Annotated in this window: 52 protein-coding genes (2 of these 52 running past the window's edge); 23 read left to right on the top strand and 29 right to left on the bottom strand. The window is 73.3% G+C overall.

Annotated features, from left to right (window positions below):
* Positions 1-3, top strand: the end of a protein-coding gene (locus ACH414_RS08735) for a hypothetical protein (protein WP_382537688.1). The gene continues 285 nt to the left of window position 1, outside the view; the window shows 3 of its 288 coding nt (coding positions 286-288); its start codon lies off the left edge, out of view; its stop codon occupies positions 1-3.
* 74 nt (positions 4-77) lie between these two features.
* Positions 78-1,529, top strand: coding sequence for an NlpC/P60 family protein (locus ACH414_RS08730; protein WP_398941282.1), 1,452 nt, complete (start codon positions 78-80; stop codon positions 1,527-1,529).
* On the opposite strand, the gene ACH414_RS08725 is transcribed toward ACH414_RS08730, so the two are convergent.
* From ACH414_RS08725 to ACH414_RS08705, 5 genes are read right to left on the bottom strand one after another with little or no spacing between them, the layout of a single operon-like run.
* Positions 1,502-2,737, bottom strand: a complete 1,236-nt coding sequence (locus ACH414_RS08725) for a styrene monooxygenase/indole monooxygenase family protein (protein WP_398941280.1) — start codon at positions 2,735-2,737, stop codon at positions 1,502-1,504. The genes ACH414_RS08730 and ACH414_RS08725 overlap by 28 nt on opposite strands.
* Before the next feature lie 47 nt (positions 2,738-2,784).
* Positions 2,785-3,456: an ATP/GTP-binding protein gene (locus ACH414_RS08720; RefSeq protein ID WP_382537681.1), complete on the bottom strand. Its 672-nt coding sequence runs from the start codon at positions 3,454-3,456 to the stop codon at positions 2,785-2,787.
* The gene (locus tag ACH414_RS08715) at positions 3,437-3,859 is read right to left on the bottom strand and encodes a DUF742 domain-containing protein (RefSeq protein ID WP_382537678.1); all 423 of its coding nucleotides are present in this window, start codon (positions 3,857-3,859) and stop codon (positions 3,437-3,439) included. The genes ACH414_RS08720 and ACH414_RS08715 overlap by 20 nt, the downstream gene beginning before the upstream one ends.
* Positions 3,856-4,338 (bottom strand): roadblock/LC7 domain-containing protein, encoded by a 483-nt coding sequence (locus tag ACH414_RS08710; protein WP_382537675.1) that lies wholly within the window; start codon positions 4,336-4,338, stop codon positions 3,856-3,858. The genes ACH414_RS08715 and ACH414_RS08710 overlap by 4 nt, the downstream gene beginning before the upstream one ends.
* Positions 4,335-7,319 (bottom strand): nitrate- and nitrite sensing domain-containing protein, encoded by a 2,985-nt coding sequence (locus ACH414_RS08705; RefSeq protein ID WP_398941277.1) that lies wholly within the window; start codon positions 7,317-7,319, stop codon positions 4,335-4,337. The genes ACH414_RS08710 and ACH414_RS08705 overlap by 4 nt, the downstream gene beginning before the upstream one ends.
* Positions 7,320-7,702: 383 nt before the next feature.
* On the opposite strand from ACH414_RS08705, the gene ACH414_RS08700 reads away from it, so the two are divergent.
* Positions 7,703-8,485, top strand: coding sequence for a hypothetical protein (locus tag ACH414_RS08700; RefSeq protein WP_398941276.1), 783 nt, complete (start codon positions 7,703-7,705; stop codon positions 8,483-8,485).
* 378 nt (positions 8,486-8,863) lie between these two features.
* On the opposite strand, the gene ACH414_RS08695 is transcribed toward ACH414_RS08700, so the two are convergent.
* Positions 8,864-9,346, bottom strand: coding sequence for a MarR family winged helix-turn-helix transcriptional regulator (locus ACH414_RS08695; RefSeq protein ID WP_382537666.1), 483 nt, complete (start codon positions 9,344-9,346; stop codon positions 8,864-8,866).
* Between the two features lie 225 nt (positions 9,347-9,571).
* On the opposite strand from ACH414_RS08695, the gene ACH414_RS08690 reads away from it, so the two are divergent.
* Positions 9,572-10,411: a lysozyme gene (locus ACH414_RS08690; protein WP_391769489.1), complete on the top strand. Its 840-nt coding sequence runs from the start codon at positions 9,572-9,574 to the stop codon at positions 10,409-10,411.
* Positions 10,412-10,623: 212 nt separating this feature from the next.
* Positions 10,624-11,514: a lytic polysaccharide monooxygenase gene (locus ACH414_RS08685; protein WP_386565864.1), complete on the top strand. Its 891-nt coding sequence runs from the start codon at positions 10,624-10,626 to the stop codon at positions 11,512-11,514.
* Here the strand turns inward: ACH414_RS08685 and ACH414_RS08680 are convergent.
* Both ACH414_RS08680 and lon read right to left on the bottom strand, forming a co-directional pair.
* Entirely contained in the window at positions 11,511-12,092 is a 582-nt protein-coding gene (locus ACH414_RS08680; protein WP_398941274.1) for a DUF4240 domain-containing protein, read from the bottom strand. The two genes, ACH414_RS08685 and ACH414_RS08680, sit on opposite strands and share 4 nt — an antisense overlap.
* A 92-nt stretch (positions 12,093-12,184) precedes the next feature.
* On the bottom strand, positions 12,185-14,596 hold the full coding sequence (gene lon, locus ACH414_RS08675; protein ID WP_386565867.1) for an endopeptidase La: 2,412 nt from the start codon (positions 14,594-14,596) through the stop codon (positions 12,185-12,187).
* Between the two features lie 130 nt (positions 14,597-14,726).
* Here lon and ACH414_RS08670 point away from each other — a divergent pair, with 130 nt between their 5' ends.
* Both ACH414_RS08670 and ACH414_RS08665 read left to right on the top strand, forming a co-directional pair.
* On the top strand, positions 14,727-15,362 hold the full coding sequence (locus tag ACH414_RS08670; RefSeq protein ID WP_382537654.1) for a GNAT family N-acetyltransferase: 636 nt from the start codon (positions 14,727-14,729) through the stop codon (positions 15,360-15,362).
* A 45-nt stretch (positions 15,363-15,407) separates the two neighbouring features.
* Positions 15,408-15,923, top strand: coding sequence for a hypothetical protein (locus ACH414_RS08665; RefSeq protein ID WP_386565871.1), 516 nt, complete (start codon positions 15,408-15,410; stop codon positions 15,921-15,923).
* 6 nt (positions 15,924-15,929) lie between these two features.
* On the opposite strand, the gene ACH414_RS08660 is transcribed toward ACH414_RS08665, so the two are convergent.
* Positions 15,930-16,562, bottom strand: coding sequence for a TetR/AcrR family transcriptional regulator (locus ACH414_RS08660; RefSeq protein WP_382537649.1), 633 nt, complete (start codon positions 16,560-16,562; stop codon positions 15,930-15,932).
* A gap of 135 nt (positions 16,563-16,697) precedes the next feature.
* On the opposite strand from ACH414_RS08660, the gene ACH414_RS08655 reads away from it, so the two are divergent.
* From ACH414_RS08655 to ACH414_RS08630, 6 genes are all read left to right on the top strand, one after another.
* Positions 16,698-18,443 (top strand): glycoside hydrolase family 3 protein, encoded by a 1,746-nt coding sequence (locus ACH414_RS08655; RefSeq protein ID WP_398941273.1) that lies wholly within the window; start codon positions 16,698-16,700, stop codon positions 18,441-18,443.
* Positions 18,444-18,591: 148 nt separating this feature from the next.
* Positions 18,592-19,659, top strand: a complete 1,068-nt coding sequence (gene surE, locus ACH414_RS08650) for a 5'/3'-nucleotidase SurE (protein WP_398941271.1) — start codon at positions 18,592-18,594, stop codon at positions 19,657-19,659.
* Between the two features lie 119 nt (positions 19,660-19,778).
* On the top strand, positions 19,779-20,453 hold the full coding sequence (locus tag ACH414_RS08645) for a spermidine synthase (protein WP_382537644.1): 675 nt from the start codon (positions 19,779-19,781) through the stop codon (positions 20,451-20,453).
* Positions 20,454-20,513: 60 nt separating this feature from the next.
* On the top strand, positions 20,514-21,251 hold the full coding sequence (locus ACH414_RS08640; RefSeq protein WP_382537641.1) for a response regulator transcription factor: 738 nt from the start codon (positions 20,514-20,516) through the stop codon (positions 21,249-21,251).
* Positions 21,248-22,354, top strand: coding sequence for an ATP-binding protein (locus ACH414_RS08635; RefSeq protein WP_382537638.1), 1,107 nt, complete (start codon positions 21,248-21,250; stop codon positions 22,352-22,354). The genes ACH414_RS08640 and ACH414_RS08635 overlap by 4 nt, the downstream gene beginning before the upstream one ends.
* A gap of 258 nt (positions 22,355-22,612) precedes the next feature.
* Entirely contained in the window at positions 22,613-26,407 is a 3,795-nt protein-coding gene (locus tag ACH414_RS08630; RefSeq protein WP_386565879.1) for a multifunctional oxoglutarate decarboxylase/oxoglutarate dehydrogenase thiamine pyrophosphate-binding subunit/dihydrolipoyllysine-residue succinyltransferase subunit, read from the top strand.
* Positions 26,408-26,480: 73 nt separating this feature from the next.
* On the opposite strand, the gene fxsT is transcribed toward ACH414_RS08630, so the two are convergent.
* The 7 genes from fxsT to ACH414_RS08595 form a co-directional block, all read right to left on the bottom strand.
* A complete protein-coding gene (fxsT, locus tag ACH414_RS08625; RefSeq protein ID WP_382537632.1) occupies positions 26,481-29,480 on the bottom strand; it encodes an FxSxx-COOH system tetratricopeptide repeat protein in 3,000 nt (999 codons plus the stop codon).
* Between the two features lie 55 nt (positions 29,481-29,535).
* Positions 29,536-30,816, bottom strand: a complete 1,281-nt coding sequence (locus tag ACH414_RS08620) for an aKG-HExxH-type peptide beta-hydroxylase (RefSeq protein ID WP_398941267.1) — start codon at positions 30,814-30,816, stop codon at positions 29,536-29,538.
* Between the two features lie 72 nt (positions 30,817-30,888).
* Complete coding sequence (locus ACH414_RS08615; protein WP_382537627.1) at positions 30,889-31,086, bottom strand: hypothetical protein; 198 nt, start codon at positions 31,084-31,086, stop codon at positions 30,889-30,891.
* Positions 31,087-31,244: 158 nt separating this feature from the next.
* Positions 31,245-34,433 (bottom strand): SAV_2336 N-terminal domain-related protein, encoded by a 3,189-nt coding sequence (locus ACH414_RS08610; protein WP_398941266.1) that lies wholly within the window; start codon positions 34,431-34,433, stop codon positions 31,245-31,247.
* Positions 34,434-34,440: 7 nt separating this feature from the next.
* Entirely contained in the window at positions 34,441-35,448 is a 1,008-nt protein-coding gene (locus ACH414_RS08605) for an AAA family ATPase (protein ID WP_382537622.1), read from the bottom strand.
* A gap of 127 nt (positions 35,449-35,575) precedes the next feature.
* The gene (locus ACH414_RS08600; RefSeq protein WP_398941264.1) at positions 35,576-37,714 is read right to left on the bottom strand and encodes a trypsin-like peptidase domain-containing protein; all 2,139 of its coding nucleotides are present in this window, start codon (positions 37,712-37,714) and stop codon (positions 35,576-35,578) included.
* Entirely contained in the window at positions 37,711-38,169 is a 459-nt protein-coding gene (locus ACH414_RS08595) for a CU044_2847 family protein (RefSeq protein ID WP_382537617.1), read from the bottom strand. The genes ACH414_RS08600 and ACH414_RS08595 overlap by 4 nt, the downstream gene beginning before the upstream one ends.
* Positions 38,170-38,274: 105 nt before the next feature.
* Here ACH414_RS08595 and ACH414_RS08590 point away from each other — a divergent pair, with 105 nt between their 5' ends.
* Positions 38,275-38,460 (top strand): DUF6104 family protein, encoded by a 186-nt coding sequence (locus ACH414_RS08590; protein ID WP_046907272.1) that lies wholly within the window; start codon positions 38,275-38,277, stop codon positions 38,458-38,460.
* 33 nt (positions 38,461-38,493) lie between these two features.
* On the opposite strand, the gene ACH414_RS08585 is transcribed toward ACH414_RS08590, so the two are convergent.
* Positions 38,494-39,315, bottom strand: a complete 822-nt coding sequence (locus ACH414_RS08585; RefSeq protein WP_386565888.1) for a hypothetical protein — start codon at positions 39,313-39,315, stop codon at positions 38,494-38,496.
* Positions 39,316-39,484: 169 nt separating this feature from the next.
* On the opposite strand from ACH414_RS08585, the gene ACH414_RS08580 reads away from it, so the two are divergent.
* Together ACH414_RS08580 and ACH414_RS08575 are read left to right on the top strand one after the other, a co-directional pair.
* Positions 39,485-40,363 (top strand): DUF4097 domain-containing protein, encoded by an 879-nt coding sequence (locus ACH414_RS08580; RefSeq protein WP_382537611.1) that lies wholly within the window; start codon positions 39,485-39,487, stop codon positions 40,361-40,363.
* 1 nt (position 40,364) lies between these two features.
* Positions 40,365-41,378, top strand: a complete 1,014-nt coding sequence (locus ACH414_RS08575; protein ID WP_398941259.1) for a PadR family transcriptional regulator — start codon at positions 40,365-40,367, stop codon at positions 41,376-41,378.
* A gap of 9 nt (positions 41,379-41,387) precedes the next feature.
* Here the strand turns inward: ACH414_RS08575 and ACH414_RS08570 are convergent, their stop codons facing one another.
* The 3 genes from ACH414_RS08570 to ACH414_RS08560 all read right to left on the bottom strand — a co-directional run bounded on the left by ACH414_RS08570 (position 41,388) and on the right by ACH414_RS08560 (position 45,225).
* Complete coding sequence (locus ACH414_RS08570; RefSeq protein ID WP_386565891.1) at positions 41,388-42,776, bottom strand: cellulase family glycosylhydrolase; 1,389 nt, start codon at positions 42,774-42,776, stop codon at positions 41,388-41,390.
* Positions 42,777-42,916: 140 nt separating this feature from the next.
* Positions 42,917-43,882 (bottom strand): zinc-binding dehydrogenase, encoded by a 966-nt coding sequence (locus ACH414_RS08565; protein WP_382537603.1) that lies wholly within the window; start codon positions 43,880-43,882, stop codon positions 42,917-42,919.
* A gap of 131 nt (positions 43,883-44,013) precedes the next feature.
* A complete protein-coding gene (locus ACH414_RS08560) occupies positions 44,014-45,225 on the bottom strand; it encodes an NADP-dependent malic enzyme (RefSeq protein WP_386565892.1) in 1,212 nt (403 codons plus the stop codon).
* A 537-nt stretch (positions 45,226-45,762) separates the two neighbouring features.
* Between ACH414_RS08560 and ACH414_RS08555 the strand changes: the two genes are divergently transcribed.
* The 3 genes from ACH414_RS08555 to ACH414_RS08545 are packed head-to-tail and all read left to right on the top strand — an operon-like array spanning position 45,763 to position 48,469.
* Positions 45,763-46,737: an ABC transporter substrate-binding protein gene (locus ACH414_RS08555; protein WP_382537597.1), complete on the top strand. Its 975-nt coding sequence runs from the start codon at positions 45,763-45,765 to the stop codon at positions 46,735-46,737.
* A 32-nt stretch (positions 46,738-46,769) separates the two neighbouring features.
* On the top strand, positions 46,770-47,711 hold the full coding sequence (locus tag ACH414_RS08550; RefSeq protein ID WP_382537594.1) for an amino acid ABC transporter permease: 942 nt from the start codon (positions 46,770-46,772) through the stop codon (positions 47,709-47,711).
* On the top strand, positions 47,708-48,469 hold the full coding sequence (locus ACH414_RS08545; protein ID WP_382537591.1) for an amino acid ABC transporter ATP-binding protein: 762 nt from the start codon (positions 47,708-47,710) through the stop codon (positions 48,467-48,469). The genes ACH414_RS08550 and ACH414_RS08545 overlap by 4 nt, the downstream gene beginning before the upstream one ends.
* Positions 48,470-48,544: 75 nt before the next feature.
* Here ACH414_RS08545 and ACH414_RS08540 read toward each other — a convergent pair whose 3' ends face one another.
* A complete protein-coding gene (locus tag ACH414_RS08540; protein ID WP_386565894.1) occupies positions 48,545-49,309 on the bottom strand; it encodes a class I SAM-dependent methyltransferase in 765 nt (254 codons plus the stop codon).
* A 94-nt stretch (positions 49,310-49,403) separates the two neighbouring features.
* On the opposite strand from ACH414_RS08540, the gene ACH414_RS08535 reads away from it, so the two are divergent.
* Positions 49,404-50,033: a CGNR zinc finger domain-containing protein gene (locus ACH414_RS08535; protein ID WP_382537586.1), complete on the top strand. Its 630-nt coding sequence runs from the start codon at positions 49,404-49,406 to the stop codon at positions 50,031-50,033.
* Here the strand turns inward: ACH414_RS08535 and sodX are convergent.
* Complete coding sequence (sodX, locus tag ACH414_RS08530; RefSeq protein WP_382537583.1) at positions 49,937-50,359, bottom strand: nickel-type superoxide dismutase maturation protease; 423 nt, start codon at positions 50,357-50,359, stop codon at positions 49,937-49,939. The two genes, ACH414_RS08535 and sodX, sit on opposite strands and share 97 nt — an antisense overlap.
* Positions 50,360-50,501: 142 nt before the next feature.
* On the opposite strand from sodX, the gene sodN reads away from it, so the two are divergent.
* Together sodN and ACH414_RS08520 are read left to right on the top strand one after the other, a co-directional pair.
* The gene (gene sodN, locus ACH414_RS08525) at positions 50,502-50,897 is read left to right on the top strand and encodes a superoxide dismutase, Ni (protein WP_046907284.1); all 396 of its coding nucleotides are present in this window, start codon (positions 50,502-50,504) and stop codon (positions 50,895-50,897) included.
* Between the two features lie 142 nt (positions 50,898-51,039).
* The gene (locus ACH414_RS08520; protein WP_382537578.1) at positions 51,040-51,255 is read left to right on the top strand and encodes a DUF6243 family protein; all 216 of its coding nucleotides are present in this window, start codon (positions 51,040-51,042) and stop codon (positions 51,253-51,255) included.
* Positions 51,256-51,332: 77 nt separating this feature from the next.
* Here ACH414_RS08520 and ACH414_RS08515 read toward each other — a convergent pair whose 3' ends face one another.
* Positions 51,333-51,803 (bottom strand): GNAT family N-acetyltransferase, encoded by a 471-nt coding sequence (locus tag ACH414_RS08515; protein ID WP_382537575.1) that lies wholly within the window; start codon positions 51,801-51,803, stop codon positions 51,333-51,335.
* A complete protein-coding gene (locus ACH414_RS08510; protein ID WP_382537571.1) occupies positions 51,800-52,753 on the bottom strand; it encodes a LysR family transcriptional regulator in 954 nt (317 codons plus the stop codon). The genes ACH414_RS08515 and ACH414_RS08510 overlap by 4 nt, the downstream gene beginning before the upstream one ends.
* 177 nt (positions 52,754-52,930) lie before the next feature.
* On the opposite strand from ACH414_RS08510, the gene snpA reads away from it, so the two are divergent.
* Entirely contained in the window at positions 52,931-53,569 is a 639-nt protein-coding gene (gene snpA, locus ACH414_RS08505; protein ID WP_386565900.1) for a snapalysin, read from the top strand.
* A gap of 78 nt (positions 53,570-53,647) precedes the next feature.
* On the opposite strand, the gene ACH414_RS08500 is transcribed toward snpA, so the two are convergent.
* The 5 genes from ACH414_RS08500 to ACH414_RS08480 all read right to left on the bottom strand — a co-directional run.
* Positions 53,648-54,067, bottom strand: a complete 420-nt coding sequence (locus ACH414_RS08500) for a DUF6304 family protein (RefSeq protein ID WP_391769499.1) — start codon at positions 54,065-54,067, stop codon at positions 53,648-53,650.
* Between the two features lie 42 nt (positions 54,068-54,109).
* Entirely contained in the window at positions 54,110-54,403 is a 294-nt protein-coding gene (locus ACH414_RS08495) for a hypothetical protein (protein ID WP_398941253.1), read from the bottom strand.
* Between the two features lie 26 nt (positions 54,404-54,429).
* Positions 54,430-55,014, bottom strand: a complete 585-nt coding sequence (locus ACH414_RS08490; RefSeq protein WP_382537559.1) for a dihydrofolate reductase family protein — start codon at positions 55,012-55,014, stop codon at positions 54,430-54,432.
* 129 nt (positions 55,015-55,143) lie between these two features.
* Complete coding sequence (locus ACH414_RS08485; RefSeq protein ID WP_398941252.1) at positions 55,144-56,190, bottom strand: family 2 encapsulin nanocompartment cargo protein polyprenyl transferase; 1,047 nt, start codon at positions 56,188-56,190, stop codon at positions 55,144-55,146.
* Positions 56,181-56,252, bottom strand: partial view of a family 2B encapsulin nanocompartment shell protein gene (locus tag ACH414_RS08480; protein WP_382537553.1) — the end only. The gene runs 1,353 nt beyond the window's last position; the window shows 72 of its 1,425 coding nt (coding positions 1,354-1,425); the start codon falls outside the window, past its right edge; it ends in the stop codon at positions 56,181-56,183. Before ACH414_RS08480 ends, ACH414_RS08485 begins: the two co-directional genes overlap by 10 nt.

Below are 56,252 nucleotides of genomic sequence, written 5' to 3'. Positions count from 1 at the left end.
TGAGCCGGGGGAACACCCCCACACCGGTCCGCTCATCACACTAATCGTCACGCCATCATCCCGATGGAGGTGGTGACGTGTCGGTACGACTGCTGCGCACGGTCTGCACGGGGGTACTCGCGGCGACGACGGCCCTGACGGGAGTGTCGGGGGTCGCCGGGGTCGCGGGTGCGACGGGGACGGCCCCCGGGCCACCGGCGCCGGTGCCGGGCGCGCCGGAGGCGGTGCCGGTGCCGGGCAAGCCGGAGCCGGTGCCGGAGCCCGTGCCGGGCGCGCCGGAGGAGGTGGGGCCGCCGGGCGCGGCCGCCTCGGGCAAGCCGGCGGGCTCCACCGGAAGCGGCCGCGACCCGGACCCCGACGCCGCCGGTGCCACGGACTCCCCCGACGCACCCAGCGGACCCGACGGCCCCGACAGCGCCGACGGCGCCGACAGCCCCGACGCCCTAGACGGCCCCGACGGCCCCCGCACCCCCGGTGCCGCCGGGCCCGAGTCGGTCGGTTCGCTGCTCTCGCGGCTGCGGAGCCTCTACCGGCAGACCGAGCAGGCGACCGAGGCCTACAACGCGGCCGACGAGAGCCTCAAGCGGCAGAGCGCCGACACCCGGCAGGTCGCCGCCCGGCTCGACGCCGCGCGGGCCGAGTTGGCGCGGGGGCGGGACGAGGCGGGGCGGCTGGCGCGGCAGCAGTACCAGGGACGGTCCGAACTCTCCCCGTATCTGCGGCTGCTGCTCGCCCGCGACCCGCAGCACGCCCTGGACCAGAACCACCTGCTCAGCCGCGCCGCGCGGACCCGTGCCGGTACCGTCGCCCGGCTGCAGGGCGCCGAGAAGCGGGCCGCGGACCTCGCGGCCGCCTCCCGCAAGGCGCTCGACCGGCGCACGTCCCTCGCCGCACGGCAGCGCGCGCACCGCGACGAGGTGCAGGGCAGGCTGCGCGAGGTGGAGCGGCTGCTCGCCGGGCTCACCCCGGGGCAGCTGGCCGAGCTGGGCGCCCTGGAGCGGACGCAGACCGCGGGCGCGCAGGCCGAACTCCTCGGCTCCGGCGTCCTCGACGGCCCCCGCACCCCGTCTCGGGCGGGCGCCGAGGCGCTGCGCTTCGCGGTGGCGCAGATCGGCAAGGCGTACGAGTGGGGCGCCGAGGGCCCCGACACGTACGACTGCTCGGGACTCACCCAGCAGGCCTGGGCGAGCGCGGGCCTCGAACTCCCCCGCACCAGCCAGGAACAGTGGCGGACCCTCCCCCGGGTCCCGCTCTCCCGGCTCCGCCCCGGCGACCTCGTCGTCTACTTCCCCGAGGCCACCCACATCGCGCTCTACCTCGGCGACGGCCTGGTGGTGCACGCCCCGCGGCCCGGCGCCCGGATCAAGGTCTCCCCGCTCGCCGCCAACCCGCTCCTCGGCGCCGTGCGGCCCGATCCCGACGGCCCGGCCCTGAAGACGTTCACGCCGCCCGAGCTCCCGGCGGGAGCCACGGACGGCGCGGACGAGGGGTACGGCAGGGATCAGGCGCCGGCGACCGAGGCCAGGTAGGCGGCGGTCTTCTCCGGGTCGAAGAAGAAGTCCTCGAAGTCCGCCGGGTCGTCGAAGCCGTTCGCGAAGCGGTCGGCGACCGGCTGGAGGCCGCCGGCCGCGCCGAGCAGGTTCAGGACGTGCTCCGGCGGCGGCGCGAGCATCGCGTTGGTCCACTTGGTGACGTGCCGGGCGGTCTGCCAGTAGCGCTCGAAGGTCGCCCGCATCCACGCCTCGTCGAACTCGCGCTCGCCGTGCTCGACGATCGCGGCGAGGTACGCCGCGGCGCACTTGGCGGCCGAGTTGGAGCCCTGCCCGGTGATCGGGTCGTTGGCGACGACGACGTCGGCGACGCCGAGGACCAGGCCGCCGCCGGGGAGCTGCCCGACGGGGTTGCGGACGGTCGGGGCGTAGCGGCCGGCCAGGGTGCCGCCGGCGTCGGTCAGCTCGACCTTGGTGGCCCGCGCGTACTCCCAGGGCGTGAACCGCTCCATCAGCTCCAGCGTGAGCGCCAGGTGCTCGGAGGGGTCCTTGACGCCCTGGAAGGCGTCGAGCGGACCGCCGGGGATGCCCTCCCAGAAGAGGATGTCGGCGCGGCCGGAGGTGGTGAGGGTGGGCATCACGAAGAGCTCGCCGACGCCCGGGACCACGTTGCACCGCACCGCGTCGAACTCGGGGTGCTCGGGCCGCGGGCCGAGGCCGTGGACGTAGCTGACGGCGAGGGCGCGCTGCGGCTCGGCGTACGGGGAGCGGGCGGCGTCCCGGCCGAACATGGAGACCAGCTCGCCCTTGCCGGCCGCGACGAGCACCAGGTCGTAGTTGCGGGAGAAGTAGTCCAGGTCGCCGACGGCCGCGCCGTGGATGACGAGCTGGCCGCCGCGCTGGGCGAAGGTCTCCAACCAGCCGGCCATCTTCACGCGCTGGTCGACGGACTGCGCGTAGCCGCGGAGCCTTCCGACCCAGTCGATGGCGCGGCTGCTGTCGGGCGCGGCGACGGAGACGCCGAGGCCCTCGATGCGCGGGGCCTGGGACTCCCAGAAGTTGATGCCGAGGTCGCGCTCGTGCCCGAGCGCGGTGTCGAACATGCACTGGGTGGACATGACCCGGCCGGACCGGATCTCGTCCGCCGTGCGGTTGGACATCAGGGTGACTTCGTAGCCCTGGGACTGCAGACCGAGGGCGAGCTGGAGACCGGACTGACCGGCGCCGACTATGAGTATCTTCCGCATGTGCGACCGACCTTGCGAGGAGACTTGGGGGCTGTTCCGTGGGGGGGCTATTCGGGGGCGGCTTCGAGCGCGTGGGCGACCATCGCGAGCAGGGTCTCGACCACGCTGTACCGCTTGCGCGCGTCCATGATCACCACGGGGACGTGCGCCGGGACGGTCAGCGCCTCCCGGACGTCCTCGGTCTCGAAGACCTCGGTGCCCTCGAAGTGGTTGACGGCCACGATGTACGGCAGGCCGCAGCTCTCGAAGTAGTCGAGCGCCGGGAAGCAGTCGGTCAGCCGCCGCGTGTCGGCCAGGACGATCGCACCGATCGCGCCGCGCACCAGGTCGTCCCACATGAACCAGAAGCGCTGCTGTCCCGGCGTACCGAAGACGTACAGCACCAGGTCGTCGTCGAGGGTTATCCGCCCGAAGTCCATCGCCACGGTGGTCGTGAGCTTGTCGGGGGTGGCGGTGAGGTCGTCGGTGTCCTCGCTCGCCCGGGTCATCAGCGCCTCGGTCTGCAGCGGAGTGATCTCGGAGACCGCGCGGACGAAGGTGGTCTTGCCGACGCCGAAGCCGCCCGCGACGACGACCTTGGTCGCGATCGGGGCGCGGGTGTGGTCCAGCTGCCAGTCCTGGGCGCCCTCTTCGGGTTCCGGTTCGGGCGCGGAGTGGGCGGTGGGCTGGACGGGGACGCCGGCGACGGTGGTCGGCGATTCAGAGACGGCGGAGTCCACTCAGCACCCTTTCGAGGAGCGCGCGGTCGGGCCGGTCGGTGCCGTGCCCGGTCCCGTACACACGGATCTTTCCCTGGTCGGCCAGGTCGCTGAGCAGCACCCGGACGACTCCCAACGGCATCTTCAGGAGGGCCGAGATCTCCGCCACCGTACGCATCCGGCGGCAGATCTCGACGATGGCCCGCATCTCGGGCATGAGGCCGCGCGCCGCGCGCCCTCCGCCGGTGAGGACCTTCCGCTCGGGCGCGGCCTCCAGAGCGGCCACGAACGTCTCCACGAGGAGGACGTGGCCGAAGCGGGTGCGGCCGCCGGTGAGCGAGTACGGGCGCACGCGGGCGGGGCGGCGCCCCGCGCCGCGTATCGGAAGCCGGTGCGGGTGGGGGGCCGAGGACGCCGCGGTCACTGGGAGGTCTCCATCGACTTGGCCAGCTCGCTGCGGAGTTCGGGGGTCAGGACGTGTCCGGCACGGCCCACGAAGAGCGCCATGTGGTACGCGATGACGCTCATGTCGCAGTCGGGCGTGGCGTGCACGCCGAGCAGCGAGCCGTCGCTGATCGACATGACGAAGACGCTGCCCTCCTCCATCGCCACCATGGTCTGCTTGACCCCGCCGCCGTCCATCAGGCGTGCGGCGCCCACGGTGAGGCTGCCGATGCCGGAGACGATGGTGGCCAGGTCCGCGGTGGAGCCCCGGGGCCCCTCGGGGCGCTCCGCCTCGGCCGCCGCCCCCTGGACCTCGGGGTCCGACGAGAGCAGGAGCAGCCCGTCGGAGGAGACGACGGCGACGGAGCGGACCCCCGGCACCTCCTCGACGAGGTTCCCCAACAGCCATTGCAGATTGCGGGCCTCGCTGCTCAGCCCGAATGTTCCGGTCGCAGTCAACTGCGTGCCTCCTCGACTGTGTCCCCCGTGTTCTCCTCGGTACGTGCGGTCTGAGCGGCCTCGATCTCGGCGGCCACATCGCGGCGGCCGTGCTCGGCGCCCCGCTGGAAGCCGCCGAGCCGGCGGCGCAGGGCCTCCGCGTCGATGCCGCGGGTGCGTATCGGCGCGGTGGCGGGACCGGCCGGTCGCACTATCCGCGGCGTCCGCTTGGGCAGCCCCTTGTCGGTGACCCGCTCCCAGCGTCCGGGCCGCGGCCCGGACTCGTCCACCGGCCCGTCCGCCACGGCCGCCGCCCGCTCGTGCGTGTCGGGCTCGGGCGGCGGGTCGGGGAGCCGCACCTGGAGCGTGGTCTCGGAGACGGACTCGCCGGAGACGGACTCGCCGGAGACGGGCTCGCCGGGGACGGGGGCGAGCTCGGGCTCCGGGGTGTGCGCGGGCGCGGATTCGGGCGTGGGCTGGGGCTCGTACGCGGCCTCGGGCTCGTACGCGGGCGCCGGCTCCTGCGCGACGGCGGGCGCGGGCTCGGGCTCGTACGCGGCATCGGGCGCGGGCTCGGGCTCGTACGCGGCCTCGGGAGCGGGCGCTGCGGCCGCCTCGAAGCCGGGCGCCGCGGCCGGCGCCTCCGGCTCCGGCGTCGGCTCCGGCTCGGACGCCGCCTGCGCATCCGCCTCCGCATCCGCATCCGCCTCCGCCGCCGCGATGGCGCGTTCCGCGGCCTCCACCAGGGGGTCGCGGTGACGGGAGGGGAGCGTGTTGGAGTTGGCCTCGGCGACCGAGCCGGGGAGCGTGAGCACGGGGGCGTCGCCCGCGACCGGCACGGCCGGCGGGACGGCGGCCGGCGGGGCGGTGGGGAGCAGCGGCAGCGGCAGGACCACGACGGCCGTGACGCCGCCCGGCTTCTGCTCGCGCAGCTCGACCCGTACGCCGTGGCGCGCGGCGAGCAGCGCGGCGACCCGGATGCCGAGCCCCTCGCCCTCGGTGGCGGCGACGGCGGGATCGGCGAGGCGCGCGTTGAGCTCGGCGAGCCGGTCGGGCGTGATGCCGATGCCGCCGTCCTGGACCGAGAGCATGACCTCGCCGGACTCGAGGAGCCAACCGGAGAGCTGCACCTGGGAGTCGGGCGGCGAGAAGGAGGTGGCGTTCTCCAGGAGTTCGGCGACCAGGTGGCTCAGGTCGTCCGCGGCGAAGCCGGCGATCTGGGCGTGCGGCGGCAGCGACTGGATGCTGACCCGCTCGTAGCGCTCGATCTCGCTGACGGCGGCGCGCAGCACGTCGACGAGCGGGACCGGTCCCGGGTGCCCGTGGACGTGCTCGTGGCCGGCGAGGACGAGGAGGTTCTCGCTGTGCCGGCGCATGACGGTCGCCATGTGGTCGAGCTTGAACAGGGTGGCGAGCCGGTCCGGGTCCTGCTCGCGCTCCTCCATCTTCTCGATGACGCCGAGCTGGCGGTCGACGAGCCCGAGGCTGCGCAGCGAGAGGTTGACGAAGGTGTGCTGGACGGTGCTCCTGAGCCGTTCGAGCTCGGCGGTGAGCCGGGCGCTCTGGCCCTGGAGCTCGGCGCGCTGGGCGGCGAGCTCGGCGGCGATGGCCTCCCGGGCGCCGGCCAGGTCGGCGCGCTCCCCGTCGAGCTGCTCGGCCCGGGCCGCGAGGGCGGCCAGCTTGCCCTGGAGGGTGTTGAGGGAGCGTACGACCTGGGCGAACTCGTCGTTGCGCCCGGTGAAGCGGATCGGCTCCTCGGCCGCCGGCTCCTGGGCGGTGGCGAGCCGGGCCGCGCCGATGCGCAGGACGGCGAGCGGCCGGGTGAGGGTGCGGGCCACGTAGGTGGAGATGCCGACGGCGACGAGGAGACAGCCGCCGAGGAAGGCGATGCGCACTTCGAGCGCGGTGACGTCGTCGTCGCGGAGCGCGGTGAAGCGCTCGGCGCGCTCGGTGGCGAGGGCGGACTCGACGCCGCGCATCTGCTCGATGCGGGCGGAGAGCGCGGCGTCCAGCTTGGCCGGGTCGGTGTTGAGCTCGGACTCGGAGAGCTCGGGCCGGTCGGTGAGCCGGGCCAGATAGCGCTCGGCGTTCTTGACGTCGGGGCCGGTGACGGTGGCGGCGAGGGAGTCGCGCGCGGCGGTGGTGGCGGCCTGGTCGAAGTCGGCGAGGGCGGCGAGTTCGCGGACCCGGGCCTGCTGGGCGGCCGAGGTGAGGACGGCCCTGGCGCGGTCGGCCTCCGCCACGCCCTCGGCCTCGTCGGCGACGTAGGTGCCGGTGGCGGGGTCGTAGTGGGTGGTGCCGGTGGGCTCGGGCCGGGGCACGGCGAGCGCGGCGAGCAGCAGGCCGCGTTCGGCGGAGGCCTGTTCGGTGGCGCGGCCGAGGGCGCCGGGGGCCCGGACGGCCTCGGCGGCGCGCGCGGGAGTGCCCTCGGCGAGGCGGTCGGCGAGGGCCTGGAGCTTGCCGATGACCTCGGTGTAGGCGCGGTGCGCGTCGAGGGCGGAGCCCTTGCCGGTGAGGGCGGTGCGCCGGATCGAGGGCAGCGCGGCGAGCTCGCGGCGCAGGTCCTCGGGGGCGGCGGCGCTGATCTCGTCGATCTGGCGGTCGACCCGGGCGGAGCGGGCGCTGGTGATCTGGCGCTTGTCCTCGGCCGAGCCGCTCTGCTCGTCGCGTCCGGCCGCGATGTAGGCGACGACCTCGTCGCGCTCGTCGGAGAGGGAGTGGGCGAGGGTGACGGCCTGGCGGTCGAGTTCGGCGAGGGCGACCAGGTTGACGGAGTCGTCGAGGTCGCCGGAGGCGGCGAGGACCGCGGGGGCGCCGGCGGCGAGGACGGTGACGCCGACGAGGGCGACGCCGGCGACGAGGCGGCCGCGGACCCGCTTGGGGCGGCCGGCGGGGGCCTGGGGGGTGCTGTCGGAGCCGTGCGCGGGCAGGCCGGGGTGCTGCGGGTCACCGGGGGTCTGGCTCCGCGCGCCGTTGTTGCTCCGAGGCCGCTTCTTCTGCACCGGTGCTCGCATTCTTGATCGTCCGCCCATGAAGCAGAGGTGACGACCGGTCACATGTAAGAGCCCCCACCCCTGGTGTGTTCTTCCGACCATTTCAGCGGTTCTGGTCAGGGGACTCGCATCGGCCGCTCCGCCACCCGAACGAGTGAACAACACTCCGTAGTTGGCAAACAACTCTCCCCGGTGGGCGGCGGGGCGTCGCGCTTACCGCCGGTTGGATCTTCCGCGCGGGCTTTGGCAGGATGCGCGCCCGCAGCTTCCCGGAGCTTGCGGTTCCGGACTTCCGGACCCGTACCGACCTTTGGTACAGGCCAGATTCGGGCGTCTGGAGGCGCTGTGAAGGAGTGATGCAGGCCGGGCCCGCGCGGGGCAGACTGAGGATCATGCGCACCGAAGCGGTCACCCTGCCCGGCAGCCCCGAACGGCCCAATGAGGACTGGGTAGCGGCAGTCCTGCCCGGGTCAGGGGCGGGCGGCACGGTCGTGGTCCTGGACGGGGTGACGCCTCCGGCGGGCGACGACGGTTGTGTGCACACGGTCCCCTGGTTCACCGCGCGACTCGGTGGCGCTTTGACGGAACTGTCCGCTTCGCGAAGCGATCTGACGCTGGCCGAGATTCTGGCCCTGGCAATCCGGCGCACCGCGGACGCCCACCGGGACACCTGTGACCTTTCTCACGTGCGCACCCCGCAGGCGACGGTGGCCATGGCGCGCTGGGACGCGACGGTGGTGGAGCACCTCGTCCTGTCCGACGCGGCGTTGCTCCTCCGGGCCGCGGACGGTTCGGTACGGGCGGTGCTCGACGACCGGCTCGACCGGGTGCCGGCGGAGGTCCGGCGCTCCGTGGCGGCGACGGACCGGCTGCGCAACCAGGAGGGCGGCTTCTTCACGGCGGCGGCCGACCCGGCGGTGGCCGGGCGGGCGGTGACCGGCACGACGCCCCGCGCGCGGGTCCGGGCGCTGGCCGCGCTCACGGACGGGGCGACCCGCTGGGTGGAGCTCTTCGGGGCGGGCGACTGGGCGGAGTGCTTCGAGGTGCTCGCGGCGGAGGGGCCGGGCGCCCTGATCCAGCGGGTGCGGGCCCTGGAGACCGCGGCGGCGGGGGCCGGCGGACTGCGCCGCGGGAAGCCCCACGACGACGCGACGGCCGTCTACGCGGAGCTCTAGGCCGCGCCCGGAGCGGCCTCGGGAGCGCCCCGCCGCTCGTGCGTCGGGCCCGGCCCGACCGGCAAGACGCCGGGGCTGACCCCCCGCGCCTGCCGGGCCGCCGGCCCGCCGAGCGGACGCCACCACCCCCGTCCACGCCCCGCGGTGCCACCCCTCCCAGCAGCCGCCCATGAGGCTCCACCCCGTACACAGCCCGGGCGCCGGCCCCGAGGCTCCGCCCCGTGCACCCCCGGGGTGTCGGCCCGAGGCTCCACCCCGTGCACCCGCGGGGCGCCGCCCCGCCGAGCGGACGCCCCGAAGGGCCTGTACATGTACCCCCGGGGGCGCCGCCCCGCCGAGCAGACGCCCCAGGACTGGCGCACAGGCGCCCCCGGAGCGTCAGCCCTCCGAGCGGACGTTGAAGTGGTGCAGCAGGCGGGCCAGTTCGGCGACCTCGGAGCGGTCCCAGTCGGCCAGCTTGCGGACGTAGCGCTCGCGCCGGGCGTCGCGGACGTGCCGGAAGCGGCCCTGGCCCTCCTCTGTCAGGCGGACCAGCGAGGCGCGGCCGTCGGCCGGGTCGGGGTCGCGGGCGACCAGGCCCAGCTGTTCGAGGGCGCGCAGCTGGCGGCTCATCGTGGCCTTGCCGACGCCGAAGTAGCCGGCGAGGTCGGTGGCGCGCTGCGGTCCGGCGTCGTCGAGCCGGACGAACAGGCCGTAGGCGGCGGGCTCCAGTTCGGGGTGCACCTCGCGGGCCATTTCGCCGGACTGGGCCCGGGCGCGACGCAGAAAGACCGCCAGCTCCCGCTCCAGGGCCAGGAATTCCTGGTCCACACCACTCCCGCCCTTGGGTCCGGATCCACTCCCCGTACCGCTTCCGTGCACGTCAGCACCCCTCACGCGCTTTCCGCTCGCTGAAAGTTTCTTCCGGCCGTGGCCATCGCCGCAGCTCCTCCAGTATTTCGCAGGCGTAGACCAACGGCAGCACCCAGTCCCCCTTCCGCAGCGCGGGTCTACGTGCGTAGCGTCTCTCCCAAGCGTCTTCGCTGACATGTCCATTCCAGGACTCGTCGACATCGCTCCCCCCACCGAGCCTTTCGGAGGCACGCAATGCGTGTGCACAGACCCGGGACGTCCCTCGCCGGCGCCGCCCTCGCGGCCCTGGCCCTCCTCCTCCCCCTCACCCTCTCCGGCACCGCCAACGCCGCCCAGGACCCGGGCGCCCGGCAGGTGCCCGCCCGCGGTTCCGCCTACATGGGCATGGGCGTGGTCGCCCACGACGGCCAGGGCGCCAAGCCCTCCGGCGGGCTCACCATCCAGGCCGCCCAGACCGAGGGCGTGGACGTGTCCAGCCACAACGGCAACGTGGCCTGGTCGACCCTGTGGAACAGCGGGGTGAAGTGGGCCTACGTCAAGGCCACGGAAGGCACGTACTACAAGAACACCTACTTCACGCAGCAGTACAACGGCTCGTACAACGTGGGCATGATCCGCGGCACGTACCACTTCGCGACGCCCGACACCACGACGGGCGCGGCGCAGGCCGACTACTTCGTGAACAACGGCGGCGGCTGGTCCGGCGACGGCAGGACGCTGCCGGGCGCGCTGGACATCGAGTGGAACCCGTACGGCGCGACCTGCTACGGGAAGACGCAGTCCGGGATGGTGGCCTGGATCAGGGACTTCCTCGACCGGTACAAGTACCGCACCGGCCGGGACGCGGTGATCTACACGGCGACGAGCTGGTGGACCCAGTGCACCGGCAACTACGGCGGCTTCGCCACGACCAACCCGCTGTGGATCGCGCGCTACGCCTCCGAGGTCGGCACGCTGCCGGCCGGCTGGGGCTACTACACGATGTGGCAGTACACCTCGTCCGGCCCGACGGTCGGCGACCACAACCACTTCAACGGCGACTACTCGCGGGTGCAGGCGCTCGCGAACGGCTGACGCCGAGGAGGCGGCGGGCCTCCCCCGGTGTGCGGCGGCGCACCGGGGGAGGCCCGCCGCTTTGCGCTGCCTTGGCTTTCTCGGACGCACCCCTTGCCCATTGGTATGGACCAATGCGACCCTCGGGTCGGCGTCGCGCGATCCGCAACTCGCGTGCGCCGCAAGCCCGTTGCTCGTCCCGTACTCCCCCACGCACGAGAGAGAGCTCCCCCATGCCCCGCATCACGACCTCCCGCTCCCGTCGCGCCGCCGCCGCGACCGCCCTCACCGCCGCCGCGCTCGTTCCCCTCACCCCCACCGCGGCGAGCGCCCACGGCGCCGTGTTCAATCCGGTCAGCAGGGTCGCCGCCTGTTACGCGGAGGGTCCCGAGACCCCCAAGTCGCAGGTCTGCAAGGACCTCGTCGCCGACTCCGGCACCCAGCCGCTCTACGACTGGAACGAGGTCAACATCGCCAACGCCGACGGGCACCACCAGGCGCTGATCCCGGACGGCAAGCTCTGCTCGGCCAACCGCGAGAAGTACCGTGCCCTCGACTGGGCCCGCACCGACTGGCCGGCCACCGCCGTCGCTCCCGGCGCCTTCGGCTTCCGCATCCGGGCCACCGCGGCGCACTCCGGCACGATGACGATGTACATCACCAAGCAGGGCTTCGACCCGACCCGGCCCCTGAAGTGGTCCGACCTCGACACCACCCCCGTCGCGGTCTACAACACCACCCGCACGGCCACCGACGGCTACTACGCCTTCAACGGCACCCTCCCCACGCGCTCCGGCCGCCACATCGTCTACATGGTGTGGCAGCGCAACGACAGCCCCGAGGCCTTCTACAGCTGCTCGGACGTCACCTTCGGCACCGCCGGCGCCACCGCCCTCAAGGCCGAGGCCCCCACCGAGGCCGAGCTCGCCGCGGGCGCGCGGCTCTCCACCGTGAGCCACGCGGGCCACGGCGGCGACGAGCAGCCCCCCGCCCTCTCCGCCGACACCGCCGACGCGCCCGCCTCCCCCCTCCCGCTCGCCCTCGCGGGCGCCGGCGCGATCGCCGCCTTCGGCGCGGGCAGCGTCCTGCTGGCCCGGCGCCGCGGCGAGTCCGGCGAGGCCTAGGCCGGATCGGCCCCGGCCGGGAAGAGGGCGGCGAGCCGGGGCGTCCCGGCGTCCTCCAGCGGCTCTCCGCGCGGCGGCGCCTCCGGGTCGGGGGCGTCGCCGCCCTGGGCCGCGTCGAGCGCGTCGTAGAAGGCCTCCCCCTCGTCCGCCACCCCCGTCAGCTCCTCGTAGGCGTCCGCCGCCACGTAGTCCAGCTCCTCCCACTCGGGCCACTCCTCCGCCTCGCACCAGGAGCCGGCGCTCCGCCCCGCGAGCCACAGCACCTCGGGCACCCCCGCCAGGCTGTCGGGGGACAGCAGCGCCTCTTCGAACACCTCGCGCCCGAGACCCACCAGCCACAGCCGGAAGCAGTGGAATGCGTCGTCGGAGCACGAGCCGCCCAGGATCCGCCCGGCCGCAGACCACAAGTCGGCCCGGTAGGCCCGGTGATGGACCTCCTCCAGCCGTGTCTGGAAGGCCACGCAGCCGTCCGCCTCCCCCCGCACCAGCTCCCCCCGCAGCCACGCGAGCCGCTCCTCCCGCGAACCCGGCCGGGTCCGCAGCTCCCCCATCAGCGCCCAGAAGGCCTTCTCGTCCATGTCCCGCAGCATGGCAGCCGGCACTGACAACGGCGGTGGGGCGCCCTCCCGAAAGGAAGGGCGCCTTACCGCCGTTGCGTGCCGGACGGCCGTCAGGCCGCCGCGCTCACCGCGACCTCCGCCGGGGTGAGGGCGATCTCCAGGACCTGCCGGACGTCCGTCACCGGGTGGACCTCCAGCTTCTCCAGGATCTCGGCCGGGACGTCGTCCAGGTCGGCCTCGTTCCGCTTGGGGATCACGACCGTCGTGATGCCCGCCCGGTGCGCGGCCAGCAGCTTCTGCTTCAGGCCGCCGATCGGGAGCACCCGGCCGGTCAGGGAGACCTCACCCGTCATCGCGACGTCCGTGCGGACCAGGCGGCCCGAGAGCAGCGAGGCGAGGGCGGTGGTCATCGTGATGCCCGCGCTCGGCCCGTCCTTCGGGACAGCGCCCGCCGGGAAGTGGATGTGCACGCCGCGGTCCTTGAGACCGGTGACGGGCAGCTCCAGTTCGGCGCCGTGCGAGCGGAGGAAGGAGAGCGCGATCTGCGCGGACTCCTTCATCACGTCGCCCAGCTGGCCGGTGAGCGTGAGCCCCGCCGCGCCCGTCTCCGGGTCGGCGAGCGAGGCCTCGACGAAGAGGACGTCGCCGCCCGCCCCGGTCACGGCCAGGCCGGTGGCGACACCGGGCACGGACGTGCGGCGCTCGGCGGGGTCCTGCGCCGACTCCGGCACGTGGTGCGGGCGTCCGATGAGGCCGCGCAGCTCGTCCGGGCCGATCGTGAACGGCAGTTCCCGGTCGCCCAGTTCGTGCTGGGCCGCCACCTTGCGCAGCAGCCGCGCGAGGGAGCGCTCCAGGGTGCGGACGCCCGCCTCGCGGGTGTACTCGCCGGCGAGCCTGCGCAGCGCCGCCTCTTCCAGGACGACCTCGCCCGGCTCGAGGCCGGCCTTCTCCAGCTGCCGGGGCAGCAGGTGGTCGCGGGCGATGACGACCTTCTCGTCCTCGGTGTAGCCGTCGAGCCTGACGAGCTCCATGCGGTCGAGCAGGGCCTCGGGGATGGCTTCGAGGACGTTGGCGGTGGCGAGGAAGACCACGTCGCTCAGGTCGAGTTCGACCTCCAGGTAGTGGTCGCGGAAGGTGTGGTTCTGCGCGGGGTCGAGGACCTCGAGGAGGGCCGCCGCGGGGTCGCCGCGGTAGTCGGAGCCGACCTTGTCGATCTCGTCGAGCAGGACCACCGGGTTCATGGACCCGGCCTCCTTGATGGCGCGGACGATCCGGCCGGGCAGGGCGCCCACGTAGGTGCGCCGGTGGCCGCGGATCTCGGCCTCGTCGCGGACGCCGCCGAGCGCGACGCGCACGAACGTGCGCCCCATCGCGTGCGCGACGGACTCGCCCAGCGAGGTCTTGCCGACGCCGGGCGGGCCGACGAGGGCGAGGACGGCGCCGCCGCGCCGGCCGCCGACGACCCCGAGGCCGCGCTCGGCGCGCCGCTTGCGCACCGCCAGGTACTCGGTGATCCGCTCCTTCACGTCCTCCAGGCCCGCGTGCTCGGCGTCCAGGACCGCCTTGGCGCCCTGGATGTCGTACGCGTCCTCGGTGCGCTCGTTCCAGGGCAGTTCGAGGACGGTGTCGAGCCAGGTGCGGATCCAGGAGCCCTCGGGCGACTGGTCGCTCGACCGCTCCAGCTTCTCGACCTCCTTGAGGGCGGCCTCGCGCACCTTCTCCGGGAGGTCGGCGGCCTCCACCCGGGCCCGGTAGTCGTCGGACTCGTCGCCCTCGCTCTCGCCGTTGAGCTCGCGCAGCTCCTTGCGGACGGCTTCGAGCTGACGGCGCAGCAGGAACTCGCGCTGCTGCTTGTCGACGCCCTCCTGGACGTCCTTGGCGATGGTCTCGGCGACGTCCTGCTCGGCCAGGTGGTCGCGCAGCTGCGCGGTGGCGAGCCTGAGGCGGGCGACCGGGTCGGCGGTCTCCAGGAGTTCGACCTTCTGCTCGACGGTGAGGAAGGGCGAGTAGCCGGAGTTGTCGGCGAGGGCGCCGACGCCGTCGATCTGCTGGACGCGGTCGACGACCTGCCAGGCGCCGCGCTTCTTGAGCCAGGTGGTGGCCAGGGCCTTGTACTCCTTGACCAGTTCGGTCACGGAGCCGGGCAGCGGGTCGGGCAGGGTCTCCTCGACGACGGTGCCCTCGACCCACAGGGCCCCGCCGGGTCCGGTCGTGCCGGCGCCGATCCTGACGCGGCCGCGACCGCGGATGAGCGCGCCGGGGTCGCCGTCGGACAGCCGGCCGACCTGCTCGACGGTGCCGAGCACACCGGTCCCGGCGTAGGTGCCGTCCACCCGGGGCACGAGCAGCACCCTGGGCTTGCCCGTACCACCGCGGGCGGCGGCCTGGGCGGCCTCGACGGCGGCCCGGACGTCGTTGTCGGACAGGTCGAGCGGCACCACCATTCCAGGCAGCACGACCTCGTCGTCGAGCGGCAGCACAGGCAGAGTGAGCGGCGCGGACGCCATGGACTCAGAAGCCATGATCTCCCCTTCGGCAGTCAAGTTGAGCTGTATGGACTCAATGCACGTGAGCCCACGAATGTTCCCCTCCCCTTGTTCGCTCTCAGCGATCACTCCCACCCGCCCCGTGAACAGGCGATGTAATGCCCCTATGGATATTGCAGCCATTACATCGTCCTGGGTCGCCGGCTGGACGGTCTCCCGGGGCACCCCGCCCGCCGTCGTCGAGCCCTGGGGTTACCGGATCGAGGTGGGGCAGCCCACGCACCCCTTCCGCCATGTGCTGCCGCACCCGGACGCGGCCTCCGTGGGCCGGCTGTGCGCGGGGATCACCGAGCCGTACGCCTGGCTCAAGGTGATGGCGGCGCCCGAGGAGGCCGCCTCCTGGATCACCGAGGGGTGGACCATCCCGGACGACCCCGGGTTCATGATGACCAAGGAGCTGGACCCCGCGGCCCGGCCGGCGCCGCCGGAGGGGTACGCGCGGACGACGGAGACGCGCGAGGGGGTGATCCGGGTCCGGATCCTCGCCGCGGACGGCACCCTCGCCGCCCGCGGTCAGATCGCGCCGACCGGGGCGACGGCGGTCGCCGACCAGATCGAGACGGACCCCGCCCACCGCCGCCGGGGCCTCGGGGCCAACGTCATGCGCACCCTGGAGGCCGCCGCCGCCCAGGCGGGCGCGCGGACCGGCGTCCTCGCGGCGACCGCGGACGGGATGGCGCTGTACGACTCGCTCGACTGGTACTACCGCGGCCCCCTGACGGGGATCGTGCGCACCGCTTGAGCGGTTCCGGCTGCACGGAGGAGGCCGAGCGGGCATGCTCGGTCCATGGAGAGCGGAAAGCGGTACGGCGTGAGGTACGGGGCCGCCGCGGTGCTGGCCGCGGTGGTCGCCGTGACGGGCTGCAACCAGGCCCCCGCCACCCCGTCCGGCCCGACGGCGACGGCCCCGCCCGCCCCCACGACGACGGCGCCACCGACGGGCAGCGCCGAACCCGCCCCCCAGGAGGTCCTGGTCGAGGTGGTGGTCAACGGCGGCCTCGCGGGCGTCGACAACAAGCTGGTCGTGCAGTACGACGGCGCTTACACCACCCGCTCCGGCACCAAGCCGCCCAGGAGCGGGCGGATGACCCGCGCGGAGGTCGCCGAGCTGCGCGCCGCCCTGGAGGACCCGGCCTACGCGAAGGTCCCCGACCGGCCGACCGGAGCACCGATCGCCGACGGGTTCCAGTACTACGTCACGTACGCCCACCACCTGGTCGTCGCCGGTGACGGCGAGCGCCCGCCGGCCCTCGACCGGGTCTTCAAGGCCCTCCCCGGCGGCGGCCCGCCGACCGCGCCCTGACCCGCGTCAGGCCCGGATCTCCTCGTACTGCCGCCGCAGGAACTCCCGCACCCGCCCCGGCATGTCCATCGCCCCGGGGTCGAGGGCCCACTGGATCTGGAGCCCGTCCATGACGGCGAGCTGCTCCTGGCCGACCGCGCGGCAGTCGATCCCGGCCCGCAGCTCACCGCTCTCGACGCACGCCTCCAGGAGCTCGACGGTGTGCCGGAGCACGCGCGCGTAACGCTCCCGGAAGTACGCGTGGGCGGGATGCCCGACGTTGCCGGACTCGCCGACCAGGACGTTGAACATGCGCACGATCCCGGGCCGCCTGGTGTTGTCCTCGACCAGGCCCACGAGCGTGTCCACGTACGCGGCGTAGGACTCCGGCTCCTCGCTGAAGAGCCGCTCCACGTCGTGCTCCTCGCTCTGCGCCAGCACGGAGAGCAGCAGGTCCTCCTTGCTGCGGAAGTGGTGCAGGAGCCCGCCCTGGGTGATGCCGCAGTCGTGGGCGATCCGCGCGAGCGAGGAGGCGTGGAAGCCCCAGCGCCCGAAGTGCTCCACGGCGGTGTCCAGGATCTTGCGACGGCGTGCGTCGCCGACCGCGTAGCTGCCCCGGCCTGCGCTTTTGCGAGCGGCCCGCCCCTCGTTCTCCGGCATGGACCCACCCTAGCCGTGCCCCCGGAGGAGCCCGTTTCCGCGTGATCCAGGTCACATCACACAAACCTAGTGGGTACTCGGTTTTCGCGCTTAGCCTGTGCGGGCCGCCCGTCGGAAGTAAGCAGGTACGCGGACATGCACCCCTATCAGGACCCCAGCCGCCCGGTCGCCGAGCGCGTCGAGGACCTCCTCTCCCGCATGACCCTGGCGGAGAAGGCCGGACAGCTCTTCCACTCGATGCTGGTGATGAACCCGGACGGCACCCCCGTGACCGACCCCGGCCACGAGATGCAGGACCTCACCACCCCGGAGCTCGTCGAGGGCCGCGGGCTGACCCACTTCAACCTGCTCGGCACCTACGGCGCCCGCGAGATGGCCCGGTGGCACAACGCGCTCCAGGAGATGGCCGCCGCCACCCGGCTCGGCATCCCGGTCTCGCTCTCCACCGACCCCCGGCACGCCTTCACCGACAACATCGGCGCCTCCTTCAACTCCGGCGCCTTCTCCGCCTGGCCCGAGGCGCTCGGCCTCGCCGCGGTCCGCGACCCGGAGCTGGTCTTCCGCTTCGCCGACACGGTGCGCCGCGAGTACCTCTCGGTCGGCTTCCGCACCGCCCTGCACCCGCAGATCGACCTCGCCACCGAGCCCCGCTGGTCCCGCCAGTCCGGCACCTTCGGCTCCGACGCGAAGCTGACGTCCGAGCTGGTCAGGGCCTACGTCCTCGGTCTGCAGGGCGAGCGGCTCGGCCCGGACTCCGTCGCCGCGATGGTCAAGCACTTCCCGGGCGGGGGCCCGCAGAAGGACGGCGAGGACCCGCACTTCCCGCACGGCAAGGAGCAGATCTACCCCGGCGGCATGCGCGAGCTGCACCTGGAGCCGTTCAAGGCCGCCATCGCGGCCGGCTGCGCGCAGATGATGCCGTACTACGGGCAGCCCGTCGGGACCGACTGGGAGGAGGTCGGCTTCGGTTTCAACCGCGGCGTCGTCCACACCCTCCTGCGCGAGGAGCTCGGCTTCACCGGAATCGTCTGCACCGACTGGGGACGGCTCAACGACGCCGAGATCTTCGGCGAGGTCCACGAGGCGCGGGCCTGGGGCGTGGAGCACCTGGGCGTGGCCGAGCGCGCCGCGAAGGCGCTCGACGCGGGCGCCGACCAGTTCGGCGGCGAGCAGTGCCCGGAGGTGATCGTCGCCCTGGTGGAGTCCGGCCGGGTCCCCGAGGCGCGGATCGACGCCTCCGTACGCCGTCTGCTCCGCGAGAAGTTCGTCCTCGGCCTCTTCGACGAGCGCCGCTACGTGGACCCCGACGAGGCCGAGGCGACCGTCGGCCGTGCCGACTTCACCGCCCTCGGGGCGGCCGCCCAGCGCCGCTCCCTGACGGTCCTCACCGACGGCCCCCTCCCCCTGGACGGGAAGCCCCGGCTGTACGTGGAGAACGTCGACCCGGCCGTCGCGGCGGCCTACGGCGAGCTCGCCGAGACGCCCGACGGCGCCGACCTGGCCGTCCTGCGCCTGCGCACGCCGTACGAGGAGCGGGCCAACAGGTTCGAGTCGTACTTCCACTCCGGTTCGCTGGCCTTCCCCGAGCCGGAGCTGACCCGGATCCTCGCGCTCCTGAAAGCCACCCCGACCGTGGTCTGCGTCCACCTGGAGCGGCCGGCCGTCCTCCCCGAGATCGCCGAGCACGCGGCGGCCCTGATCGCCGACTACGGGGCGAGCGACGAGGCCCTGCTCGACGTGGTCTTCGGCCGGGCGAAGCCGGAGGGGCGCCTGCCCTTCGAGCTGCCGCGCTCCATGGCGGCGGTGGCGGCCTCCCGGCCGGACGTCCCGAACGACACGGTGGACCCGGTCTTCCCGTACGGCCACGGCCTGACGCTGTAGCGCCGACGGGCGGGGCCGGGCCCCCGTACCCCCAGACCGCGGGTCGTCCCTGACGACGGCCCGCTCACGATCCGGGGCCCTCCCGTGGGGGGCAGGGCCCCGGATCCCCTCCACCCGGTCAGCTGTCATGCACATGAAGGAATGGCCCATGCGCAAGCACCTCGCCCTCGTCACCGCGGCAGCCGCGCTGGTCGCCGCCGGCGCCACCGCCTACGCCGCGACCCCCGGCCCCGCGGGCGCCGCCGACAAGCCCCTCGCCGGTCTGCGGATCCTGATCTCCAACGACGACTCGATGCAGGCCGCCAAGACGAGCAACTCCGACGGCCTCGGCCTGTACGAGCTGCGCCGCGCGATGTGCGCCGCCGGGGCCGACGTCGTCGTGATGGCCCCCTGGCAGGTCCAGTCGGGCAAGGGCACCGCCGTCACCAACGGGGGCGTGGTCACCGCCCAGCGGCGCACCGACCTGCCCGCCGGCTACGAGGGCGACTGCTCCGGCGCCCCCGCCCAGGGCGCCGTCTTCGGCGTCTGCCTCTCCGCGGGCCCCTGCGGCAAGGACACCCCGAGCGCCACCCCCGCCGACACGGTCAAGCTCGCCCTGCGCGGCGGCCTGAGAGCGAAGGCCGGCTGGAAGGAAGCCCCGGACCTCGTCCTCACCGGCATCAACTCCGGCCCGAACGTCTCCGCGAGCGTCAACGACTCCGGCACGGTCGGCGCCGCCGTCGCCGCGATCGACCAGGGCGTTCCGGCCATCGCCTTCTCCTCCTCCGGCGACGACAGCGCCGTGTACTTCCCGCGCGGGAACTACCGCGCGGGCGCCGAGTTCGGCGCCCGACTGGTGGCCGGCCTCAGGGCCCGCTCCCTGCTCACCCCGGACTTCGCCCTCAAGGTCGACTACCCGGACGTCAGCGCCGGACAGCGGGCCGAGTCCCCGGTGTGGACGCGCGTCGGCGACGCCGCCGTGGTCTACCACGCCTTCGAGCAGCGCGGCACGGGCGACCAGTTCGACATCGCGCTCGGCCTGTGCGGCCAGGAGGACAGCGACCCGGACGAGTGCACGGAGGGCCGCGCCGACGCGGACTCGACCTGGCTGCTCGACAAGGGCCATGTCACGGTCGCCCCGATCACCTGGGACCGCACCTACGGCACCCCCGTGGACGCCCGCCGGACGCTGAACCGGGTCGAGCAGTACGTGCGGCACGAGGTCCCGCGGCCGTAGCGACGCCCCCGTCCGCGGGCGCATTCCCGCCACCGAGCGCACAACGCGTTTGTCCCGGCCGTCCGTCCTTCGCGAGGATGGCCGGGCAACCCGTATGCATCGAGCCACGGAGCGTGACCATGAACACCCCCGTCACCCTCGACCGCCGCGAGGGACCGTACGGAGAAGTCGTCCTGCGACGACGCGCGGAGCACTACGAGATCATCGCCAACGGCACCTTCCTGATGGACACCTCCGACGGACGCTCGGAGCGCCTCCTGATCGACGCGGCGATGGCGGCGCTGCCCGAGCCGGTCCGCGCCTCGGGCCCCGCGGTGCTGATCGGCGGCCTGGGCGTCGGCTTCTCGCTGGCCCACGCGGCCGAGGACCCGCGCTGGGGACGGATCGCCGTGGCGGAGCGCGAGGAGGCGGTGATCGACTGGCACCGGTCCGGACCGCTCGCCGCCATCTCGGGCCGGGCCCTCGGCGACGAACGCACCGTGATCCTGCACACGGACCTCGTGGACTACCTCCGCACCACCCCCGACACCTACGACGCCCTCTGCCTGGACATCGACAACGGGCCCGACTGGACCGTCACCGAGGACAACGAATCCCTTTACTCCGCACGGGGATTGGCGGACTGCGCGGCCCGGCTGAACCCGGGCGGAATCCTCGCCGTGTGGTCGGCCCGGCCCTCCGCCGATTTCGAAGAGTCGTTGCGGAATGCCGGATTCAGCGGGGTACGGACCGAAGAGATCCCCGTTGCCCGGGGCGTCCCCGACGTCGTCCACCTCGGCATCAGGCCTGCGTAGCCGTGACACCGCCGGTACCTCTAGGCTGCTGCACCGACATCGGCGACGCGAGGCGGGGCAATGGAGCAGACACACACCACTCACCACGGTGCGGCGACCACTCCGGGGGCCCAGCGGCGCGTCCTTGTCGTCGAGGACGACACCACGATCGTGGAGGCGATCTCCGCGAGACTGCGCGCCGAGGGCTTCCTCGTGCAGACCGCGACCGACGGCCCCGCGGCCGTCGACGCCGCCGAGGCCTGGCAGCCGGACCTGATGGTCCTCGACGTGATGCTGCCCGGATTCGACGGCCTGGAGGTCTGCCGCCGGGTCCAGGCCCAGCGCCCCGTCCCGGTCCTCATGCTCACCGCGCGTGACGACGAGACGGACATGCTGGTCGGCCTCGGCGTCGGCGCCGACGACTACATGACGAAGCCGTTCTCGATGCGCGAGCTGGCCGCCCGGGTGCACGTCCTGCTGCGCCGGGTCGAGCGGGCCGCGCTCGCGGCCGTCACCCCGCGCAGCGGCATCCTGCGCCTGGGCGAGCTGGAGATCGACCACGCGCAGCGCCGGGTCCGGGTCAGGGCCGAGGACGTGCACCTGACGCCCACCGAGTTCGACCTGCTGGTCTGCCTGGCGAACACCCCGCGCGCGGTGCTCTCCCGGGAGCAGCTGCTCGCGGAGGTGTGGGACTGGGCGGACGCCTCCGGCACCCGGACCGTGGACAGCCACATCAAGGCGCTGCGCCGGAAGATCGGCGCCGAGCGCATCCGTACCGTCCACGGCGTCGGCTACGCGCTGGAGACCCCGGCGCCGTGAGCCGGCCGCGGCGGGACGCCGGGCCCCGCCCCTCGCGGGAGCGGCGCCGGATAGTGATCTCGATCAAGACCAAGCTGGGCGCGCTGGTGGTCGGGGCGGTCCTGCTGACCTCCTGCCTGGCGCTCGTGGCGATCCGCACCTCGACCGAGTTCCGCTACATCACGATCTTCGCGATGATCGCGACGCTGCTGATCACCCAGTTCGTGGCGCAGTCGCTGACGGCGCCGCTGGACGAGATGAACACGGTGGCCGGCTCGATCTCGCGCGGCGACTTCAGCCGCCGGGTGCGCGGCGCGGACCGCCGCGACGAGCTGGGCGACCTCGCGCTGACGATCAACCGCATGGCGGACGACCTGGAGGCGGTGGAGCGGCACCGCAAGGAGCTGGTCGCCAACGTCTCGCACGAGCTGCGCACCCCCATCGCGGCGCTCCGCGCGGTCCTGGAGAACGTCGTGGACGGGGTGTCCGAGGCCGACCCGGAGACGATGCGGACGGCCCTGAAGCAGACCGAGCGGCTGGGCCGGCTGGTGGAGACGCTGCTCGACCTGTCACGGCTCGACAACGGTGTCGTCACGCTCAGGACGCGCCGCTTCGAGGTCTGGCCGTATCTCTCGGGGGTGCTCCGGGAGGCGAACCTGGCGGCCTCCCAGCGCGGTCTGACCACCAGCTCGGGGCTGCACAACCGTACGGACGTGCATCTGCACCTGGACGTGTCGCCGCCGGAGCTGACCGCGTTCGCCGACGCCGAGCGGCTGCACCAGGTGATGGCGAACCTGATCGACAACGCGGTGAAGCACTCCCCGCCGCACGGGCGTGTGACCGTACGCGCCCGGCGCGGGCCGTTCCCCGACTCCCTGGAGCTGGAGGTCGAGGACGAGGGCCCGGGCATTCCGGAGTCGGAGCGGCACAAGGTCTTCGAGCGCTTCAACCGGGGCACGGTCCCGGCCCAGCAGGGCCCGGGCAGCGACGGCGGGACGGGGCTCGGCCTCGCGATCGCGCGGTGGGCGGTGGATCTGCACGGTGGCCACATCGGTGTGGCCGAATCGTCACGTGGATGCCGCATCAGGCTCACTCTTCCGGGCAGCCTTCCCCCACGGGATTGACGTAGGGTTCGAACCGGAAGAAGACGTTCTGCGTGTACGTGTACGTGGATGCAGCCCAGGGGGGCCGCATCCGCGCTTTCCCGTACCCGCACAAGGCCGGAACCCCGATTGTTTCCCGCCATTCACGGCACCGAAACACCTCGTCAAGTGTGACTTGCGCGACGTTGGAGTGCCCGGCCTGCACCTCCCGGCCAGGGAGGCGTAGCCTTTATTTCCGCTGTCCATCACCTTGTGAAGCGGAAGAGGGCGGTTGCCGCCGTGTCGTCTCAGTCCCCCAGTACCCCGAGCTCCCCGACCGACCAAGACGGGCAGGGGAAGTCCCCTGCTACCGCCTTCGGTGCCAATGAGTGGCTCGTCGACGAGATCTACCAGCAGTACCTCCAGGACCCGAATTCGGTCGATCGTGCCTGGTGGGACTTCTTCGCCGACTACAAGCCCGGTGCCGCGGAGACCCCCGCCGCCCCGGCCGCCACCACCCCGGCGCCGAGCACGCAGACGGGCCCCGCACAGGCCGCGCCTGCCGCCGCTCCGGCCGCTCCGGCCGCCTCGGTGCCCGCTCCGGCCCCGGCTCCCGTGAAGCCCGCCCCGGCGGCTCCCGCGGCGCCCGCCCCGGCCCCGGCCCCCGCGAAGCCCGCCGCCGCGGCTCCGGCCCCGGCCAAGGCCAAGGAGGCCACGGAGGCCCCCGCCGGCCCCGAGCTGGTCACCCTGCGCGGTCCCGCCGCCGCGGTCGCGAAGAACATGAACGCCTCGCTGGAGATGCCGACGGCCACGTCCGTCCGCGCCGTCCCGGTGAAGCTGCTCTTCGACAACCGCATCGTCATCAACAACCATCTGAAGCGCGCCCGGGGCGGGAAGATCTCCTTCACCCACCTCATCGGCTACGCGATGGTGCAGGCCATCAAGGCCATGCCGGCGATGAACTACTCCTACGCGGAGAAGGACGGCAAGCCGACCCTGGTCAAGCCGGAGCACGTGAACTTCGGCCTCGCGATCGACCTGGTGAAGCCCAACGGCGACCGCCAGCTCGTCGTCGCCGGCATCAAGAAGGCCGAGACCCTGAACTTCTTCGAGTTCTGGCAGGCCTACGAGGACATCGTCAAGCGCGCCCGCGTCGGCAAGCTGACGATGGAGGACTTCACCGGCGTCACGGTCTCCCTGACCAACCCCGGCGGCCTCGGCACCGTCCACTCCGTGCCGCGTCTGATGCCCGGGCAGTCGGTCATCATGGGCGTCGGCTCGATGGACTACCCGGCCGAGTTCCAGGGCACCTCCCAGGACACCCTGAACAAGCTGGGCATCTCGAAGGTCATGACGCTCACGTCGACCTACGACCACCGGGTCATCCAGGGCGCCGCCTCCGGCGAGTTCCTGCGGATCGTCGCCAACCTCCTCCTCGGCGAGGACGGCTTCTACGACGACGTCTTCAAGTCGCTGCGCATCCCCTACGAGCCGGTCCGCTGGCTCAAGGACATCGACGCCTCGCACGACGACGACGTCACCAAGGCCGCGCGCGTCTTCGAGCTCATCCACTCCTACCGGGTCCGCGGCCACGTCATGGCCGACACCGACCCGCTGGAGTACAAGCAGCGCAAGCACCCCGACCTGGACATCACCGAGCACGGCCTCACCCTGTGGGACCTGGAGCGCGAGTTCGCGGTCGGCGGCTTCGCCGGCAAGTCGATGATGAAGCTCCGCGACATCCTCGGCGTGCTCCGCGACTCGTACTGCCGCACCACCGGCATCGAGTTCATGCACATCCAGGACCCGAAGCAGCGCAAGTGGATCCAGGACCGCGTGGAGCGCCCGCACGCCCGCGTGGAGCGCGAGGAGCAGCTGCGCATCCTGCGCCGGCTGAACTCGGCGGAGGCCTTCGAGACCTTCCTGCAGACCAAGTACGTCGGCCAGAAGCGCTTCTCGCTGGAGGGCGGCGAGTCCGTCATCCCGCTGCTCGACGCGGTCATCGACTCCGCCGCCGAGTCCCGCCTCGACGAGGTCGTCATCGGCATGGCCCACCGCGGCCGCCTGAACGTCCTGGCGAACATCGTCGGCAAGTCGTACGCGCAGATCTTCCGCGAGTTCGAGGGCAACCTCGACCCGAAGTCGATGCACGGCTCCGGCGACGTCAAGTACCACCTGGGCGCCCAGGGCACCTTCACCGGTCTCGACGGCGAGCAGATCAAGGTCTCCCTGGTCGCCAACCCCTCCCACCTGGAGGCGGTCGACCCCGTCGTGGAGGGTGTCGTCCGCGCCAAGCAGGACGTCATCAACAAGGGCGGCACGGACTTCACCGTCCTGCCGATCGCCCTGCACGGCGACGCGGCCTTCGCGGGCCAGGGCGTCGTGGCCGAGACGCTCAACATGTCGCAGCTGCGCGGCTACCGCACCGGCGGCACGGTCCACGTCGTCATCAACAACCAGGTCGGCTTCACCGCCGCCCCGGAGTCCTCGCGTTCCTCGATGTACGCGACCGACGTGGCCCGCATGATCGAGGCGCCGATCTTCCACGTGAACGGCGACGACCCGGAGGCCGTGGTCCGCGTCGCGCGGCTCGCCTTCGAGTTCCGCCAGACGTTCAACAAGGACGTCGTGATCGACCTCATCTGCTACCGCCGCCGCGGTCACAACGAGGGCGACAACCCGCAGTTCACCAACCCGCAGATGTACACCCTGATCGACAAGAAGCGCTCGGTGCGCAAGCTGTACACCGAGTCGCTCATCGGTCGCGGCGACATCACGCTGGAAGAGGCCGAGCAGGCGCTGCAGGACTTCCAGGGCCAGCTGGAGAAGGTCTTCGCGGAGGTCCGCGAGGCCACCTCCGCCCCCGTCTCCCCGCAGGTCCCGGACGCGCGCCCGGAGTTCCCGGTCGCCGTCACCACGGCGGTCTCCGCGGAGGTCGTGAAGCGGATCGCCGAGTCGCAGGTCAACATCCCGGAGCGGATCACGGTCCACCCGCGTCTGCTGCCGCAGATGCAGCGCCGTGCCGCCTCGATCGACGACGGCACCATCGACTGGGGCTTCGGCGAGACCCTCGCCATCGGCTCGCTGCTGATGGAGGGCACCGCGGTCCGCCTGTCGGGCCAGGACTCCCGCCGCGGCACCTTCGGCCAGCGCCACGCGGTGCTGGTGGACCAGGAGACCGGCGAGGACTACACCCCGCTGCTCTACCTGTCCGAGGACCAGGCCCACTTCAACGTCTACGACTCGCTGCTCAGCGAGTACGCGGCGATGGGCTTCGAGTACGGCTACTCGCTGGAGCGCCCGGACTCGCTGGTCATCTGGGAGGCCCAGTTCGGTGACTTCGTCAACGGCGCGCAGACCGTCGTCGACGAGTTCATCTCCTCGGCCGAGCAGAAGTGGGGCCAGACCTCCGGCGTCACCCTGCTGCTGCCGCACGGCTACGAGGGCCAGGGCCCGGACCACTCGTCCGCGCGCCCGGAGCGCTTCCTGCAGATGTGCGCCCAGGACAACATGACGGTCGCCATGCCGACGCTGCCGTCGAACTACTTCCACCTCCTGCGCTGGCAGGTGCACAACCCGCACCACAAGCCGCTCATCGTCTTCACCCCGAAGTCGATGCTGCGTCTGAAGGCCGCGGCGTCGAAGGTCGAGGAGTTCACCACCGGCGGCTTCCGCCCGGTGATCGGCGACGAGACGGTCAACCCGGCCGACGTCCGCAAGGTCGTCTTCTGCGCCGGCAAGGTCTACTACGACCTCGACGCCGAGCGTCAGAAGCGCGGCGACACGGAGACCGCGCTCATCCGCCTCGAGCGCCTGTACCCGCTGCCGGGTGCCGAGCTCCAGGCCGAGATCGCCAAGTACCCCAACGCGGCGAAGTACATCTGGGCCCAGGAGGAGCCGGCGAACCAGGGTGCCTGGCCGTTCATCGCGCTCAACCTGATCGACCACCTGGATCTGGCGGTCGGCGCGGACATCCCGGCGGGCGAGCGCCTGCGCCGGATCTCCCGCCCGCACTCCTCGTCCCCGGCGGTCGGCTCGGCCAAGCGCCACCAGGCCGAGCAGGCGCAGCTGGTCTCGGAGGTCTTCGACGCCTGATTCCGCTCCGTCCGAACGCCGGAGGCCCGGCACCCCTGAGGGGGTGCCGGGCCTCCGGCGTTCGGACGGCGAATCAGAGGAAGGCCTCGAAGTCCCAGTACGGGCGGCTGCGCTGACGGGCCGACAGGGTGTGGGGGTGCTGCGCGCCGAGGGTGCGGGTGAGCGTGAGCAGGGCGTCCTCCTCCAGCTTCCCGGCCTCCTCGGTCTCGCGCAGGCCCCGCAGGTCGGTGGCGAGCGCGATCTGGCAGGAGAGGGTGAGCGGGTGCTCGTTGCCGAGGGTGCGCCGGGCCCGGCCGAGGGTCTCGCGGCTGAGGTCGGCGGCGTCGGCGACCCGGCCGTTGAAGTTGCGGGCGGCGCCGGCGTTGAGGGCGCAGCCGAGGACCCACGGGTGGTCGGGGCCGAGGGAGGCGGTCAGTCCGGCGAGCGAGGCCTCCAGCATGGCGAGCGCGTCGGCGCGCTCTCCGGCGGCCTGCATGACGAGCCCGGTGCTGCACAGCATGCCGGTGGCGAAGGGGTGGGCGGGCCCCAGGAGCGAGCGGTAGCCGGCCTCGGCCTCGTTGATGAGGTCCCTGGCCTGGGCGAGATCGCCGTGCTCGCGCAGGAAGCTGCCGTAGTCGTTGATGAAGGCGAGCGTGACGTAGTGGCCCCGGCCGTGGACCTGTTCCAGCTGGTCGAGGACGGTGGCCATCATGGCGCCGATGTCCCGCTGGAAGCCGCCCTCCCGGCGCCGGCAGAGGGTGAGCTGGGCGCGGGCCTTGAGCGTCTGCGGGTGCAGCGGCCCGAGCACCTGGACGTGCATCTTCAGGTTGGCCTCCTGCCGGGCCAGGGCGTCCCGGTAGCGGCCGAGGAGGCGCAGGTCCTGGGCGAGGGCGATGCCCGAGTTGAGGGTGTTGGCGTGGCGCAGGCGCAGGACGGTCTCGCGGATGGCGAGGGTCTCGACGTCGTAGTCGTACGCCTCCTGGTAGCGGCCCAGGAGGCGGAGTCCGAGGCCGAGGTTGAAGCGGGCGACGAGGGTGACGAACTCGGTGTCGCCGAGCAGCCGCCGGGCCTCGTCGAGGACTTCGCGCTGGAGGGTCTCCGCCTCGCCGTACTGGCCGAGGTGGCGCAGGTCGCTGGCGATGGCTCCGCCGCAGAGCATGACGCCGAGCTCGTTGACGGGGGTGGCCTGGGTGAGGCGTTCCCGCAGGGCGTGGTCCAGCTGGTGCGCTTCGCGGAACCGGCCGCTGGACCGCAGGACGTTGCCCTCCTGGGTGGTCAGGTCGAGCATGGGCTGGGCGAGCGGGTGCATGAACTCGCTCCAGCGGGCGCGGATCTTCTCGGCGAGCCGGGCGCCGGCGGTGTACTCGCCGCTGCGGTAGCAGTAGCGCAGACAGTTGAGCACCGCGGTCTGCACGCGCGGGTTGCGGCTTTCGAGGGCGCCGGAGGGTTCCAGGTGGGGCAGGAGTTCGGCGTAGCGGGGCCAGTGCCGGCTGTCCATGGGGTTGCCGGGGTCGGCCTCGGCGAGCAGGGTGCGGATGGCCTTGCGGTGGGCGGCACGGTGCGGGCCGTCGGTGAGCCGGGACACGATGTCGTGGACGAGCCGGTGCATGTGCACGGACTCCTGGTGCGGGCCCAGTTCGTTGGCGGGCCCGCGGGCGTCACGGGTGAGGACGGAGAAGTTGACCAGGGTGTCCAGGGCCCGGCTCCAGGAGGGCAGGTCCGTGGTCATCCAGCGCAGGTCCTCGGGGAGTTCGGCCTGTGGATAGGCGCGGACGATGCCGAGGGGGATGCGGCCGGGGGCGAAGGAGGCGCACAGGCTGAGGATCTCGACGGCCTGCGGCTGGGAGCGTCGGAGCCGGTTGATCAGTATCGACCAGGAGGTGAGGGAGGCGTGCGGGAAGCCGTCGACGGCGGCGGGCTCGTCGACGGTGGAGAGCCGGCCCTCGCGGACCATGCGCAGGTACTCGGGGACCTCCATGCCGGACTCGCCGAGCCAGGCGGCGGCCTGGACGAGCGGCAGGGGGACGTCGCCGAACTCGGCGGCGACCTCGTCGGCCTCGGGCGCGGTGACGTGCGGGGCGCGGCGCATCAGATAGCCGGTGGACTCGGCCCGGTCGAAGCTGGGGATCTGGAGGATGTCGGTGTGGTCACCCCAGCCGCGGTTGCGCGAGGTGATGAGGACGTGGCCGGGGCCGTGCGGCAGCATGACCTCGGCGTCCTTGGTGTCGTCCCAGCCGTCGAAGACCACGAGCCACTTGCCGTGCGGGTCGCCGCGGCGCAGCGCCTCGCGGACGGCGCGGATGCGTTCGCCGGGCTCGTTGCCCGCGGGCAGGCCGAGGACGGCGGCGAGTTCGCCGAAGCGGTCGCGCTGGACGTTGCGGTCGTCGGAGCTGACCCACCAGACGACGTCGTACTCGGGGCTGAAGCGGTGGGCGTACTCGGCGGCGATCTGGGTCTTGCCGATGCCGGACATGCCGAGGAGGGTGCAGGCGGCGTTGCCGCGCTCGGCGTCCATGAGCCGCTGCTGCAGCTCGGTGAGGAGGTCGTCCCGGCCGGTGAACCGGGGGTTCCGGCGGGGCACGTCGCCCCAGATCTCGGGCGGTGTGTCGGGGTAGCGGACCAGGGCGGAGGGCTGCACGCGGCGGGAGGCCGAGCGGCGTTGCTCGATGCCGAGCCGGCTGAGCAGCCGGGCCTCGGCCTCCTCCTCGCCGACGCCCCACAGGCTGACGGGTTCGAGGACGGCGGTGGCCGGCAGCAGGGGCCGGTTGGTGAGGTTGACGGCGGCGAAGCGGTCGGCGTGGGCGGCGACGAAGCCGCGCAGGACGTCGTTCCATTCGCCGGCGGGGCGCGGGCCGAGCTCGAAGAACCAGTCGTTGAGGACGAGGAGGACCTGGCCCCGGGCGAGCAGCAGGTCGCCGAGGGAGTCCTCCAGGGGGACCTCGCGGGGCGGGTCCCAGCGCAGCAGGGTGTTCCGGATGCCCTGGAGGTCGAGTCGCTGTGCGATCCAGGCGGCCCAGGGGCGGTGATAGCCCGGAAAGACCACCAGGACATGTTCCGGCGCCGCCGCGGCGCCCGTCCGCCCTTGTTCCGTCATCGCGTCTCCCTATCCGCTCACGCGCCACGTTCTGTCGTCGTACTGCGACACAGTGTCACCCGAGGGGTCCGCGGACCCCGCCGAGGCTCGCATGGTGCCTCCGCATTTGGTTCGCGAACTCCCTTCCTGCGATGGTCAGTTCATCGGATTCAAGCAGGATCTCGAGCGCTCCGCCCACCTGAACGTGGAAGCGCTCGAACCGCTGTTCCGCGCGCGTCCGCCACCCCGGCGGCGCGCCGTCGGCCACCACCGCGCGCCACCACAGGTCGGTGAGGGCGAGATGGGCGTACGCCCCCTGCAGGACCCCGGCGATGGGGCGGGGGTCCGACCGCCAGCCCACCCGGTGCACGGAGGTCCGGCCCGCCCGGTGCAGCGGTACGAGCTCGTGCAGGGCGGCCAGTTTGCTGTGGTGGACCTCGTGGACGAGGGTCTCGGCCATGGTCCGCGGGCTCGACGGCAGGGAGGCGAGGACGGCGCCGGGGGCGGCCCGCAGGGTGGCGCTCATGGGCACCGCGGGCGGCCCGCCGGCGCTGAGCGGGACGACCGCGCGCACGGTGCGCCGGACCTCGGCGGAGCGGACCGGGTCGACCCGGTCGAGCAGCCGCTGGGCCTCGCGCCAGCGGCGGGTCCAGGTCCGGTCGTCGGTGGCGGCGCGGTCGGTGGCGGTCCTGGGCGGGGCGCCGACCCCGCCGGGCGGCACCCGGTAGGGGTCGAGGTCGTCGAGCAGGGCGGTGGCGCCGGGCAGCGCCCGGAGGGCGCTCCAGGCGGGGCCGAGACCGGTGAGCCGGCCGGTGCCGGGGTGGGCGAGGACGAGCACGCCGTGGGCGGTGCGCGCGCCCTCGGGGGCGATGCGCGCCACCCGGCCCCGGGCCCGGATCCGGATCCGTTCGGCGCCGACGCGGAAGTGGCCGACTCCGGCCAGCGAGAGGACGCCCTGGGGGGCGGCGACGCCGATGTCGAGGGGGCAGCCGGCCCGGAGGGCGGCGGTGACGGCGATGGACTCGAAGCGGGCGAGGCGCTGCCCCAGCTCGGCGCCCGGTCCGGCCCCGAGGGCGGCGGCCAGCCAGGAGCCGGTCGTGGGGTAGTCGAGGACGTCGCGCACCACCACGGGGTGGGCGCGCTCGGCGCGTTCGAGCAGCCGCCAGGCGTCCTCGAAGCGGTGCACCACGGCCGGATCGATCTGGTCACGCTCGCGCTGCACGCGGATGAGCAGCGCCTTGAGCAGCAGCAGCCGGCGCCCGCGCAGCCCGGCCCGGAGCGCGGACATGCCGACGACGGCGGGGCCCGTCCTGGCCAGTTCGCCGAACTCGGCCTCGGTCAGAGGGGCGGTCGTCACCGCGCGCCCTTTCCGGCGGGGGGCTGCCGGTCCGGGAAACTGGCCGGAACGCGCCGGTGGGGGCGCGGCTCGTCAGGGGTTGCCCTCACTGACCCAGGACTCGCCGAGCTCCAGGGGCCGGCCGAGGATCCGCTCGGCCTCGGCCACCACCGCGGGGTGGTCGAGGACCCACAGGGTGCGCAGATCGACGGCGGCCAGGTCGGGCGGGGGTGCGGGCGGCGATCCGGCCTCCCGGCAGACGCCGGTCTGCCACTGCGTGTGCTCCAACACCCTCGGCTCCTCCTCACCGACCCTTGTCCCCCACGGTCGTAGCGGCGGAGCGGTTCTTCCCGACGCGCAGAACCCAGAAACCCGTTCGACTCAACTGCGCCCATTCACGCCCCCGTTATCCAGCCGTTCCGCTGTCGCCGCTTCCGCCGGCCCCGCGGCTACGTCCCCGTCCCCCGCCAGGCCCACCACGGCGGCGCGATCCGGCGGCGCTGCTCGCGGGAGAGGCGGTCCGGCTGGGGCCGGGGGGTGGCGGTGGTCTCCGCGAGGAGGGTGCGGGTGCGTTCGACGTCCGCCCAGTCCAGGGGGATCAGCGCCGCGTCGAGCCGGCGCCACTGCTCGACGGCGGAGCGCAGCACGGTGCCGGCGCGGCCGAGCCGGCCCATCAGGAACAGGACGGCGCCCTGGGAGTGCAGCGCGCGGGCCGCGGTGACGGTGCCCGGGAGCTCGCCGTGGGCGGTGCGGGCGTCCTCGGCGGCGTGCTGGTAGGCGGTGAGCGCGTCGGCGAGCCGGCCGTCCCTGGAGGCCTCGCTCAACTGCAGCCGCACCCATCCCAGTTGCAGCCACACCTCGGCGCGGGCCCCGGGCTCGCGCGCGGTGCGGACGGCCTGGTCGAGGAGGTGCCGGCTCTCGAAGAGGTCGGGCAGGAAGCCGGCCCGCTCGAAGCGCAGGGCCAGGACGCTGCCGATCAGGATCCGTGCCAGGGAGCGGGCCGGGGCGTCGGCGGGCAGGCAGGTGAGCGCCTCGCGCAGGACGGACTCGGCGCGGTCGACGGGTGCGGTGCCGGTCCCCGCGGCGGCGCGGCGCATCAGGGACTCGCCCCAGGTCATGAGGAGCCGGCCGCGCTGCTCGCCCTCGGCGGGGGTGAGCAGGGTGGCCTGTTCGTACGCCTGGTCGGCGGCGGGCCCGTCGCCGGTGGAGTCGTGGAGCCGGGCCTTGGCGGTGGTCCAGCGCAGCCGGAGCGCGGTGGAGTCGCCGAGCAGCGGCTCTGCCCGGTCGAGCGCGGCGGCGGTCTCCTGCGGGTCGGCGGCGGTGAGGTGGAGGGCGTCGACGAGGTCGAGCAGGACGGGCCCGCTCTCGCCGAGGGCCAGCGCGGCGGTGAACGCGGCCGCGGCGGCGGCGCCTTCGCCGCGGGCGAGCAGCAGCCGTCCCCTGCGGACCAGCAGGGCGGAGTGGTGGCTGTCCGGCCAGCCGGTCACATCGGAGGCGGCGGACGCGGAGGCGCCGGGCTCCGTCGGGGTGGCGAGCACGGCGAGGGCCGCGTCCAGGTGGGCGGTCTCCCCGGTGTGCCGCCACAGGGCGTGGTGGGCGGCGGCCTGTTCGAGGCGGGCCTCGGCCCAGGCGGCGGCACCCGGCGGGGCCAGCTCCCCGGCCCGTACGAGCTCGGCGACGGCCCGGGTGAGCAGCTCCTGGCGCTGCCCCGCGTCCCGTACGGCGGCGGTGCCGGCCTGTGCGTACAGGGCCTGGCCCAGGACGAGGAGGGCGCCCGCGGTGTCCTCCTGCGGCGAGTGGTCCGACGGGTCCTCGTCGGCGGGGGTCAGGGCCGCCTCGACGAGGGCGAGGACCTCGGCGAGCAGCGCGGGGTCCGACTGCTCGCGCCACTGCGCGAGGCGCAGGCGGGCGGCGGTGAGCGGGTCGGGCGTGACGAGGTCGGGCTGGTAGAAGCGCAGCACGCGCGCGGGGATGCGGGCGAAGAGCTCGGTCTCCGCGGCGGCCGGTTCCTCGGCGTCCTCCCGCGGCCCGGCCGTGGCGGGCTCCTCCTCGGTGCCGTGTCCGGCGAGCCGGGCGGCGGCGAGGGCGGGGAAGTTGCGCATGCCCTGGCCGAAGTTGCGCTCGACGAACTCGGAGACGTGCTTGAGGACGAGCGCGGCGGCCCCCCGGTCGAGCGAGCCGAGCAGATGCTCCTGGACGGCGCGGGGGTAGCTGAAGCACGGGTACGGGGTGGGCCCGGGCAGCCGCCGTAACAGGCCGCTGAGCAGGACTTCCGCGAGCTCCATGGGGCCGGTGTCGGGGAGCATCGCGCGCTGCACCAGCTGCATCACGGGCAGGGCGAGGGGCGCGGCGGCGAGGTGGACCGCGAGCCGTAGCGCGCCCGGGGAGGCTCCGGCGCGGAAGGCGCGCAGCAGCTCGTCGTCGCCGCGCCGGGTGCTCCGGGCGGCGCCGGCGGCCGGGGGGCGCGTGTGCTCGGCGCCGATCCGGGCGGCCCAGCCGCGGACCGCTCCCCCGCCGTGGCCGGTGAGCAGCCGGGCCCAGGAGGCGAAGGCCTCGGGGGTGGGGGTGAGCACGGGCACCGCCCGCAGGTCGGCGGCGACGGGCTCCCAGGGGGCCTCGTCGGGCTCGAAGCGCGGCTGCCCGCCGGGGGCGGCGGGCCGCACCAGGGCGCCGGGTTCGACGGGCAGGGCGGTGCGCGACCAGAGGCGGGGCGGCAGCGGCTGCACGAGGGCGAGCGGGGACTGGCGGGGCCACTGGTGGATGAGCCGCTGGGCGGCGCCGCGCTGCCAGAGGGGGCCGACGCAGTCGCTGACGATGAGGGTGAGGCGGCGGCCGGTGGGGTCGTGGAGCTGGTCGCCGGGGCGCAGCCGCGGATGTCCGTCGGGGTCCGAGGTGGTGGTGACGAGCGGGGGGCCCTCGCCGGTGTCGTAGAGGCGGTGCACCTGGACGTCGCGGAAGGCGCCGGACTGCTGGCAGGCCTGGCGCAGCTCCTCGACCATCCGGGTCCACACGACCATGGCGGGGCCCGTGTCCATGAGGAGCTGGATGTCGGGGCGCAGGTTCGCGGCGGGGCGCAGGACGGGGGTGAGGATGCCGGCGGCGGCGCTGTGCTCGGCGGTGGCCTCCTCGTCGAGCCGTCCCTCGCCCGGGCGGCTCGGGAAGAGTCCGGCGTAGTGCCGCAGCGGGCGCAGCGCCTTCTGCAGGCCGAGGAGACCGGGCAGGGCGTTGGCGCCGGGGGCGCGCACGGGCAGGGCGGCGCCGGGGCGCACGGCGGTCCCGCCCGAGCCGCCGGAGCCGCCGTCCGCTCCGGCGCCCGCGGGGTCGTACCGCATGTGCAGGTCGACGGTCTCGGTCGGGCGGGCCGGTGGGTCGGTGGGGACGGACGAGGTTCCCGGGGTCTCGGTGCCGGCGTCGCCTATGGCCGAATCAGTGCGGTCCTCGGAGTGTTCGGGGTCGTCAGGGCCTCCGGGCAGCGCGGAGCCCGGCGTCCGGTCCCCCGACCGCTCGTCCGGATCGGCGCGCGGCAGCCACTGGGCGAGCCAGAGGGCGTCCGCCACCTCCTCGGCGGTCGGGTCCTGGCCGCCGGCCCGCATTCTGCGGGTGAGTTCTTCCAGGTGCATCCGGTCCGTCCGGTGCATCCGGCCATCACCTCGGCTGATCGAGCGGCTGCATGAGCATGTCCGCGATGCGTTCCCGGGTCACCCGCTCGGTGCGGGGGGCGTGCTGGGTCAGGTAGAGGGCGTTGAGCAGCTGGTCGGTGGCGATCACCTCGCCGGGCTCCCGGTTGAGGAAGCGGTCGACGAGGCCCGGTTCGGCCGCGGCGGCGTCCGCGCCGAGATGGGCCTCGATCATGGCGCCGAGCTGCTCCTCGCCGGGGGCCTCCAGCTCCAGGCGGATGCAGCGGCGCAGCAGGGCGGCGGGGAAGTCCCGTTCGCCGTTGGAGGTGAGGACGATGAACGGGAAGGTGGTGCAGCGGATCCGCCCTCCCTGCACGGGCACCTTGCGCCCGTCGTCGGTGAGCACTTCCACGACCGGCTCGCGGTCGGCGAGCCGCTCCAGCTCGGGGATGGCGAACTCGCCCTCCTCCAGGGCGTTCAGGAGGTCGTTGGGCAGGTCGAGGTCGCTCTTGTCGAGCTCGTCGATGAGCAGCACGCGGGGCAGCTCGGAGGGGAGCAGGGCGGTGCCGAGCGGGCCGAGCCTGAGGTAGGAGCCGATGCCGGCCGGGCTCGCGGCGCTCGCCGCGGCGTCCGCGCGGGCGCGTTCCAGTTGGACGTCCTGGAGGCGGCCGATGGCGTCGTAGCGGTAGAGCCCGTCCTGGAGGGTGGAGCGGCTGACGATGGGCCAGCGCAGCACCCGGCCGAGCCCGAGCTCGTGGGCGACGGCGTGGGCGAGGGTCGACTTGCCGGTGCCGGGGTTGCCGGTGACCAGCAGCGGTCGGCGCAGGTAGAGGGCCGCGTTGACGGCGTCGGTCTCCTCGGGCCTGGGGTGGTGGTTCTGCACGAGCCTGCGGCGCACGCCGAGCCGCCGGTCGGAGCCGGCCAGGGTGTCGTCGGCCCCTCCCGCGGAGAAGTCGCGCCAGGGCGGCGGGGCGGGCAGCCGCCGTATCTCGTCGTGCGGGTGGCCGGCACCACGGTAGATCCGCCAATCGTTCACGCCTGACTCCTCCTGGCTGTGGTGGTGACGCCGGCCCCGTCGACGGTACCGCTCGACCGTGCCGCCTGCCGATGCTCAAACCGGTCCGGTTGCGGGCGAGTCGACCCCGTCCGGCGCGCGGCCGGGCTCACCGGTCGCCCTCCCCGAGCAGCGGCGGCCCCTGGAGGAGGTCGTCGAAGGGCGGCCGGTCCGGCGGGTCGTAGAGGACGGCCAGGTCCTCGGCCCAGGCGTGCTCGGCGCGTTCGGTCGGGTCGGCCTCCGCGTCGGCGACCCTCATCCGCAGGGTGCGGACCGGCTGGTGCAGGCCCTCGGCGGAGCCGGCGCCGGCGAGGAGCTTGCCGACCTCGTGGTGGAACTCGGCGCAGTCGCCGTGGTCGCCCGCCCCGTGCCGCCACAGGGCGATGGGGTGCCCGGCGGCGAGCGCCACGTCCATCGCGCGGTGCCCGTCGCCGCCTCCGACCGGGCCGCAGTAGACCGGGACGCTGCCGTCGCCGACCCCGCCGAGCCGCTCGTACGCGCCCAGCCGGCTCTCCTTGCGGATGTGCGGGGCGTGCGCGGCGTGCGCCTCGGCGCCGGCGGCGAGGACCTCGGAGCGCAGGGGCACGGCCCGCAGCGGGCCGCCCTCGCTGCCGCGCCAGCGCCGCCGCCACTCGGGCGAGGGCGGGTGGTGACTGCGCTGGCGGTCGCGGATGACGACGATCCGCCGTTGCCCGAGCGGGAGGGAGCGCTCGCCGAAGTGCTCCTCCTCGGGGGTGAGCCGCCAGGTGTCGAGCGGCAGGTCGAACAGCTCGCGGGGCAGCACCACTTCGACGGCGGCGAGGTGGTCACCGCTGTCGCCGCGGCCCAGGGCGTCCACGAGCGGGGCGCGCAGGGTGTCCTGGAGCCGGTCGCGGGCCGTCCCCTTGTCGTCGCCGCTGAGCGGGCTGACCGTGCGCCCGTCGAAGAGCAGCATCACGCGCCAGGCGTAGCGCTGGGGGCTGGTGTACGGGACGGGGTCGACCTCGATGCGTACGTCGGCCCGGGCGCCTGACTCCCGCGCGGGGCGGGCGGCGGGGGCCGCCGGGTCCTCGCGGCCCGGGCCGTCGGCGGCTTCGGCGTGCGGGGCGGGGTCGGCGCCCGCGCGGGGTGCCTCCGGGTCGAGGAGGGCGGCTATCTCCTCCTGGACGGCGCCGTGCGCGCCGCCGGACTCGTCGGCGATCCAGTCGACCAGCCCCGGCAGTCCGTCGAGCTCCGGCCCGTACCGCTCGGTGAGGTGCCGGACGATGCGGGCGGTGTAGAGCAGGACGGCGTCGAGGCCGAGGTCGGTCGTCCCGGACGCGTTCTCCTGCCGAGGCGCGTGGAGTTCGTGCAGCAGACCCACGCCGTCGCGCCAGGTGCGGGCGTCGGTCTCCAGGACGGCCTGGTAGTCCGGGTGCAGCACGCGGCGCTTGACCGCGTCGACGAGGGCCATGACCTCGCCGGGGCCGGTGGGCGGCGGGAGTTCGGCGAAGCGGCCGTACAGCTGCACGCGCCGGGCGGGGCTGACCCCGCGCGCGGTGGCGGGCCAGAGCTCCATCTGGGCGGCGGTCCAGGTGCGGCGGCCGCGCGGGAAGCGGAAGCGGGCGAGGTGGTGGCGGTCGTGGGCGCGCAGCACCTCGTGGAGCACCTCGCCGCCGGGCACGTCGTGGAGCTCGCGCAGGGCGGTGAGCGGGACGGCGGCGCCCTCGTCGCGACCGCGGCCCTTGTTGAGGCCGATGACCGCGCCCCTGCGCAGGTCGACGACCGGGCCGCCGGAGACGCCCTCCACGGGGAGGGAGCCGCGCAGCAGCAGGGCCCCGCCCTCGATGGCGTGGGCCTCGCCCTCGGCGTCCCGGACGCGGACCTCGCCGGTCTGGTGGGACCAGCCGTGCAGGCTGATCGGGGTGGGGGTGGTGGGCGGGCGCTCGCTGAGCCGTACGCAGGCCACGTCCAGCGCGTCGGGGACGTGGACGAGGGCGAGGTCGGGGAAGTCCCAGCGGGTCGGGGGTGCTTCGGGCGCGGCGGGGCGCGGCTTGGCCAGCACGACGCGACCGGTGGTCTCGCCGCCCTCCCAGCTGATGCCGACGGCCGGCTCATCCCTCCACACCGCACTCCCCCCTTTGGCCACGACATGGGCGCAGGTCAGCACCCAGCCGGGGGCGATGAAGAAGCCCGTGCCCCAGTACGGGTCGCCGTGCGGGTCATACCCGCCACCGGGAGCGGCGATGCGTACGAGCGCGGGGCGCACGAGAGCGTCGAAGGCGCTCATGCGGCGCCATCGGCCGCGGGCGGCGGCACGGGTCCGGTGCCGGGGGTGTTCTCCGGGGAGGCGGGGGGCGCGGGGACGGTGGGCGCCGCGCCGGGGGGCGGCGGGGCCGGGGCGGCCGGGCCCGGTTCGGTCCAGGTGAGGGAGACGTTCACGGAGGCCTTGCCGCCTCCGTCGGCGAGGACGCCGATCACCTTGCCGGCCTGCGCGGAGAGTTCGATGCCGAAGCTCACGGCGACCTCGACGGGCGACTGCGGGTCGATGCCCGCGCGCAGCGAGCCGACCACCCCGCGCACCACGTCGGTGAGGCCCCCGGCCATGGACACCACCCGGTCGCCGATGCTCCCGATGCCGGTGTCCTGGAAGCCGCTGCCCCGGTCCAGCTCCTCCGCGGCGCTGATCCGGGCCCAGACGGGCGTGCCGTCGTCCAGTCGAATGCGAGCGATTCCATGCGTCACAGCGGCCCCCGCTCCCCGAAACGATGATGAAGCAGGCTAGTCCGTGGCGCGGAGGAGCGACAGGGGACGCCGTGGGGCCGTCCCACCACGGCCTATTCTGATCGCATGTACTTCACCGACCGAGGCATCGAGGAACTGGAGAAGCGGCGGGGCGAGGAGGAGGTCACCTTCGAGTGGCTCGCCGAGCAGCTGCGGACCTTCGTCGATCTGAACCCCGACTTCGAGGTGCCCGTCGAGCGCCTCGCGACCTGGCTGGCCCGCCTCGACGACGAGGACGACGACGAGGACTGAGCGGGGCCTTCCGGGCGCGGCCCGGGGCCGGTGCTACGCGGCGTCGTCGCGCAGCCGGTCGTAGGCGAGGCCCAGCGCCCCGTGGGCGACCAGGAGCGCGCCGGCGGTCACCCAGCCGCCGCTGCGGCGGCCGGCGCCCCAGAGCAGCAGCGGCACTCCGGCCGCGAGCTGGGCCGCGCCCAGCAGGCGGGCCCTGGGGCCGCGCAGATACGGGCCGAGGCGGCCGCCCTCCACGGCGTCGAGCTCGGCCCGTACGGCATCGCGCCAGCCGGACCCCTCGAGCTGTTCGGCGCCCTGGGCGCGGGCGACGGACCGCAGCCGGTCGGCGCCGTCGCCGGGTGAGAGCCCGGTGGGGAGGGCGAGTCCGGCCCGGGTGAGGACGGCGATGAGGCCGACGAGCCGGGCATGGGCGTCGGCGTCGGGATCGGGCCTGGCGAGCGGTTCGAGGGCCTGGATGTCGAGGACCGGGTCGAGGCCGAGGCGGGCGGCGAAGGTGCGCATCGCCTCGTCCTCGCCGACCGGGGTGCCGTCGGCGAGCCAGGTGTAGCCGACGGTCCTGCGGAATCCCGCGGCGAGGATGAGCCCCGCGCGTTCCGCGTCCCACCACAGGGCCAGGACGGGCCAGGTGGCGGCGGAGACGGCGAGGGCGGTGGCCCAGCCGGTGACGACCCGTTCGACGGGCTCGCCGTCGTCGAGCCACGGCTTCCCCTCCGGTACGAGGACGCTCCAGTCGGGTCCCGCGGGCGCGAGGAGCAGCTGCTCCCGCAGCAGTCGGGCCGGCGGGCGGACCGCCGGCGGTTCGGCGCGGCAGAGCAGCAGCGCTCCGGCGGGGCGGGATCCCGGTGTCGCGTTCATGGCCCCACGCTAGGGCAATTTGTCCGCGTACGGGGGTGATTGATCACCCCTACGGGCCGGGCGTCCGGGTTGCTTCGGGGTTGACTTGCCAAGACCGCGATATATCGTGTGTATCGAGAGTCGCGATATGTTGCGATCTCGTTCACCCACCACACGGGAGGCCAGCACCATGACAGAGTGGTCCGTCACAGAGCCGCGGAAGCTCCCGCTGACCGATCCCGTGAGCCGGCTCCGGATCCGCATCGTCGGCGGCACGGTCAACGTGGTGGGCACCGCCGAGAGTTCCGCCCGCCTGGAGATCTCCGAGATCGAGGGCCCGCCGCTCATCGTGACCCAGGACGGCTCCACCCTGACCGTGAGCTACGAGGACCTGCACTGGAAGGGCCTCCTCAAGTGGCTCGACCCCAAGGGCCACCGGCGCCGGGCCGTGGTCTCCGTCGCCGTCCCGGCCGACGCCGACGTCGAGGTCGGGGTGGTCAGCGCGGAAGCCGTGATCTCCGGCATCAGGGGACGCACGGAGGTCCGCGGGGTCACCGGCGACACCACCCTCGTCAAGCTCGCCGGACCGGTCCGCGCCGAGACCGTCTCCGGCAATCTGGAGGCCCAGTCCGTCACCGGCGCGCTCCGGGCCAACTCGGTCACCGGCGACGTCACCGTGATCGAGGGCGCCGGAGCCGCGGTGAAGGCGGACACGGTCAGCGGGGCGCTGGTCGTCGACCTCGACCCGGCCGCGGACCTGGAGGGGCCGCCCGCCGACATCCGCCTCACCAGCGTCTCCGGCGAGGTCGCCATCCGGCTGCCGCACCCGGCCGACGCGACGGTGGAAGCCAGCACGACCAGCGGCGGCGTCTCCAACGCCTTCGCGGACCTGCGGGTGGCGGGCCAGTGGGGCGCCAAGTCCGTCACCGGCACCCTCGGCTCCGGCCGGGGTACGGTCCGGGCCACCACGGTCTCCGGCTCCATCGCCCTGCTGCGCCGCCCGGAGCCGGAGCCCGACGGCGACGGCTGGACCGCCGCCACCCCCTCCGAGTCCGGAAAGGTCCTCTGACATGCCGCCCGTCTTCGCCCACGGCCGACTGCGCCTCTATCTGCTCAAGCTGCTCGACGAGGCCCCCCGCCACGGGTACGAGGTGATCCGCCTCCTTGAGGAGCGCTTCCAGGGGCTCTACGCGCCCTCGGCGGGCACGGTCTACCCGCGGCTCGCCAAGCTGGAGGCGGAGGGCCTGGTCACCCACGCCACCGAGGGCGGCCGCAAGGTCTATTCGATCACCGACGCCGGCCGGGCGGAGCTGGCCGGCCGCGGCGGCGAGCTCGCCGATCTGGAGGTGGAGATCCGCGAGTCCGTCTCGGAGCTGGCCGCCGAGATCCGCGACGACGTCCGCGGCGCGGCCGGCAAGCTGCGCAGCGAGATGCGGGCGGCGGCGAGCGCCTCCCGTTCGACGGAGTCCTCGTCCTTCGCCGACGCCAAGGAGGAGCTGCGCAGGGCCCGCCAGGAGTGGCGGGAGCAGGCCCGCCAGGCCCGCGCGGAGGCGCAGTCGGCCAAGCGCCAGGCCAAGGAGTTCCAGCGGATCGCCCGGCAGGTCCAGGAGCAGGTGCAGGAGCAGGTGTCGCGCGGCGAGTGGCCGAAGGGCGTCTGGGAGGGCATCGCGGACATCACGTCCCAGCTGGGCGACCTGGTGACGGGCGCCTCCCACGACAGGCCGCCCCGCCGCCCGAAGCCCCCGGAGCAGCCCTCGGCCCCCGATCAGCCCTCGCCCCCCGATCAGCCTCTGCCGGCGAAGCACCTGACGCCGGAGCACAGCCAGGCCCGGGAGCCGGGCCTGGCCCCGCAGTACACGCCGGCCCCGACGCACGGCGCGCTGTCCGACTGGGCCGCGGACATAGAGGCCGGGGGTGACCCGGCCCGCGAGCTCGACCGGCTCCTCGACCGCTTCCGGGACGATGTCCGCGACGCCGCGCGGGACCACGGGCTGGGCCGCGAGCAGCTGACGGAGGCCCGCCTGCGCCTGGCCGCGGCGGCCACGGAGATCACCGCCCTGCTGCGCCCGCGCACGAAGGGCTGACGCCCGGCCTCAGCCCCGCGTGACCGTCACCGTCACCGGGGCGCCGGGGGCGGCGAGGATCCAGGCGCGACCCTCGGTCCGGCGCACGACGAGCGCCCTCCCCCGGACCGCGACCCGCCACGCGCCCGGAGGCAGGGAGAGCTCGGTGATCCGGGGGCCGCGGCGGGTGGTGGAGTCATAGGCGAGCCGGTAGACGCCCGTGCCGGAGTCGTACGCGGAGGAGCGGACGGTGCCGGCGACGGCCTCCGCGTACGGCTCGGCGGTCAGCTCCTTGTTCGTACGGAAGGCGCCGGTGGCGTCCACCGCGCAGTAGCCGCCGCCGTAGCACCACTCCCAGCCCGACCAGCCGGAGCTGTAGCGGCCGAGGGAGGCCATCGCCTCGCGGTAGAAGCGGTTCATGTTCGGCCGGGAGTTGTTGAGCGGACCCCACTCCCCCACCACCACCGGGACCTTGTACTCCTTGGGGTACAGGGTCACGGCCGCCTCGTAGTTCTCGATCCAGCGGGCGGACGGGTCGTAGTCGCCGCCCGCCTCCATCCCGCCGTTGTAGAAGTGCGGCGCGTACACCACCTTCGGGTCGTCGATCCGCCCGAGCCCGGTCGGCACGCCCTCGCCGACGATCGGGGTCGGCTCGACGAACAGCCAGCCGTCCCGGTCGACGGAGCGGATCGCGTCCGCGATCCGGTTGTACATCGGGGTCAGCTGCTCGCTCTCGATCCGCCGGGCAGCGGTCGCCAGGTCCTCGCCCTCCCGCAGCTCGCCCATGGGCTCGTTGATGGGGTCGTAGCCGAGGACGGCCGGGTGGTCGCGGAAGCGCTGGGCGAGGACGCGCCACATCCGGGCCTGGGCGCTGCGCAGGTCGGCGTCCTCGTAGAGATGGGTGAAGGCGCGCTGCACGGCGGGCTCGAAGTACTCGGAGAACCAGTCGTCGGGGTGGTGGGTGAAGGGCAGCCCGTCGGTCCTGGTGGCCCACTTCGGGATGCCCCGGGAGCCGAACTCGGGCCCGAAGACGTCCTGGTGGGCGTCGAGGACGACCTTCACGTCGTACTTCCGGGCCCAGTCCAGCACCCGTTCGATCTTCCGCAGGTACTTCTCGCTGTACTGACCGGGCCGTGGCTCGAGGTCGTCCCAGAAGACCAGCAGGCGGGCGAAGTTGAAGCCCTTGGCGCGCATGTCGCGGAAGTGGCGCTCGGTGATGGCGCTCAGGGCCTGGTCGCCGCTGTGGGACTTGTCCGCGAGGTTCCAGCCGCGCAGGGTGAGCGCGCGGCCGTGGGCGTCGGTGAGGGCGGGGATCGCATCGCCGTCCGCCCCGCCGCGGGGGCCGGTCTCGGCATGGGCGGCGGTCGGGGCGAGCAGCGTGGCGACAACGGCGGTTGCCACGAGGGTGGTTCGCAACAAGGGGACCTCCGGCACGATGAAGTGAGCATTGTTCACGTTTCTCGTGCCGGAGATCCCATCAGCCCTACCGGCGAGTCATCAAGGGGTCGTTCGGGAGGACTTCAGGAGCAGGACTCCGGGAGAGGACTGCAGGAGGGGACTCAGGAGGTCGTCAGGACGATCTTCCCGAAGAGATCGCCGGAGGCCATCTTCTCGAAGCCCTCGCGCGCCCGGTCCAGCGGCAGCACCTCGTCGATCACCGGGCGCAGGCCCGTCGCGGCGCAGAAGGAGAGCAGGTCCTCCAGCTCGTCCTTGGAGCCCATGGTCGAGCCGACCACCTTGAGCTCCAGGAAGAAGATCCGGGTCAGCTCGGCGTGCGAGGGCCGGTCGCCGCTGGTGGCGCCGGAGATGACGAGCGTGCCGCCCGGGCGCAGCGACTTGACCGAGTGCGACCAGGTGGCCGCGCCGACGGTCTCGATGACGGCGTCCACCCGCTGCGGCAGCCGCGCCCCCGGCTCGTAGGCCTCGACGGCGCCGAGTTCGATGGCCCGCTTCCGCTTGGCCTCGTCCCGGCTGGTGGCGTAGACCCGCAGGCCGGCCGCCTTGCCGAGGGCGATGGCGGCCGTGGCGACACCGCCGCCGGCGCCCTGGACGAGGACCGAGTCGCCGGGCCGTACACCGGCGTTGGTGAAGAGCATCCGGTAGGCGGTGAGCCAGGCGGTCGGCAGACAGGCGGCCTCCTCGAAGGAGAGCTCCTTCGGCTTGGGCAGCACGTTCCAGCTGGGCACGGTGACCCGCTCGGCGAACGTGCCCTGGTAGCGCTCGGTCAGGATCGAGCGCGGCTCGTCCGGGCCGACCCCGTGGCCGGTCTGTCCGATGACGGAGTGCAGGACCACCTCGTTGCCGTGCTCGTCGATGCCTGCGGCGTCGCAGCCGAGGATCATCGGCAGCTTCTCCTCCGGCAGCCCGACCCCGCGCAGCGACCACAGGTCGTGGTGGTTGAGCGAGGCGGCCTTGACGGTCACGGTGGTCCAGCCGGGTCGTACCTCGGGCTCGGGGCGTTCCCCCAGTTCGAGGCCGTTCAGGGGCTGGTCGCGGTCGATTCGTGCAGCGTAGGCGGCGAACATGGGCCCGACACTAGGGCGCGACGGGGAGCTCACGGAACCACGCACCGGTGTGACGCACATCCCTCACGGCATGCGAAAGGGCCCCGTACGCCTGGGGTACGGGGCCCTTCTTCGTTCGGCGCGGCGACGCGTCAGCGGCGCGCGACACCCTCCGCGCGGGCGGCGGCGGCGACCGCGGCCGCGACGGCCGGGGCGACCCGCTCGTCGAACGGCGAGGGGATCACGCAGTCGGCGGCGAGCGCGTCGCCCACCACGTCGGCGATCGCGTTCGCCGCGGCGATCTTCATGCCCTCGGTGATCCGGGAGGCCCGGACCTGGAGCGCGCCGGCGAAGATGCCGGGGAACGCGAGGACGTTGTTGATCTGGTTCGGGTAGTCCGAACGACCGGTGGCCACGACCGCCGCGTACTTGTGCGCGACGTCGGGGTGCACCTCGGGGTTCGGGTTGGCCATGGCGAACACGAAGGCGTTCGGGGCCATGGACGCGACCGCGGCCTCGGGGACCGTGCCGCCGGAGACGCCGATGAAGACGTCCGCACCGGCCAGCGCGTCCTCCAGGGAGCCCGAGAGACCGGCCTTGTTGGTGAGCCCGGCGATCTCCCGCTTGACGTCCGTGAGGTCCTCGCGGTCGCTGCTGACGACGCCCTTGCGGTCCGTCACGCAGACGTCGCCGAGGCCGGCCTCGAGCAGGAACTTGGCGATGGCGACACCGGCCGCACCGGCGCCGGAGATGACCGCGCGCAGCTCGCCGAGGGTCCGGCCGGTCAGCTTCGCCGCGTTGCGGAGGGCGGCGAGGGTGACGATGGCGGTGCCGTGCTGGTCGTCGTGGAAGACCGGGATGTCCAGGCGCTCCTGGAGCTTGCGCTCGATCTCGAAGCAGCGGGGCGCCGAGATGTCCTCCAGGTTGACGCCGCCGAAGGAGGGGGCGAGCCGGACGACGGTCTCCACGATCTCGTCCGTGTCGGTGGTGGCGAGCGCGATCGGCACCGCGTCCACGCCTCCGAACTGCTTGAAGAGGATTGCCTTCCCCTCCATGACCGGAAGCGAGGCCTCCGGGCCGATGTCGCCGAGTCCGAGCACCGCCGTGCCGTCGGTCACGACCGCGACGACCTGGGACTTCCAGGTGTAGTCGTTGACCAGCTCGGGCTGCTCTGCGATCGCGGTGCACACCTTGGCGACGCCGGGCGTGTACGCGAGGGACAGGTCGTCCTTGTCGCGCAGCGGCACGGTGGCCGTGATGGCCATCTTGCCGCCGCGGTGCAGCGCGAAGGCCGGATCGAAGGGCTCGCCGGGAGCCCCTTCCGTACCGGCCTCGCTGCGAGGATTGACGATCTCCGCTGCCATTGGGTTGACCCCTTAAGTCTTCTTCATTTGAGGGTGGCCACTCCTTGATGAGGAGGGGTGGGTGGGTCCCGCAGCCGCCGTGTCTGGCAGCCGCGCGGGCGCGCCGCACAACGCGCCCTGAGCCCCGGATGAGGGGTGTAAGGATCCTTCTTACCGGACAGACGGGTCCGGAGACGAGTCCATACCTTCTCGGTGACGCGACTCATACCGACCGCTACCGGGCACGGACGGAGAACGACACGTCACTCCATGTCCGGAAAGATACTTTCCCGACCCGAATAGCGGTGTTCGCTTCGTCCGAATGCCGAGATCAGCGGGATAATTTCCGGTAGGGGAGACAACTTCCCGCAGAAGGTTTCGCCTAGGGCGGCCTGGCCACCGGGCATCGGGAGCGACCCGTTACCCGATTTTGACATCCATGGCCGTCGGAATGAGGCGGTCCGAATGGCAAGATGCGCGTAATCACACGAGGTCGCGGCACTCGAAGGTGCGTGCGCGGCCTATAGGCAACTCCCGACACGCCGGAGGAACCCGACCATGACCGCACGCTCCACGCGCTGTACGACCGCCAAGACCCGCACCTCCCGTCTTGCCGCGGTCGCCGCCATCGCGGTCGCCGGCTCGATGCTGCTGACCGCCTGTGGCGACCAGACCAACGGCGGCTCGACGAAGGAGGGCGGCTCCTCCTCCGCCGGCTCCAGCAAGGCCCCGCTCTTCTCGAAGCTCCCGGCGGACATCCAGAAGTCCGGCGTCATCAAGGTCGGCACGGACGCCACGTACGCCCCGATGGAGTTCAAGAAGGGCGAGCAGGTCGTCGGCGTCGACCCCGACATCGCCGCCGCCCTCTCCAAGCAGCTCGGTGTGACCTTCCAGTTCGAGAGCGGCACGTTCGACACCCTCCTCACCGCGCTGCCGACCGGGCGCACGAACATCGTCATGTCCTCGATGACCGACACCAAGGCCCGCCAGGAGGGTCTGGACGACAAGGGCAAGAAGACCGGCACCGGCGTCGACTTCGTCGACTACTTCACCGCCTCCACCGGCATCCTGGTGAAGAAGGGCAACCCGGAGAACATCAAGTCCCTCGACGACCTGTGCGGCAAGAAGCTGGCGGTCCAGCGCGGCACCACGTACGAGCAGGCCGCCAAGGACCAGGCCGAGAAGTGCAAGAAGGACGGCAAGCCGGCCCTCACCTTCGAGTCCTTCCCGACCGACGCCGAGGCCCAGACCCGCGTGAAGGCGGGCGGCGCCGTCGCGGACCTCAACGACTCGCCGGTCGCGGCCTACATCGCCCAGACGGCCGGTGGCGGCAACGACTTCGAGGCCATCGCCAACAAGACCGACGCGGGCTTCTTCGGCATCGCCGTCGACAAGAAGAACACGCAGCTGCGGGACGCCCTCGCCGCTGCCCTGGACGCGGCCATCAAGGACGGCAGCTACAAGGCCGCCCTCGACAAGTGGAACGCCGGCGACGGCGCCATCCCCGCGGCCAAGATCAACGGCGGCTCCTGACCCTCGTCCCGCAACACCGAAGGGCAGTCGCTGTGACTGACAAGATCGACAAGGTTCCGGCCGGGGCGTCCCCCGCCCCGGCGGGGACCCCGCCGGAGGCGATCAAGGCCATTCCGGTGCGCCACTACGGCCGCTGGATCGCCGGCGTCCTGGTCGTCGCCCTCCTGGCCCTGCTCGTCTTCGCCTTCTCGCAGGGCAACGTGCGCTGGGCCACCGTGCCGGAGAAGCTCTTCGACCCGAGCATCCTCTCGGGCCTGTGGCACACCATCCTGATCAGCGTGGCCTCGATGGCGCTGGGCCTGGTGCTCGGCATCGTCTTCGCGATCATGCGCCTCTCCAAGAACCCGGTGACCAACGGCGTCGCCTGGCTCTACATCTGGATCTTCCGGGGCACCCCGGTCTACGTCCAGCTGCTCATCTGGTTCAACCTCGCCCTGATCTTCCCGATCTTCAACATCGGGTTCTACAAGGACGAGATGACGGACGTCATGACCCCGTTCCTGGCCGCCCTCCTGGGCCTCGGCCTCAACGAGGGCGCCTACATGGCGGAGATCGTCCGCGCGGGCATCCAGTCCGTCGACGAGGGGCAGACCGAGGCCGCGCACGCGCTCGGCATGTCGCAGGGCAAGACCATGCGCCGGGTGATCCTGCCGCAGTCGATGCGGGTGATCATCCCGCCGACCGGCAACGAGTTCATCAACATGCTGAAGACCTCGTCGCTGGTGGTCGCGGTCCAGTACCCGGACCTGCTGCGGGCCGCCCAGGACATCGCCTCCACCTCGTTCGCGGTGATGGAGATGTTCTTCGTCGCCTCGATCTGGTACCTCGTCCTGACGACGGTGTTCAGCATCGGCCAGTTCTACCTGGAGCGGCACTACGCGAAGGGTTCGCTGCGCTCGCTGCCGCCGACGCCGTGGCAGAAGGTCAAGGCGAACCTCTCCCGATTCTCCAACCGTGAGGCGGTGGCCAAGTGACTGCCATGGTGAAGGCCGAGGGCGTCCACAAGTCCTACGGCGCCGCGCACATCCTCAAGGGCATCGACCTCGAGGTGCAGAACGGCGAGGTGTTCTGCCTGGTCGGCCCGTCCGGCTCCGGCAAGTCCACCTTCCTGCGCTGCATCAACCACCTGGAGAAGATCAACGCCGGCCGGCTCTCGGTCGACGGCGAGCTGGTCGGTTACCGCCAGAAGGGCGACAAGCTCTACGAGCTGAAGGACAGCGAGGTCGCGGCCCAGCGCCGGGACATCGGCATGGTCTTCCAGCGCTTCAACCTGTTCCCCCACATGACGGCCCTGGCCAACGTGATGGAGGCGCCCATGCAGGTGAAGGGCGAGTCGAAGGCGGTGGCGCGCGAGCGCGCCGAGCGCCTGCTGGACCGGGTCGGCCTCGCCGACAAGGCCGGCAACTACCCCTCGCAGCTCTCCGGCGGCCAGCAGCAGCGCGTGGCGATCGCCCGTGCGCTGGCGATGGAGCCGAAGCTGATGCTCTTCGACGAGCCGACCTCGGCGCTCGACCCGGAGCTCGTGGGTGACGTCCTGGACGTCATGCGCGACCTGGCGGAGTCGGGCATGACGATGGTCGTCGTCACGCACGAGATGGGCTTCGCCCGTGAGGTCGGCGACTCGCTGGTCTTCATGGACGGCGGCGTCGTCGTCGAGTCGGGCCACCCGCGGGACGTCCTGGGCAACCCGCAGCACGACCGGACGAAGGCGTTCCTGTCGAAGGTGCTGTAGGCGCAGCCGACGAGGAAGGGGCGGTACGGGCTTCGCGGCCCGTACCGCCCCTTCCTGGTGCCGCGCACCCGCTCGTCAGCGCACCGCGAGGACCATCGTGTCGGAGGGCGACGCCCAGACCGGGCGGGCCTCGGCGAAGCCGGCGGCGCGGAGGGTCTCGGCGTGCCAGCGGGGGGAGGGCATGTCGCCGTCGGCGTGCTCGCCGTAGATCTCGAAGCGGCGGGCGGTGGGCTCGGCGAGCACCGGGTCGGCGGCGGCGAGCGCCCACCAGTCGGCCCAGTCGAGCGCTCCGGCGGCCTTCGCCGCGTCCATGCGGGCGTGCCGCCGGGCGCGCTCGGCGGCGTTGATGAGGGGGGTGTCCTGGTCGATCATGTGGTCGGCGTTCATGAAGACCCCGCCCTCGCGCACCAGCCCGGCCAGCTGCCCGTACAGGGCGGCCAGGGGCTCGCTGTGCAGCCAGTGGAGGGCCGTGGCGGTGAGGACGGCGTCGTACGAGTCGTACGGAAGCGCGGCGGCCCACTGCGGGTCCTTGAGGTCCGCGGTCACGAAGCTGACGCGGTCGTCGCCGGCGAAGTAGCCCTCGGCGATGGCGAGGAGGGCGGGGTCGAGGTCGACGCCGGTGCTGGTGGCCTTCGGGAACCGGCGGAGCAGCCGGTCCGTAATACTTCCCGTACCGCAGGCGAGGTCGAGCACGCGGGGTTCCGGTCCCACGACCGCCTCGACCATGTCGAGCATCACGCGGAACCGCTCCTCGCGGTCCGGCATGTACCACTCCTGCTGACGGTCCCAGCTCTGCTGCCAGCCCGCCCAGTCGGTTCCGGTCACCGCCGCGTCCGCCATGCCCTGCCCTCACCCTCTTCGTAATACCCTCGATGGTGAAGCGTCGCTTACGCTCCTCCGTCCCGACCCTAGCCCGCCAGAGTAAGGACTACAAGTGGAACTGGCCTATTACTCGGATTACGCCGTGCGCCTGGTCAACACCGAGGAGCCGGCCCGCTCCAAGGACTCCCTGACCTCGGTCGAGGCGGTCCGCGAGCTGTTCGGCGAGGCCTCCCAGATGGCCCGGCGGGTGACGGACTCCGACGTGACCCGCTTCCGCGCGGTGCGCGCCCGGCTGCGGGCGGTCTTCGCGGCGGCCGACGGCGGCGACCACACCCAGGCGGTCGACCTGCTGAACTCGCTGCTCCTGGAGTTCCCGGTGAGCCCGCAGATCTCCGGCCATGACTACCTGGACGAGGAGGGCCGGCCGCGCTGGCACATGCACCTCGCCGACCACCCCTCGAACGCGACCGCGGGCTACGCCGCCATCGCCGCGATGGGCCTCGCCTTCCACCTGACGGAGTTCGGGGCGGACCGCCTCGGCCTGTGCCAGGCGGCGCCCTGCCGGAACGCCTACCTCGACACCTCCACCAACCGCTCCCGGCGCTACTGCTCCGACCGCTGCGCCACCCGGGCCAACGTGGCCGCCTACCGGGCCCGCAAGCGCCTGGAGGCCGAGCGCACCGACCTGACGGGCCTCACGGCGGAGACCAGCCAGGCGAGCAGCACCCCGATCGACCGCTGACGCCCGGGAGTGACGGGCCGGTACCGCGCCCGCACCCGACCCAGCACCAGCTGCGCCGGTACGACGCCGAAGACCCGGCTGTCGCCCTCGGCATCCGGGTTGTCCCCCAGCACCCACCAGCCGCCGTCGCGCCGCTCGATCAGCCGCTTCACGATGAGCAGGTCCTGCTGCAGCGGATGCCGCAGCACGGCCACGTTCCCGGGCCGCAACCGCGCCCCGTACTGCACGAACAGCTGATCCCCGTGGAGCAGGGTGGGCACCATCGACACCCCCGTCACCTCGGCGATCCCGAACGGGGCCCCGGGCTCCCGCCCCGATTCCACCATCGACTACCTCCCGGTCCGATCGTCCACGAGTCCCGGACCACCCCTGGACTTTTGTCCTAAGCCCTAGGGGGCGCTCGCGAAATCGCGCTTCTCACCGAGTAATGTCCCACCTGAGAAGACGATCACGAGGAAGGACAGCAGCATGCTCTCCCGCCTGTTTGCCCCCAAGGTGAAGGTCAGCGCCCACTGCGACCTCCCCTGCGGCGTGTACGACCCGGCCCAGGCCCGCATCGAGGCCGAGTCGGTCAAGGCCGTCCAGGAGAAGTACCAGGCCAACGAGGACCCGCACTTCCGGGCCCGCGCCACGGTCATCAAGGAGCAGCGCGCGGAGCTCGCCAAGCACCACGTCTCGGTGCTGTGGAGCGACTACTTCAAGCCCCCGCACTTCGAGAAGTACCCCGAGCTGCACACGCTCATCAACGACACCCTGAAGGCCCTGTCGGCGGCCAAGGCCTCGACGGACCCGAAGACGGGAGAGAAGGCGCTGGAGCTCATCGCCGAGATCGACCGCATCTTCTGGGAGACGAAGAAGGCCTGACCTTCCTCGTTCCCCGACCGCACCCGGGTCCGCAGGCCGCCGAGCACGGCGTCCTGGCGACCCGGGTGCGGTCTTCTTTCCCCGGGCCGCGGGTGCGCTCGTTCTCGGGCACCTCAATCGCCTACCACGACCGGGAGAACCCGTGACCGACAGCAAGAACATCAACAATCCCGTGGGCCAGGGCGGCGGTCAGCGCAAGCGGCTGTCGCGTGCCGAGCGGCAGGACAACGGTCCGCACCGCAACCTCGACCGCCGCAACGCGGCGGACAAGAAGGCCGAGCTGGTGCGCAAGATGCGCGAGAAGACGGGCAAGGCCAAGGGCGCCGGGCAGGCGGGTGGGGAAGCCGAGCAGGGCTGACGCATCCGGCGCCGGGGGCCGGCACCGTACGGCCGGGGGCCCGGAGCGCGACACGCGGTCCGGGCCCCCGCCGCGTGTCAGGCGACCGGCAGGGAGTAGCGCCGCTTCTCCTTCGACGTCGCGCCCAGGCGGTCGTAGAAGCGGATGGCGCCCTCGTTCCACGGCGGGGTCTGCCACTGGACCTCGGTGAGGCCCAGGGCCGTCGCCTCCGCCTGGACGGCCGCCACCAGGAGGGCGCCCAGACCGTGGCCGCGGGCCGCCTCGGTGAGATAGAGGCAGTCCATGTGGAGGTACTCGGCGGCGTCCCAGGTGGAGAGTTCGGGGGCGCAGGTCGCGTAGCCGGCGAGGGTGGTGTCGGGGAGCTCGGCGACCAGGCAGCGCAGGCGGGGGGACGGGGTGGCGAACAGCAGCCGGTGGAGGCGGGCGGCCAGGCCGGGGGCGGGCGGGGCGGCCTTCTCGTAGGCGGCGTGTTCGGCGGCCAGTTCGGCGACGCGGTCCAGGTCCTCGGGGCGGGCGTGCCGGACACGGGCCGGGTGCTCGGGATTCATGCCGTCATCATGCACGGTCCCGCCGTCCCGCCCGCACGCAGCCAGCTCCGGTACGGGGCCGCGCTGAGGGCCGCCTCGCGGTAGGCGGCGGCCAGTTCGGCGTACGGACGGTCCAGCGGGACGCCCGGCGCCGCGTACAGCAGGAGGCGGACGGCCAGCGGGTCGCCCCGCAGGGGGCGGACGGCCATGTCCTCGCGCGGGCCCGAGGTGGGCTGGCAGGGGGCGACGGCCTCGCCGAGCGCGATGAGCGAGGCGGCCGTGTGGTAGTCGGCGTGCAGCAGCGGCGGGTCGAGGCCCGCGGCGCGCAGCACCCGGTGCAGGCCGTCCCATTCGCCGTCGACGGCCGGGTCCACGGCCCACCGGTCGTCGGCGAGGTCGGCGAGCTCCACGACCTCCTGGCCGGCCGCCGGGTGGTCGCGGGCCATGGAGATGAACTGGGGCTCCCGTTCGACCAGGACGCGGCCGCGCAGGCCCGGCGGGACGCGCAGCGGGCAGCCCTCGACCTCGTGGACGAAGGCCAGGTCCAGGCGGCCGGCGGCGACCGTGCGCAGCAGGGCGTGGGCCGAGACGTCCACCCGCAGGGCGATGTCGCTGCCCGGCAGGACGTGGCGGAGCCGGCGCAGCCAGCCGGGCAGCGCGCGGCTCGCGGTGGAGCCGACCCGGAGGGCGGGGCCGCCCGCGCGCGCCGCCGCGGCCCGGGTCTCGGTGACCAGCGCGGTCATGCCGTCCACGAGGGGCCGGGCCCGGCCGAGGACGGTGCGGCCCAGCGGGGTGGGGTGGCAGCCGGTGCGGGTGCGGGAGAAGAGCTCCCCGCCCAGGGCGTCCTCGATGCGGCGCAGTTGGGTGGTCAGGGACGGCTGGCTCACACCCAGTCGGCGGGCCGCCTTGTGCAGGCTTCCGGTGTCCGCGATGGCACACAGCGCCCGCAGGTGCCTCACCTCCAGCTCCATGGTGCCGAGGTTAGGGCGGGGGCGCGGGGCGGCACCAGAGGGCCTGCGGGGTGGCAACCGGGGCGGATGCGGCGGGAGTTGGGCGGGGTGATGTCTTCGTGTTATCGGCTGTCGGCATCATTCCCGTGCGTCCCGGCTCCCCCGACACTCTCCTCAACCCCACAGGAGGAGCCCCCCATGCGACACCCGAAGGTCCTCACGTCCCTGCTGACCGCCGCCCTCGGCGCCGGCCTCACCCTGTCCCTCGGCGCAGCGCCCGCCTCGGCGGACGTGTCCCCCGCGCCGTACGCGGGCTATGCCGGTTCGACCGCCGAGGCCAAGGCCAACCAGGCGTTCTTCGACGCCGTCGTGAAGTCCGTGGCGAAGAAGCGGGCCGCCACGCCTGGTGCCACCGCCGTCACCGTCGTCTACAGCACCGCCAACGCACCCAGCTTCCGCACCCAGATATCCCGTTCCGCGCAGATCTGGAACAGCTCCGTGGTCAACGTCCGGCTGGTGGAGGGGTCCAACGCCGACTTCTCCTACTACGAGGGCAATGACTCGCGCGGTTCGTACGCGAGCACCGACGGCCACGGCAACGGCTACATCTTCCTCGACTACCGGCAGAACCAGCAGTACAACTCCACCCGCGTCACCGCCCACGAGACCGGGCACGTGCTCGGTCTGCCCGACCACTACAGCGGCCCGTGCAGCGAGCTGATGTCCGGTGGCGGGCCCGGCACGTCCTGCCAGAACGCGTATCCCAACTCCCAGGAACGCTCCCGTGTCGACCAGCTGTGGCGCTACGGCCTCGCCTCGGCGTTCAAGACCTCCTGAGCCCGGGCACGAGGACGAGGCCGGGCCGGCCCCCACGGGGGTCGGCCCGGCCTCGCCGCCTCGTGTGCGGGCGGGCGGTCAGGCGGCCTGCGGCAGCCGCCGGCCGAACTCGGTGCCGGGCGGCAGCTGGCGCCTGACCCGGGCGAGGGCCTCCTCGAAGTCGCAGCCGGCGATGCCGGATTCGAAGGCCGCGCCGCCGTAGTGCAGCGTGAGGCTGAGGTCGGCCCGCTCGGCGAGCGTCAGCAGGCAGCTCAGGGTGGCCTGTTGGGCGGCTCCGTCCGTGACGACGGGGAGCGGGAGGTCCCACTCCAGTACGCAACCGGTGAGGACCTGCCCGCCCTCGTCCGCGGCGCGCAGCTCGGCGAAGCTCGCGCCCGTGTACTCGATTCCCCTGATCCGGGTGGCCACATGGCCCCCGTCGGCCGCGATGGTGATCGCTTCCGCGCCGAGGCGGTCCCGGTACCAACCGGTCCAGACTTCTGTCGACTCCGATGACATGCGCGGACTGTAGCGGTATGACCGGCTCCGGCGCGCGTCCGGTCACCCCGGGGCCGGACTTCTCCCGGTCTCGCCGCTCTCGCCGTTCTTGCCGGTCAGATGCGGGGTAGCGGCTTCCGTACCCCCGCCCGCAGGGGGCTCGGGGGCGTCCTCGGAGGCGTGCTCCGGCTCGTACAGCTCGCACCGCGGGTTGCGGCACGGCTGCACCTCCCACTCCGGCACCCAGGCCCCGAGGACCTTGTGCCGTTTCGCGAGTACGGCACGGGGCTCCCCGCAGGCCGGGCAGGGGTGCACGGCCCGGGGGTCCCGTGTGGTGTGCGGCGCCACGTCGACCATGGCTCCAGCGTAGGGCGCGAGCCCTGTCAGCGCTTCCTGGTGTACGTCCGCACGACGACCCCGTTGCCGAAGCTCCGGACGTCGTCGAGCGCGAAGTCGCGGATGCCGAAGCCGCCGCCGAACATCGGCGTACCGGAGCCGTAGACCTGCGGGTACGACTTGATGACGAGTTCGTCGATCTCCTCGACGAGCTGTCCGGCGACCTGGCCGCCGCCGCAGAGCCAGATGCCGAGGCCGCCGTCCTCGGCCTTGAGCGCGCGGACCCTGGCGGCGAGGTCGCCGGCGACCAGCTCCACGTTGGGGTCGGGCGACTCGGTGAGCGAGCGGCTCGCGACGAGCTCCCGCAGGTGGGCGTACGGGCTGGTGATGCCGGCGTCCAGGGCCAGGCGGTACGAACCGAGGCCCTGGATCACCGTGTCGAAGCGCTTGTTGGGCACGTCCGCGAGACCGGCGGCCTCGCGGAACGCGGTGGGGACGGTGTCCGGGTATTCGCCGTACATGAAGGCGGCGTACTCCTCGTCCACGAAGCGGAACATGGACGAGGCGTCGCCATGGGGGTCTCCGATGAAGCCGTCGAGGGTGCAGGCGACGTAGTACGTGAGCTTGCGCAAGCCGGAATCTCTTTCCGTAGGGGGCGTGGTCGATCCGCGCTGGTTCCACCACCGCTGACCACTGCACCCATAGTGCTTCACCCGTAGTGGTTTCGCAAGCCCCTTTCTCGGCGGGTTCCGGGGGACCCCTCAGCGCGTGCGCCGCGTCACGAACTCCGCCAGCGCCAGCAGGTCCCCGGCCGCCGCGAGGTCCGGGACCGCCCTGGAGAGCTGCTCCACCGCACGGGCCATGCGCTCGCCCGCCTGGATCTGCGCCCAGTCCCGGGCCCCCGCCCGCTCGACCGCGTCCGCCGCCGCCCGTACCGCCTCGGCGTCGAGGACCGGGCGCGCGTACAGCTCGGCCAGCTCCTCGCCCGCCGGGGTCCCGGAGCCGAGCGCCGCCACGACCGGCAGCGACTTCTTACGGGCGACCAGGTCGGCGCCGGCCGGCTTGCCGGTCCGGCCCGGGTCGCCCCAGATGCCGATCAGGTCGTCGATCAGCTGGAACGCGAGCCCGGCCTCCCGGCCGAACGCGTCCATCGCGGCGACCTCCTCCTCCCCCGCCCCGGCGTACAGCGCGCCCACCGCGCAGGCGCAGCCGAGCAGGGCACCGGTCTTGGCCGCGGCCATCCGCACCACCTCGTCCAGGCCCACCTCGCGCGGCCCGCGCCGCTCGAAGGCGCAGTCGGCCTGCTGCCCGGCGCACAGCTCGATGACGCAGTCGGCCAGCCGGGCCGCTGCGGCGGTCGCGGCCGGGTGGGGGTCCTCGGCGAGCAGCCGCAGCGCGAGAGCGGACATCGCGTCACCCGCCATCAGGGCGTCGGGGACGCCGAACACCGTCCAGGCCGTGGGCCGGTGGCGGCGGGTGGGGTCCTCGTCGACGATGTCGTCGTGGAGCAGGGTGAAGTTGTGGGCCAGCTCCACCGCGGCGGCGGCCTTCACCGCCGGGGCCGGGTCCGCGCCGAAGGCACGGGCGGCCGCGAGCACCAGGGCCGGGCGGATCGCCTTGCCGCCCGCCCCCTCGGCCGGGCTCCCGTCCGCGTGCTCCCAGCCGAAGTGGTACATCGCCACCCGTCGTATCGAGTCGGGCAAGGACTCGACGGCGCGGCGCAGTTCGGGGTCGACGGCGTCCCGGGTGCGGTCGAGGAGCAGCAGGGCGCTCCGGCCCCCGGGCGCGATGTCCACGCTCAGCGCCATCGGCTGACCTCCACGTTCTCCAGGACGCCGAGGGCGTCGGGGACCAGGACGGCCGCCGAGTA

It is taken from the genome of Streptomyces sp. NPDC020422 (genome assembly GCF_044386705.1).
Taxonomy (GTDB): Bacteria; Actinomycetota; Actinomycetes; order Streptomycetales; family Streptomycetaceae; genus Streptomyces.
Note: the sequence above shows the minus strand (reverse complement) of the source record. Positions and strands in the feature narration are given on the sequence as shown.

Bases quoted from the DNA above. Each gene is read 5' to 3' on its own strand.
- ACH414_RS08685 (WP_386565864.1), top strand. From the start codon at position 10,624: ATGCCCCGCATCACGACCTCCCGCTCCCGTCGCGCCGCCGCCGCGACC.
- ACH414_RS08680 (WP_398941274.1), bottom strand. From the start codon at position 12,092: ATGGACGAGAAGGCCTTCTGGGCGCTGATGGGGGAGCTGCGGACCCGG.
- ACH414_RS08590 (WP_046907272.1), top strand. From the start codon at position 38,275: ATGTACTTCACCGACCGAGGCATCGAGGAACTGGAGAAGCGGCGGGGC.
- ACH414_RS08610 (WP_398941266.1), bottom strand. From the start codon at position 34,433: ATGCACCGGACGGACCGGATGCACCTGGAAGAACTCACCCGCAGAATG.
- ACH414_RS08655 (WP_398941273.1), top strand. From the start codon at position 16,698: ATGCACCCCTATCAGGACCCCAGCCGCCCGGTCGCCGAGCGCGTCGAG.
- ACH414_RS08665 (WP_386565871.1), top strand. From the start codon at position 15,408: ATGGAGAGCGGAAAGCGGTACGGCGTGAGGTACGGGGCCGCCGCGGTG.
- ACH414_RS08560 (WP_386565892.1), bottom strand. From the start codon at position 45,225: ATGGCAGCGGAGATCGTCAATCCTCGCAGCGAGGCCGGTACGGAAGGG.
- surE (WP_398941271.1), top strand. From the start codon at position 18,592: ATGCGCAAGCACCTCGCCCTCGTCACCGCGGCAGCCGCGCTGGTCGCC.
- ACH414_RS08565 (WP_382537603.1), bottom strand. From the start codon at position 43,882: ATGTTCGCCGCCTACGCTGCACGAATCGACCGCGACCAGCCCCTGAAC.
- ACH414_RS08575 (WP_398941259.1), top strand. From the start codon at position 40,365: ATGCCGCCCGTCTTCGCCCACGGCCGACTGCGCCTCTATCTGCTCAAG.
- ACH414_RS08495 (WP_398941253.1), bottom strand. From the start codon at position 54,403: ATGGTCGACGTGGCGCCGCACACCACACGGGACCCCCGGGCCGTGCAC.
- ACH414_RS08700 (WP_398941276.1), top strand. From the start codon at position 7,703: ATGCGCACCGAAGCGGTCACCCTGCCCGGCAGCCCCGAACGGCCCAAT.
- ACH414_RS08670 (WP_382537654.1), top strand. From the start codon at position 14,727: ATGGATATTGCAGCCATTACATCGTCCTGGGTCGCCGGCTGGACGGTC.
- ACH414_RS08580 (WP_382537611.1), top strand. From the start codon at position 39,485: ATGACAGAGTGGTCCGTCACAGAGCCGCGGAAGCTCCCGCTGACCGAT.
- fxsT (WP_382537632.1), bottom strand. From the start codon at position 29,480: ATGACGGAACAAGGGCGGACGGGCGCCGCGGCGGCGCCGGAACATGTC.
- snpA (WP_386565900.1), top strand. From the start codon at position 52,931: ATGCGACACCCGAAGGTCCTCACGTCCCTGCTGACCGCCGCCCTCGGC.
- ACH414_RS08600 (WP_398941264.1), bottom strand. From the start codon at position 37,714: ATGAGCGCCTTCGACGCTCTCGTGCGCCCCGCGCTCGTACGCATCGCC.
- ACH414_RS08645 (WP_382537644.1), top strand. From the start codon at position 19,779: ATGAACACCCCCGTCACCCTCGACCGCCGCGAGGGACCGTACGGAGAA.
- lon (WP_386565867.1), bottom strand. From the start codon at position 14,596: ATGGCTTCTGAGTCCATGGCGTCCGCGCCGCTCACTCTGCCTGTGCTG.
- ACH414_RS08640 (WP_382537641.1), top strand. From the start codon at position 20,514: ATGGAGCAGACACACACCACTCACCACGGTGCGGCGACCACTCCGGGG.
- ACH414_RS08555 (WP_382537597.1), top strand. From the start codon at position 45,763: ATGACCGCACGCTCCACGCGCTGTACGACCGCCAAGACCCGCACCTCC.
- ACH414_RS08510 (WP_382537571.1), bottom strand. From the start codon at position 52,753: ATGGAGCTGGAGGTGAGGCACCTGCGGGCGCTGTGTGCCATCGCGGAC.
- sodX (WP_382537583.1), bottom strand. From the start codon at position 50,359: ATGGTGGAATCGGGGCGGGAGCCCGGGGCCCCGTTCGGGATCGCCGAG.
- ACH414_RS08585 (WP_386565888.1), bottom strand. From the start codon at position 39,315: ATGAACGCGACACCGGGATCCCGCCCCGCCGGAGCGCTGCTGCTCTGC.
- ACH414_RS08515 (WP_382537575.1), bottom strand. From the start codon at position 51,803: ATGAATCCCGAGCACCCGGCCCGTGTCCGGCACGCCCGCCCCGAGGAC.
- ACH414_RS08500 (WP_391769499.1), bottom strand. From the start codon at position 54,067: ATGTCATCGGAGTCGACAGAAGTCTGGACCGGTTGGTACCGGGACCGC.
- ACH414_RS08660 (WP_382537649.1), bottom strand. From the start codon at position 16,562: ATGCCGGAGAACGAGGGGCGGGCCGCTCGCAAAAGCGCAGGCCGGGGC.
- ACH414_RS08725 (WP_398941280.1), bottom strand. From the start codon at position 2,737: ATGCGGAAGATACTCATAGTCGGCGCCGGTCAGTCCGGTCTCCAGCTC.
- ACH414_RS08485 (WP_398941252.1), bottom strand. From the start codon at position 56,190: ATGGCGCTGAGCGTGGACATCGCGCCCGGGGGCCGGAGCGCCCTGCTG.
- ACH414_RS08540 (WP_386565894.1), bottom strand. From the start codon at position 49,309: ATGGCGGACGCGGCGGTGACCGGAACCGACTGGGCGGGCTGGCAGCAG.
- sodN (WP_046907284.1), top strand. From the start codon at position 50,502: ATGCTCTCCCGCCTGTTTGCCCCCAAGGTGAAGGTCAGCGCCCACTGC.
- ACH414_RS08690 (WP_391769489.1), top strand. From the start codon at position 9,572: ATGCGTGTGCACAGACCCGGGACGTCCCTCGCCGGCGCCGCCCTCGCG.